The sequence below is a fragment of the Ruegeria sp. BHSC037 genome, assembly GCF_059613045.1.
This window is the reverse complement of sequence record NZ_JBXWRT010000004.1, coordinates 54,492-110,406: the sequence shown is the minus strand read 5'-3', so window position 1 is coordinate 110,406 and position 55,915 is coordinate 54,492. Positions and strand designations below refer to the sequence as shown.

Here is a 55,915-nt window from a genome sequence, read left to right as displayed (position 1 = left end):
GGCGTCGTGGGAATACCAAGCCCACTCGGGGCACCGGCTGAGGCCCACGGCATCGACGCCCAGGAAATAGCTGGCCGCCTTCAGGTTGGCGGCGTTGCGATCTGCGTCATTGGGTTTGGGGCCATCGGCGCTGTCGCCGTCCTGCAGCAGGACGAACGCCCCCAGTGCACGCCTTTGCGCGAAGCTGGGCGCGGATTTTCGGACGTAATGCCCGCCTTTGGCCGCATCCTGCAGCGGTTTGCCCATATCGCCGAACTGCGCCCGCGCGAACATATCGGCGCGTTTGGGCACGCGGGCCACGTTTGCCTCGTCGATATAGGTGGTCGGGCTGTCCACGCGTTTGAGCGTCTCGAACGGGTGCGCGCCATCGGCATAGCGGCGGTGGGCGAAAGGGTCGCGGTTCAGCGCGTTTTTGGCGAAGCCCGCGCCCAGCCACCACGCGGGGCCTTGGGTTCTGAACCACGGCTGCCGGTCGCGCGGGGCCAGCGGGCGATCATGGGCGATTTCCATCTCGGTGGTCACAGCGGCCAAGCCAAACCGATGCCCCAGCCAAGGGGCCACGGCGGTGCCATCCTCGGCCCAGACCAACCCGGCTGCGGCGGCAAGGCGCGGCAGGTCCACGTCCGAGGACATCACCGAATGCGCCCGCGCGTCATACCCCAACAGACGGATGTAATTGGCGATCACCACCGCGTTTTCGGTGGCCAGCAGGCAGGCGCGGTGGTCCTGCGCATCCAAAATCCATTCGGCACCGGGCTCGGCCGGGTCCGGGTCGCGGTGATGTTCGTACAGGAACACGATCGCATGGCGATGGGCGGTGATTGGCCCGGGCTGGGCTGCCACGCTGTCGCGCAGGTCGGCCATGATCACGTCGATCCCCGAGGCCAGGGTCTTCGTCTGCCGGGTCTGCAGCGCATGGGCCAGCCGGTCGATATCGGGATTGCGCCGGGGCCGATCCAGCAGCGCCTGCGGCGGCAGAGGCCCGCAGCCCATCATCGAGGCATCGTTGAAATAACCGAATGCCTTCAGGTGGTTGGCACGCTCGACCGGGTCATGGGGCATCTCGGCTCGGGCCGGATTGACGAAGCCATCTCGGATGGTGTCCAGCATCGCCTGAAACTCGCCCATCGCGTTGACGATGCTGTGGGGCTGCTCGGGGCGGTCAAAACTCAGCACCGACATCGGGGCCAGCGCCGACAGATCGGGCAGCGTATCCTGTCGCCGCAGCCGCTCGAGCGGATAAGGACCCATGTGAACGGGTCGGTTTTTGTCCGAGAAAAAGCGGATCCCCATCGCGTGCCTCCTGTTGCCAAGCTTCCCCTAGCGCGGCATGGACAGCAATACCACTCATGACAGATAATAAACGGTATGAAGAAAATCGATTTCATGGACCTAGACGGCAAGGTCCTGCGCACCTTCCTGACGATCCTCGAGGAAAACTCGGTCTCGAAGGCCGCTGACCGGCTGGGTGTCACGCAATCGGCCATCAGCCACACGTTGGCCAAGCTGCGGCAGGTGCTTGGCGATCCGCTGTTCGTGCGGTCCGGCCAAGGGCTGCGCGCAACCGAGCGGGCGCTGGCGCTGAAAGACCCGGTGCAGAGGGTGCTGGACGGGATGCGCGCCCTGACCGACGAGCGGCCCTTTGACCCGCTGTCCGAAGAGATCACCGTCCAGATCGCCACCAACGACATGCCGCGCGAGCTGATCTTTCCGCAGTTGCTGCGCGGGGCGCGGGTTGATGGGGTGCGGCTGCGGCTGGGGTTCATGCCCTCGGGTGTGCCTGACCCGGAACTGCTGCGCAGCGACCGGTGCCAGCTGATGCTGACCCCACTGCCGCCGGACGGTCCCGACATCTTTCAGAAACTGCTGGTGAGCAGCCGTTTGATGGTGTTCTACGACGCCGAACGGCGCGACCCGCCCGCCGACTGGGCCGATTATTGCGCCTCGGACCATGTCGAGGTGCGGTTTCCCGATGGGCGAAACGCGCGGGCTGTGATGCGCGGCGTGGACCAGAGCCAGATCCGCCCGCCCACCGTGACTCTACCGCATTTCAACGCGATCCCGGCCTTCGTGAAGGGCACCGATCTGATCTCGACCGACACAGCGCTGATGAAACAAGGGCCTTTGGCGGCACTGGACTGTGCGCCCCTGCCCTTCGATTGTCAGCCGGTGTCGATCTACATGGTCTGGCATCAGCGGTTCGCCAACGATCCCGCCCATCGCTGGCTGCGGGGGCGGATCGCGGCGATTGCCGCCACGCTTCAGGCCTGAGCCCGCAGCCAGTCGCGCATCAGCGCCACAAGATCCGGCTGCCGAGGCTTGCGCGGGGTGACGATATGGAACCCCAGACCGTCCAGCAACACCTGCGCCAGCGGTTGCACCAACCGCCCCGTCGTCAGCTCGGCGGCGACCAGTGGCGCATTGGCCAGCACAAAGCCCTGCCCGGCCACGGCGGCGTCAATGGCCAGACTGGTCTGACTGAAATTCATCATCCTCGGGCGCCCCTGCACACCGGCGCGATCCAGAAACAGCGGCCAAAGGCCATGAGAATCGCTCAGCAGTACATGCGCCAGCAGGTCTTGCGCCGATGTCACCTGCGCGGCCAGGTCGGGGCTGCCGACCACGACGAATTCGGTAGGGAACAGCGGCTCGGCCACCAGGCCATCGCCAAACGGTGCGCGGCCCTGCCGGACCGCGATATCCACCCCGTCCGTCTGAAAATCAGCCAGCCGCTCGCGCGCATCGACCTGCACTAAGACATCCGGATGCCGCGCGGTGAAATCACCCAGCCGCGGCACCAGCCATTTCGAGGCAAAGCTGGGCGTGACCGACAGGGTGATCTGGCGCTGGCCGGACAGATCATCGACCGCCTCTTCGATCAGACGGAAAGCGCGGCGCAGGGGCGCGTGGAACCGCCGTCCGGCCTCGGTCAGCCGCAGGCCGCGCGGCAGGCGGTCGAACAACGGAGTGCCCAGCCGCGCCTCGAGGCCCCGGACCTGCTGTGCCACTGCCCCTTGGGTGACACCCAGTTCCTGCGCCGCCAGCCTGAAGTTCAGGTGGCGGGCCGACGCCTCGAAGGCGCGCAGGGCGTTCAGCGGGGGAAGGGCAGCCATAGCGTCCACACAATAGATTTTCTACAGCCATAGGGCAGAAGAACTGATTGGTCAAACGGTCGGCCACGCTTCATCTTGGCGACAGATGGAAACGGAGTACGAAGATGACGGACAAAGTGGCTCTGATCACCGCCGGCGGCAGCGGAATGGGCGCGGATGCGGCGCGGCGGCTGGCGGCGGACGGGTTCAAGGTGGGCATCCTGTCCTCGTCCGGCAAGGGCGAGGCGCTGGCGGCTGAGCTGGGCGGCGTGGGCGTGACCGGCTCGAACCAGTCGAATGACGATCTGCAGCGGCTGGTGGATGCGGCGATGGCGCATTGGGGGCGGATCGACGTGCTGGTGAACTCGGCCGGGCACGGTCCCCGCGCGCCGGTGCTGGAGCTGACCGACGAGGACTGGCACCGCGGCATGGAGGTCTATTTCCTGAATGCCGTGCGCCCCACCCGGCTGGTGACCCCGATCATGCAGGCGCAGGGCGGTGGGTCGATCATCAACATCTCGACCTTCGCGGCCTTCGAGCCTGACCCGGTCTTTCCGACCTCGGGCGTGTTCCGGGCCGGGTTGGCGGCGTTCACCAAGCTTTTCGCCGACAGGTACGCCGCCGAGAACATCCGCATGAACAACGTCCTGCCCGGCTTCATCGACAGCCTGCCGGAAAAGGAGGAGTTCAAGGCCAAGATCCCCATGGGCCGCTATGGGCGCAGCTATGACGAGATCGCCTCGGTCATCGCGTTCCTGGCCTCCGAAGGCGGCGGCTATATCACCGGGCAGAACATCCGGGTGGATGGCGGGATCACCCGCTCGGTCTGATCGGTCAGAACCGCGCCTTAACCAGATGCGTCAGCGTCGCGCCGGTTTCAAAAAAGGCGCGTCGTAGGCCTGTCCAGCTTTCGCTGTGCGCAGGCACCGGCGGCAGCGGCAGGCGGGCGGGGTCGCCCGACAGCAGGCTGTCGGCCATCATGCGGCCGAACACCGTGCCCGGCCCGATGCCGCGCCCGGAATAGCCATGCGCCGACAGCGCGTTCGGCCCGATCTGCACCAGCTTCGGGATATGGTCCGAGGTCATGGCGATACGCCCGTGCCAGCCGTCTTTCAGCGGTTGGTCGGCCAGCGCGGGGTATATCTGCGCCATTTTCCGCGTGATCCAACCGCGATGAGCAAAGCTGCCCGCATGGCCCAGATCGCCCATCGCCCCGATCACCAGCCGCCCGGCCTGATCCATGCGGAACGAGGTCATGATTAGCCCGGTATCCCAACAGCCCTCGCCCCCCGGCAGCAGGGTGGCGCGGGTGTCCTCGGGCAGCGGGTCGGTGGCGTATTGGAAGTAGTAGACCGGCACATAGTCCTGCCGGGTGTGGGACAGCCCCGCGTGATAGGCGTTGGTGGCCTGGATCAGCGCCTTGGCCCGCACCGAACCCTGCGGGGTGTCCAGATGCCAAGTATCACCATCGTGGCGCAGGGCCTGCACCGGGCTGTTGGCGTGGATCGCCGCCCCGGCCTGCTGCGCTGCGCGGGCGAGGCCCTGCACATAGGCCAGAGGCTGGATCGTCCCGGCGCGCGGGTCGAAAATGGCGCCGTGAAACGCCTCGCTGCCAGTGCGGCGGGCGGTCTCCTGCGCGGACAGCAGCTCGACCGGCGCACCATCGGCCGACAGTTGTTGGTGGCGGGCCTGCAGGTCGCGCAGGCCTTTGGGCGAGTGGGCCAGGTGAAGGGTTCCGGCCTGCACCGGCTCGCAATCGATGGCGTGATCACGGATCAGGCGGAACACTTCGGCTGGGGCCTGCGCCAGCAGGGCGATCAGCCGGTCGCCCGCCGCGCGGCCCAGATGGCCCCGGATCTCGGCCGGGGGCAGCCACAGTCCGGCATTGGCAAGCCCGACATTGCGGCCCGACCCGCCATAGCCGATCCGGTGTGCCTCGAGCAGGCAGACCGACGCCCCCGCCTGCGCCGCGTGCAGCGCCGCCGAACAGCCCGCATAGCCGCCGCCGATCACGGCGAGGTCCACCGTGGCGGACCCGGTCAGGGGCGGGGCGTCCACCCGCTCGCGGCTGGTTTTGGTCCACAGGCTGATTTCCGGGTCGGTGGTCATGGGCGGGATGTCCTTGAATGCGCGCGCAGATTTCCCGAGGGCTCAGCCGATGGCAAGGGGTCTTTGATCCTCGCGCCCCAGCGCGATCAGGAACGGGTCCTGCGCCTGCAGGGCCTGGAAGCTCTCCTTGTCGGACATACCGCGCCAGTTGGCCAGCACCAGCGACTGCGCCACCGCGCCGCCCAGCGTGGCGCCGGGGCCGGTGACGATGAACAGGTCGGGCGCGAATTCGCGGGCGGCGGTCTGCACCGCGCGGGTGAAGTCGTAGGGCTCGGTCACCTGATGGCCCAGCGTGTAATCCCACAGTTCGCCCGTATCGGTGGCGCCGGGCCACCAGATCTTGCCGCGCCCGTCGATCATCGGCAGGTCCGGTTGAGTGAACAGCGTGGCGGGCAATTGGCGGCGACCCTCCTGCGCCACCGGGGCCTGCAGGCGCGTGTGAAAGGCCGCGTGATTGGCCAGCCGCATCGGGAACCGCTCCTGCACCACGGGCTGCGCGGCCTCGAAGGCTTTGAGGCCGGCCTCGTTGCCGGCCAGCACTAGCATCCCGCCCAAGTCGATCGACAGGGCAAGGTCATGCTCCGGCAAGGCATTGATGCGCGCCACCCCGGCGAAAAGCTCGGCCTTCCGGGCGGGGTCGTCACGCCAGTCGTCGCCGGTGAAGGGATAGACCAGCTGCCCGCCGATCAGGTGGGTCTGCATCAGCGTTCCCATGGTGTTGACCACCCGGAACCCGTTTTCGGGCGACAGCGCGCCAGCGGCGGCCAGCGCGATATACCAGCCCATCGAGTTGCCGGTGACGGCCACCACCTCGATATCCTCAGCCAGCGCCTGTGCATCGGCCAGCGATGCGGCGTAGATCAGGGGCGAGGCCACGTCGCCGCGCGAATATTTGCTGACCGAGAAGCGCGACGCGCCGTCCAGTGCGGTCACCGCCTCTTGTCCGGCCTCGGCGCGGATCGCGTCGAATTCGCGGAACAGCTCCATCCGGCGCGCGTGGTGGCGGTGCAGATAGCCCAGCTCGGGCTTGTTGTAGGTGCCCCGGCCGGGGCAGATCACGACGGCGGTACGGGTCATTTCTGGGCTCCGGTCAGGGTCAGGGCGGCGGCCACGATCCCCTCGCGCGAGGGCAGCGGCGCGGCATAGGCGGGGCCGGTGGCGATGAAGCAATCCTCGGCCGCCACGCGGGCGGTGGGCAGGTCGGTCTGTTCGACAAACAGCGCCATCAGCGCCTCGGACTGGCTGCCGGTGCGGCGGCATTCATCGACGATCAGGACGTGCCTGCAGCCCCTGGTGGCCTCCAGCAGCGCCTGTTCGGGCAGCGGCGCCAGCCAGCGCATGTCGATGATGCGGGTCTTGAGGCCCGCCGCTGCCAGCTCGGGCAGCGCTTGTTTCGACAGGTAATGGCCGTTGCCGTAGGTCACGATCGCCAGATCGGTGCCGTCGCCATGCACGCCGACCTCGCCCAGCGCGATCCGTTCGCCGGGCGCGGGATAGCGGGTCATCCACGCGCCGTCCTGCCCCTCGTGCAGGTCGCGCATCGGGTAGAGCGCGATGGGTTCCAGGAACACCACCACGCGCTGCTCCTCACGCGCAAGCCGCACGCATTCGCGCAGCATCCGCGCCGCATCGGCCCCGGTCGAGGGGCAGGCGATGATGACGCCCGGAATGTCGCGCAGCACCGCCAGCGAGTTGTCGTTGTGGAAATGCCCGCCAAAGCCCTTCTGGTATCCCAGCCCGGCGATCCGCACGACCATCGGGTTGGTGAACTGCCCCTTCGAGAAGAAGGGCAGCGTGGCGGCCTCGCCCCGGATCTGGTCCTCGGCATTGTGCAGATAGGCGAGGAACTGGATCTCGGGGATCGGGACAAAGCCGTTGTGGGCCATGCCGATGGCGAGGCCGAGGATGGACTGTTCATCCAGCAGCGTGTCGATCACCCGGTCGGGGCCAAAGCGCTGCTGCAGCTTCTGCGTCACGCCATAGACGCCGCCCTTGCGGCCCACGTCCTCGCCCATGCAGACGATCTCGCCATGTTCCAGCATCAGGTCGGTCAGCGCCCAGTTGATCAGGCGCGCCATCGGCTGCGGGTCGTCCATCGCGCGCAGGTCGCTGCCGAAGGCGGCGGCGCGGGCCTCGGCGCTGGGGCCGTTGGTGGGCTTGCAGAGGCGCTTGGGTGGGATCAGGCTGGCCGCGACCTCGGCGGCGGTAGCCAGATGCGGGCGGGTGGCGGCCTCGGCCGCGATGCGATCGGTGCGGGCGCAGGTCTGCTCATAGATCTTCAGCGCCTGTTCGGGCGACAGCGCCCCGGCCTGATCCAACAGGCGCACCGAATGCAGCAGCGGATCGTTGGCCTCGTCGGCCTCGACCTCGGCACGGCTGAGATAGGTGGTGGGCACATCCGCCCCCGCATGGCCGTAAAGCCGCACGGTTTTCAGGTGCAGGAAGGCCGGTTTGCGCCGGGTGCGGACATAGTCGGCCGCCTGCTGCGCCACCGCGAAGGTTTCATAGATGTCCAGCCCGTTGGCCTGAAAATACTTGATGCCCGGTCGATGCTCCATCGAGGCCTGAATCCAGCCCTTGGGCGTCTTGACCGAGATGCCGATGCCGTTGTCCTCGCAGACAAAGAGCAGCGGCAGCGGGATCGACTGGACACTGGTCCAACCGGCGGTGTTGATCGCCCCCTGTGCAGTGGAATGGTTCGAGGACGCATCCCCGAAGGAACACATGGCGATGCCGTCCTCGGGCAGTTGCCGGTGTTCGGGGTCGTGACGCCGCGCCGCGCCCAAGCTATAGGCCGCGCCCACCGCCTTGGGCAGGTGGCTGGCGATGGTCGAGGTCTGCGGCGGGATCATCAGCGCCTTGGAGCCCAGCACTTTGTGCCGCCCGCCCGAGGTCGGGTCCTCTCTGGAACACGCGAAACTCAACAGCATGTCCCAGGCGATCTGCTGGCCGGGCACCTGCTCGGCCCGGGCGATCTGAAAGGCGGCGTCGCGATAGTGCAGAAAGGCGATGTCGGTCGGGCGCAGGGCATGGGCCACGGCGGCCATGCCCTCGTGCCCGGAGGATCCGATGGTGTAGAACCCCTGCCCCGCCTTCTGCATCGCCCGGCTGGTGCGGTCCAGCGCGCGGCTGAGCACTTGCGCGCGGAACAGCGACACAGCCTCGGGCGCGCTGAGACCCGGGCGCGGCGGCGCACCCGCGGGCAGGTCGCGATTGGCAACGCGGGTCATGAAGTTTTCGTGAACGATCTGGGCGCGATCCATCTAATTTCCCCGGTCAGGTCAGAGTTTGGCCGTGGCGTCCGAGATCCGGCGCAGGCCTTGGGTCAGGCTATCGGTGTCATAGGCAAAGGAAAGCCGAAAATGCCCCGGCATGCCAAAGGCCCGCCCCGGCACCACCGCGACGCCCGCGTGATCCAGCAGGTGACGGCAGAACTCGGGGTCCGAGGGCATCGCAGCGGGCGTCTGCGGAAAGACGTAGAAGGCGCCGTCGGGCACCGGGCAGTCCAATCCGGCGGCGTTCAGGCCCGCCACGACCAGATCGCGGCGCGTGCGCATGGCCTCGCGGCGTTCGGCCAGCAGGTCCTGCGAGCCGGTCAGCGCGGCCAGCGCCGCCGCCTGCGCGATGGAACAGGCGCCTGAGGTGATCTGCCCCTGCACCGCCGCCATCGCCTTGATAAGCGGCGCGGGGCCGATGCCCCAACCGATGCGCCAGCCGGTCATCGAATAGGCCTTGGACACGCCGTTTACCGTCAGTGTGCGGTCTGCCAGCGCCGGAACCGCCTGAACGAAGGGCATGAAGGGAACGTAGGCAAGGTGCTGATAGATCTCGTCCGAGATCACCCAGACCTGCGGGTGCAGCTCCAACACTGCGCCCAGCGCCTGCAATTCGGCCTCGGTGTAAACCGCCCCGGTCGGGTTCGAGGGCGTGTTCAGCAGCAGCCAGCGGGTGCGCGGGCTGATCGCAGCCTCGAGCTGTTCGGGGGTCAGCTTGAAACCCTGTTCACGCGGGCAGTCCAGCACCACCGGAGTGCCGCCCGCCAGTTTCACCATGTCGGCATAGCTGGTCCAGAAAGGCGCGGTGGTGATGACCTCATCGCCCGGATCGAGCGTCGCGAGGAACGCGCCCGCAATCACCTGCTTGGCCCCGGTCGAGACGATGACCTGCGCCGGCTCGACCCCGGCCTGTTCCGCGACGGCGGTACGCAGGGCCGGGGTTCCGGCGGTGGCGGGATATCGAGTCTGACCGTCCAGCGCCGCCCTGTGCGCGGCCTCGACCACATGCGGGGGCGTGGGAAAGTCGGGCTCACCGGTGCTGAGCGCGATCACGTCCACGCCCTGCGCCCGCAACTGCGCGGCCCGTTCCGAGATCTGGACGATCTCGGACAATTCGATCCCGTCGAGCCGCCCTGCCCGGCGAAATCCGCTCAAACTGTTCTGAATAGTCATGGTGTTCCCGCCGCGTTCTGTCCGCTTTCTCGCCCTTTTCGCGCTGGAACAGGGAAAACACCAGTGATATTCCCTCCACATGGCATGAGGAAAAATCATATGATCGCACCCCGCCGCTTTCTGCCCTCGATCTCGTCTCTGCTGGCGCTCGAAGCCGTGGACCGGCTGGGCAGCGCATCAGCGGCGGCCGAGGAACTGTCGCTGACCCAAAGCGCCATCAGCCGCCAGCTGAAGGTGATGGAAGAGCAACTGGGCGTTTCGCTGATCCAGCGGACGCAGATGCGCCTGCAACTGACGCCGGCCGCCAAGGAATACGTGGAAACCGCCCGTGCAACGCTGCATCAGCTGGCGCAGGCCTCGCTGAAGCTCAAGGCGAACCCGACCGGTGGGTCGCTGAACCTGTCGATCCTGCCCGCTTTCGGGATGCACTGGCTGGCGCCGCGCCTGCAGGACTTTGCGCGCCGTCATCCGGAAGTGACGGTGAACCTGAGCACGCGGCTGGAGCCGTTCGACTTTGCGACCGAACCGTTCGATGCGGCCATCCATTTCGGTGAACGCAACTGGGCCGGGGTGAACTACCTGCCGATCATGCGCGAAGCGGTGCTGCCGGTCTGCGCGCCGGGGCTGGCACAAGAGGCGACGGACAGCCCCGACTGGCTGTTGAGCGCACCGCTTCTGCATCTCGACACCCGGCCCGACGCCTGGGAGCGGTGGTTCGCGGCGCAGGGTATCGCCGCTTCGGGCCTGCGCGGGATGCTGTTCGACCAGTTCTCGACCATGATCCAGGCCACCATTCATGGGCTGGGCGTCGCCTTGCTGCCCAGCTACCTGATCTCGACCGAACTGGAAGCCGGCCGGTTGGTTCCGGCCTGCCCCGCCCCGCCGGTCAGCCTGGGCGACTACTACCTTGTCTGGCCGCAGAACCGGGCGGACCCGGCCCCGCTTGTCTCGTTCCGCGCGTGGTTACAGGGGCAGTTTACGACGCAACCCGAATGAGCCCGTCAGGGCTCAGAATTTGCCATTGTCGTTCTTCCATTCACTCTTCGGCGCGATCTTTTCGGTCGTGTCCCAATGCTCGACGATCTTGCCGCCCGCGACGCGGAACAGATCGTAAAAGGCGCTGGGAACGCCGTCGAATTCGCCCTCGCACTGGGTCAGAACGAAATCCCCCTGCGCCAACACGCGATGCAGCTGGTGATAGTCGATCCGCCGCCGCCCCGCACGGCGTTCGGACAGCGCCGCATGCAACAGAGTGACGTCGTCGCTCAGTCGCGGATTGTGCTCGGTAAAGCTCTCGGTCTTCAGATACGCCTGCAATCCGCCAAGATCGCCGCCCACCAGAACGCATTCGACAAAGGCACGGACAAAAGCACGGTTGTCTTCGGTCCGATCAAGGTCACTCGCCTCGGTGGGCCCATCCACCATGGAATGGCCCGACAGGTTCGGACCTTGCCGCGGCTGGATGTTGTCCCAATGCTCGACCGCGCGACCATCTTCAAAGCGGAACAGCTCGAACCCGATATTGCGGCGCGAGAAATCGTATTCGGTATGGGCGAACACGAAGTCCCCGTCCTCGAAGGCCCGCACGACATTGACCCGCGGAAAGGTCCGGGACAGGCGCTGAAACAACACGGCCAGTCCCTCGCTGCCCTCGTGGGTCTGTGGGTTGTGCTGGATGTATTTGGCCTCGTTGACCACCGCGACTGGTTCCGGATCGCCGGTTTCTATGCTTTTCAGCAGCGCGCGGATCCGGTCCTTGTTCGATGCGGTCATGGGCCCTCCTGCCGGGTGGCGGTCATGCCACACCGATCAGTCTGGCAGACCACCGGACATCCGGCAATGGGGCGGACCGACAGTGCCTCAGCCGCGGCCGAGCATCGCTCGGGCGCGGCCGGGCCCAACCGGAGGAGGCGGCCCGCCAGGGCCGTAGACGACCGGCGGGGGCGCCCTATCAGACGTCGATCGAGCGGGCGATGAGTTCCTTCATCACCTCGTTGGTGCCACCATAGATCATCTGCACCCGCGCATCCGCATAAAGCCGCGCGATCGGGTATTCCATCATGAAGCCATAGCCGCCGAACAGCTGCAGGCATTCATGCATGATCTCGTTTTGCACCTCTGACCCCCAGTATTTCACCATCGAGGCGGTGGCCGCATCCAGTTGGCCGGCCTCCAGCTTGGCGATGCAGTCATTGACGAAGCTGCGCAGCACCTCGGCCTTGGTCTTGCATTCCGCCAGCTTGAAGCGGGTGTTCTGGAAGTCCATCACGCGCTGGCCGAACGCCTTGCGCTCCTGCACGTATTTCACCGTCTCGGCGATGGCAAAGTCGATCGCGCCCAGCGCCATGATGCCGATGGTCAAACGTTCCCACGGCAGTTGCTTCATCAGCTGATAGAAACCCTGCCCCTCCTCGGAGCCCAGAAGGTTGGTGATCGGCACCTTCACGTCCTCGAAGAACAGCTCGGCGGTGTCATTGGCCTTCATGCCCAGTTTCTTGAGGTTGCGCCCCCGGCGGAAGCCCTCGGCCCCCTCGGTCTCGACCGCGATCAGCGACACGCCCTTGGCGCCCAACGACTTGTCAGTCTTGGCAGCCACGATGATCAGGTCCGCGGTCTGGCCGTTGGTGATGAAGATCTTGGACCCGTTCATCCGGTAGGAATTGCCATCCTTCTCGGCTGTGGTGCGGATCGCCTGCACGTCCGAGCCGGTGCCCGGTTCGGTCATGGCCAGCGCACCGACCATCTCGCCCGAGGCCAGCTTGGGCAGCCATTTGCGCTTTTGATCCTCGCTGCCATAGGCGGTGATGTAATGGGTCACGATCGACTGGATGCCATAGCCCCAGCCCGCATCCCCCCGCGAGGTCTGTTCATAGATCGTGACCGCATCAAAACCCATACCGCCACCGACACCGCCGAATTCCTCGGGGATGGCCCCGGCCATCAGCCCAGTTTCCCCGGCCTTCCGCCAGAAGTCGCGATCGACGACGCCCTGCTCGGCCCAGGCCTCGATGTTGGGCACCAGTTCATCATCCATGAACCGCCCGGCCATTTCGGCAAACATGCGGTGTTCGTCAGTGACCCAGGAAGCGGTCGAGGTAAAAAGCGACATGATTGGTTCTCCGGAATTCTGTTGGCGAAAAGGGTAGCTTTCGCGGCCGATTCCGCCAATCCGGGTGACGCCGCGTCGGTTTGCGCTGCTACGCAACGTCCTTTGGCGTCAATGCCCTACGCGGTGCCGGGCGCCGGGCGGCGGCGGCGTTTCCGGGGCGCCGGCGAAACACTGGGCGATGTCCATCCACTCCCGCGCGACCGCCCCCCGCACCGACAGGCCGGTGTCCGCCACGTTTCGGGTCTGGGTCACCACGCGGGCGAAATCGACGGCCAGCCCTTCGATCAGGTCGGCACCGGGCGCGCCGAACTCCCACAGCTCCCCCGAGGGCGCGGTCAGGCGCAGATGGGGAGGCACCGGTGGCACCGGGCGGCCATGCACCGTGAAGGTCCAGCCAAAGGTGTTCACCCCCAGCACGACGATGTTGCGGATCCGGTCGGTCTCGGGTCGGGTCAGGCCAAGGATGTCGAACACCTCCTGCCCATGCGCCCAGGTCTCCATCTGACGCGCGGTCATCGAGGACCTCACCGACATGTCCGGCCCCACCCATTTGACCCGCGCCTTGGGGTCCAGAAGGGCCCAGTCATAGGCCATGCGGGTGTACAGATCGCGCCAGGCCAGCCGCAGTTCATGGCCCCGCTGGGAGATCGCGGCGTTTTCCGTGGCGCGAAAGCCCTCGGCCTGGATGCGCGGCATCACCTGCTGCACCCTTGCATCGAACGCATCCGCATCGCGCTGTGACAGGTCGGCCATCTGGTTCCAGAAATGCAGGTGCACCAACACATCGTCGATCGTCCAACCCTTGAATTGGGTCACGGTGCGCCAGGCGCTGGCACCAAGACGCTCAAGGGCATGGTCGAGAACCTGGCATTCCTCAAAGAAATCCGCAGCTTGATCCATGGCACTCCCGCTCTCTGCCCATTGGGCCACTAAAGCGGGTTTCGGCCGGTCAGGCCAGCGCGTTCTGCAAAAGGACCTTCGCGGCCGATTTCGCATCGCGCGCCGGATCGCAACTGTGCAGCAGAACGGCGGTGACGATCGCGCCCTCTTTCAGCAGCAGCAGCTGGCAGGCCAGCTTGTCTGGGTCCTGCGCGCCGGCCTTGCGACACAGGTCAGTGAAATATTCCAGCAGCAGGCGCTTGTGCTCGCCCGCCTGCACATGGATCGGGTGGTCGGGGGCCTGATATTCGGCCCCGGCCTTGATGAACATGCAGCCGCGGAAATTGTCTTCGCGGAACCATTCGCCCAGCGCATCGAACGCGGCCAGGAGTTGATCGGCGGGGGTGTCGGCCAGTTCCTCGATCCGGCGTACGAACCAGTTGCGGAAATTCTCGTCCCGTAGGCGCAGCACTGCCAGGATCAGCTCTTCCTTGGTGCGGAAGTGCTTGTACATTGAGGTCTTGGACACGCCGGTTTCGACCACCAGCCGGTCCATTCCGGTGGCGTGAAACCCGTCGCGATAAAACACCTGCAGTGCCTTGCGGACCAGCTCATCCCGTTTGTTCGGACGCATGATTCGGCTCCTTCGCGTACAGATCAGTACATAATCCTTCTGCCGAACGGCTGCAAATCACCAATCTGAATTCTCTGTTTTTAATCAATAAATTTTTCTTCCGGCCACCGCAGGAAAATAAATTCCGCAAAAATGGTTGAAAGAGTTAACCGAACTGTACACCTTATCAGCACAGTTTACTGATCTGTACACCCAAAGGATTTGACCGATGCGACGCCGCGCCAGCCTATTTCCCGCAAGCTATGTTCCCTTCCTTCTGACCGTAGCCCTTCTAGCCGCCACCCTCGCCTGAAAGCCCCCACCATGCCACGCCCTCCTCTGCCCCCGTTCACGACGCAGACCGCCATCGAAAAGGTCCGCAAGGCCGAAGACGCCTGGAACAGCCGCAACCCTGACATCGTGACTCCGGCCTATACCGAGGACAGCCAGTGGCGGAACCGGGCCGAGTTCCTGACCGGCCACGCCGAGATCCACGCCTTTCTTACCCGCAAATGGCGCACAGAGCTGGACTATCGCCTGATCAAAGAGCTGTGGGCCCGCGACGGCACCCGCATCGCGGTGCGCTATGCCTATGAATGGCACGACGACAGCGGCCAGTGGTTCCGGTCCTACGGCAACGAGAACTGGGAGTTCGCCGCCGATGGCCGGATGGCCCAGCGACATACATCGTTGAACGATCTGCCGATCACAGACGCCCAGCGCCTATTTCACTGGCCCTTGGGGCCGCGGCCCGCCGACCATCCCGGCCTGTCCGACCTGAACCTGTGAAAGGAGGCACCCCATGCCCCGCGCCTTTTCCGAACTGACCTTCACCCCCGCCGTCCGCGCGCACCAAGAGCGGATGGGGTCCGCCGCCTCATACGCCAGGTTCATCGACGGCGGCCCGCAGCAGGGCCACCTGATCGGCCCGGCCGAGCAGGCCTTCATCGAGGCGCGCGACGGGTTCTATCAATCCACCGTGTCCGAGACCGGATGGCCCTATGTGCAGTATCGCGGCGGCCCGGCGGGGTTTCTGAAGGTGCTGGACGATCGGACCATCGGCTATGCCGATTTCTCGGGCAACAAGCAGTATATCTCGCGCGGGAACCTGGACGGCAATGACCGGATCGCGCTGATCCTGATGGATTATGCCAACCAGCGCAGGCTCAAGATCCTGGGCCGTGTGGACTTCTGCGAAGGTGCCGAGGCCGCGCGCGATCTGTTTCCCGATGGGGCCGAGGCCGAACGCGCGGCGATCATCCATGTCGCGGCGCTGGACTGGAACTGCCCGCGCCACATCACTCCCCGCTTCACCGAGGCCGAGCTGCGCCCGCATCTGAACGAGCTTGGCCGCCAGATGGCCCAGCTGCAGGCCGAAAACGACCAACTGAAGCAGGCCCTGGCCCGAAAGGCCTGAGCCAAACCCCAAGACCCCGAATACGCCAGCAACAGGAGTATCAATGCCATGCTACGCGCGATTACTAACACACTTGCCACCCTGATCGCCGGATCAATCTTTGCCGTCTCGGTCGTGACCGTCGGGTTCTACCTCTCGCCCGAAGCCGTGCGTGCCGCCGAGCCCGACCCGCTCCAGACCCAGTTCCGCGCGCAGACCATCGACGGCATGAAGATCACCTATCGCAAGGCCGGCGACCCGGCCAACCCGACGGTTCTGCTGTTGCACGGCTTTCCGCCCTCGTCGCACATGTTCCGTTACCTGATCCCTGTGATCGCGCAGGATGACCATGTGATCGCGCCCGACTATCCCGGTTTTAGCGCGTCCGATATGCCCCCGGCGGATACATATGACTAAAGCTTTGCCGGAACCGCGCATATGATGGCCGAGCTGCTGGATGCGAAGGGCGTCGATCGCTGTGCCGTCTCCCTGATGGACTACGGCGCGCCGGTGGGATTCCGGATGTTCCCCGAGGCTCCCGACCGCGTGACCGGCTTCATCATCCAAAACGGCAATGCCTATGACGAGGGCCTGCGCGAGTTCTGGGACCCGATCAAGGCCTATTGGGCCGATCCGTCCAAGGAAAACGGCGATGCCCTGCGCGACTTCTTGACCATGGATGCCACCCAGTGGCAGTTCACCCACGGCACCCAGAACCCCGACGCGATCAGCCCGGACAATTTCTGGCACGTCCAGTACCTGCTGGACCGTCCCGGCAATCAGGAAGTGCAGTTGGAGATGTTTCTGGATTAGGGCACCAATGTGGGCGAATACCCCAAATGGCAGGCGCTGTTCCGCGAATACCAGCCACCCGCGCTGCTGATGCGGGGCAAGAATGACGTGATCTTCCCCGAAGCGGGCGCGCATCCCTACAAAAACGACCTGACCGATCTGGAGTTCCACATCCGCGACACCGGGCATTTCGCGCTCGAGGAATTCGGCCCCGAGATCGCCGCCGAGATGCAGGACTTCCTGGCCCGCATCAACTGACCCCCCTGCCCCCCGGGACTGTCCGGGGGCCCCCTATACCGGAGGACTGACCCATGACCTCGCATGTTGACCGTATCGCCGCGTTTTCCAATGGCCCCGCCGGGGGCAACCCGGCCGGGGTTCTGATCGCGGATACCCTGCCCTCGGATGCCGAAATGCAGAAGATCGCCGCCGTTGTCGGCTATTCCGAAACCGCCTTTGCCGCGCCGCAGGGCGCGGGCTGGCGGGTGCGCTATTTCGCACCGGTGGGCGAGGTCGCCTTTTGCGGCCATGCCACCATCGCGCTGGGGGCGCAGCTGGCGCAGCGGTTCGGCGATGGAGAATACGCGCTGCAGCTGAACGACGCGCAGATCACGGTCGAATGTCGGCGTGACGGCGACAGGGTCGCGGCCACGCTGGTGTCGCCGCCGACCCACAGCCGCGCGGTGACTGACGATGTTCTGGCGCAGGCACTGACCCTATTCGGGCTTGCGCCCAGTGACCTGAGCACCGATCTGGCGCCCGCCATCGCCAATGCAGGCAACGACCACCTTATCCTGGCGCTGACGTCCCGCGATCGTCTGGCTCAGATGACTTATGACCTGCAAACCGGGGCCGAGTTCATGCAGGCCCAAGGGTTCACCACGATCAACCTGATCTGGGCCGAAACGCCCCGGCTGTTTCACAGCCGCAACGCCTTTGCCAGTGGCGGGGTGCTGGAAGACCCCGCCACCGGCGCCGCAGCCGCCGCGCTTGCCGGGTATCTGCGCGACCTGGATTGGCCGCATGGCGGCGAAATCAACATCGTGCAAGGCGAGGATATGGGCGCGCGATCCCTTCTGCGCGTTCAGATCGGCGCCGCGAAGGGCGACGGCGTGCGCGTCTCGGGAACCACCCGCGCCATCGACTGAGCCGGGTCAGGGCCGTGCGCGGCCCGAGTGTACCATTGCCTCGATCCCCGCAGCGCAGAACTCGACCAGTTGGTCGATCCCGGACAGATCGCCCCCCTGTGACAGCGCCTGCACCCGCCAGGCGCTGTTGAGATGCGCCAGCATCGCTGAAACCGTATAGACTTGGCCCGTAGCCAACAGCGCCCGGTCGGCCTGCGGATACAGCGCGGCGATTTCGCGGATGAATAGCTCAGCGGTGGGGTCGAAACACGCGGCCGCGATATGGCGCCAGCGCGGATCGACCGACACATGCGCCACTAGCCGCCCATAGGCCATCCAGCCCGGGCCGCCCGTTTCTGCAAGGCTGACATAGGGGCGGATGAAACAGTCCAGAATACCCCGCAGGGTCAGCGGGCCTTGCGCGCGCCGATCCTCCAGCGCCTGCATCCGGATCTGCGCAAGCTCGTCAGCGCGGCGCGCGACGGTCTGGAAGAACAGCTCTTCCTTGCCGCCGCCATGGTGGTGGACCAGACCCACCTGTACTCCGGCGCGCGTGGCGATGTCGCGGATCGAGGCGCCCTCGAATCCCCGCTCGGCAAACAGCGCCTCAGCCGCGTCCAAAATCCGCGCCTTGGTTTCCAGCGACCGGGCCGACGGCGCCCTTTGCCTTTGTTTTTCAATGTATTTCGCGCTCATGTTTTTCATCTTGCCTTATTTTGGACGTTCGTTCAAGTTAAGCGCCACGAGCAGGGGAGGGTTCATGATACAGGCGCGCAAGGCTTATGCCTTGATCGGCGCAGGTCCGATGGGGCTGGCGGCCGCCAAGGTGCTGAAGGAACAGGGCATCCCGTTCCAGGGATTCGAATTGCATTCCGATGTGGGCGGGCTGTGGGATATCGATGCGCCACGGTCGACCATGTACGAATCCGCGCATCTGATCTCGTCCAAGTCGATGACCGAATTTGCCGATTTTCCGATGGGCGACGACGTGGCCGAATACCCGTCGCACCGGCAGATGCGCGATTATTTCCGGGCCTTTGCCGATTATTTCGGCCTGCATGATCACTACAGGTTCAATGCCGAGGTGATCGAAGCATCGCCCCTGGGTGCGCCGGGCGATGGCTGGCGGCTAACCTGGCGGGACAGCCAAGGGACTCATAGAGCCGAATTTGCCGGGGTGCTGATCGCCAATGGCACCCTGTCCGAGCCCAACATGCCCGATTTTCCCGGCAGGTTTGACGGCGAGTTGATCCACGCCGCGCAGTACCGCTATCCCAGCCAGTTTCACGGCAAGCGGGTGCTGGTCGTGGGCGCGGGCAATTCCGGGTGCGACATTGCGGTGGACGCCATCCATCACGCCACGCGGTGCGATTTGTCGATGCGGCGGGGATATTATTTCGTGCCGAAATACGTCTTTGGCAAACCCGCCGACACGCTGGGCGGGATGATCCGCCTGCCCATGTGGCTGAAGCGCCGGATCGACGGGATGATCCTGCGCTGGTTCGTGGGCGACCCGCAGAAATACGGCTTTCCCAAACCTGACTACAAACTCTACGAAAGCCACCCGGTGGTGAATTCGCTGGTCCTTTACCACGCAGGCCACGGCGACCTGCGCATTCGCCCTGATATCGACCGGATCGAGGGGCGCACGGTCCACTTCAAGGACGGCAGCGCCAGCGACTATGACATGATTCTGGCCGCAACCGGGTACAAGCTGCACTATCCGTTCATCGACCCGAACCTGCTGAACTGGCAGGGCGACGCGCCACATTTGTATCTGAACGCCATGCATCCCGAACGCGACGATCTGTTCGTTCTGGGCATGATCGAAGCCACCGGGCTGGGCTGGCAAGGACGCCATGAGCAGGCCGAAATGGTGGCGCGCTATATCAAGGGTCTTCAATCCGGCTGCCCCGTGGCCGCGGCGCTGAAGGCGGAAAAACAAAAAGACTATAAGCGCGCCACCGGAGGCATGCAGTACCTGAACCTGCCCCGAATGGCCTATTACGTGGACAAGGCGACCTATCGCAAGGCGGTGACAGACTGGATCGCGCGGTTCCGGAAAGCCCGCGCATGACCGGCATCGACGAGATTACGCTTAATTTCAGCCCCGGCTCGCTGACCCTGCTGAACGCGATTTTGGCGATCGTGATGTTCTCGATCGCCATCGACCTGTCACCACGCGACTTCGACCGGCTACGGCGCGCGCCCAAGCCGGTGGTGGTGGGGCTGGCCTCGCAATTCCTGGTTCTGCCGGCGCTGACCTTCCTGTTGGTCTGGCTGACCGAGCCGCGCCCCTCGATCGCATTGGGGCTGATCCTGGTGGCGGCCTGTCCGGGGGGCAATATCTCGAATTTCATCACCCATCGGGCGGGCGGGAACGCTGCGCTGTCGGTGTCGATGACCGCCTTCGCCACCATCGGGGCCATCGTGATGACCCCGTTCAACATCGCGCTGTGGGGCGGGCTGTACCCGCCGACCCGCGCCATTCTGCAGCAGACCCAGATCGACCCGGTGCAGATCGCCATCATTGTCGGGCTGATGCTGATCTTGCCGCTGGTTCTGGGCGTGACCCTGAACCAGAAGCGCCCCGCCCTGACGGCGCGGCTGCGCGGGCCGCTGCAGATCCTGTCCATGGCCATTTTCGTGGCCTTCATCGTACTCGCCCTGGCGGCCAACTGGAGTTTCTTCCTGGGCTACGCGGGGGCGGTCGCCGGGCTTGTGATCGCTCACAACGCACTGGCACTGGGGGGCGGTTGGGTCGTGGCCACTCTGACCCGGCTGTCCCCCTATGACCGGCGTGCAATCACGATCGAGACCGGCATCCAGAATTCGGGCCTTGGACTGGTGCTGATCTTCGCCTTTTTCAACGGCTTGGGCGGCATGGCCGTGGTGGCCGCCTTCTGGGGAATCTGGCATGCCATCTCGGGGCTGGCGCTGGCGCAACTGATGGCCCGGACCGAGGCCGCCCGATGACCCGCATCCTGATCACCGGCGCCGCGGGGCTGGTTGGCCGCGCCCTGCTGAACGAGCTGAGCGACCATGAGGTGTTTGCCACCGACCTGCGCCGCCCCGACACGCTGCCGGACGAGGTTCCGTTTCTGCGCATGGACGTCACCACGGGCGACCCCGCGCGGGTGATCGCCAAGGTGAAGCCCGAGGTGATCATGCATCTGGCCTCGGTCGTCACACCTCCGCCGGGGATGTCGCGGGCCGAGGCCCATGCGGTGGATGTGGGCGGCACGCGCAAGGTGATCGATGCCGCGCTGGCCCATGGCGTGCGGCGGCTGGTCGTCACCTCCTCGGGTGCGGCCTATGGCTATCACGCGGACAACCCGGTGCCGCTGCGCGAAACCGATCCGGTGCGCGGCAACCCCGAGTTTCCCTATTCCGACCACAAGCGGCAGGTCGAAGAATTGCTGGCCGAGGCCCGAACCGCCGCGCCGCAGCTGGAGCAGGTAGTGCTACGGGTGGGCACGGTGCTGGGCGACGACACCGACAACCAGATCACTGCCCTGTTCCGCAAATCCCGCCTGCTGGCGGTGGCGGGTAGCGACAGCCCCTTCGTGTTCATCTGGACCCACGATCTGGCCCGCATCCTGAAACGCGCGGCCACCGACGGGCCGCCGGGAGTGTACAACGTCGCCGGGGACGGCGCGCTGAGTGTCGACGATCTGGCCCGCGCGCTGGACAAATCTGTGCTGCGCCTGCCGGCCTGGGCGCTGAAGGCGGCGCTGGCCGTGGCCCGCCCCCTGCGCCTGTCGCGATACGGGCCCGAACAGGTGCGGTTCCTGCAATACCGACCGGTTCTGGACAATACGGCGCTGAAAACCGTGTTCGGCTATGTCCCGCAGAAGACCAGCGCCGAGGTGTTCGACCTTTGGAAAAGGAGTGTGGGCCTATGAAAACCGCAGTGATCTCGGGCGGGGCCGGCGGCCTGGGTCAGGCGCTCTCGGCCGCGCTGCAAGAGCGTGGATGGCGTGTAGTCTTGTTGGACCTGAAGGTGGATGGGGTGCAGGACACCGCCACGCAGATGGCGATTACCTGTGATCTTACCGATCCGGCCCAGTTGGCGCGCGCCGTGAACGATACGCTTGCGCACTGCGACAGCATCGATCTGGTCGTCTATAACGCCGGGATCACCCAGATCTGCGGGTTCGATCAGTCCGACGATACCAGCCACCGCAAGGTGTTCGAGATCAACTATTTCGCAGCCGTCTCGATGGCCCGCTCCTTTCTACCGGCGCTGCGCCAGTCGCGCGGGGCGCATCTTGCAATCTCGTCGGTGGCGGGGTTTGCGCCGCTGTATCACCGCACGGCCTATGCTGCCTCGAAACACGCGCTGGAAGGTTTCTTCAAATCGCTGCGATCCGAAGAACGGCCCCATGGCGTGCGGGTGCATATCGCGGCGCCCTCATTCGTGGCGACCAACCCGGGCCGGGCCGAGCGGCAGCCGGACGGCACCGCACGCCCCGGATCGGCCAGCGACGGCATGGACGAGATGACCCCCGAGGCGGCCGCTCGCGTGATCCTGCAAGGGCTGGATCGCGGGCGGCCCGTCATCCCGGTGGGACGGGTGGCGCGGCTGGCCTGGTGGCTGAACCGGCTGGCGCCACGCCTGTACCAGCGCCTGATGGAGCGCAATATCAGCGGCGCGTGACGCGCGGCCATTATTTGCGGCCTGTTTCCCGGTGCGGGGTTGCCCTTTGGGCGCGGCTTTGCTTTGTCTTTGACGAACAATCCGGCCAGCGGGCGTTCTCTGCCCCGGACCGGTCACAGGGAGGATCTCGAAAATGGCAAAAGTTGCATTCCTTGGCCTTGGCGTCATGGGCTATCCGATGGCCGGGCATCTGCAGGCGGCCGGGCATGAAGTGACCGTCTACAACCGCACCGCGGCCAAGGCGGAGCAATGGGTGTCGCAGCATGGTGGCCAGATGGCGACCACGCCGCGCGATGCCGCCGAAGGGGCCGAGTTCGTGATGGCCTGCGTCGGCAACGACGACGATCTGCGCATGGTCTGCACCGGCGAGGACGGCGCGTTCGAAGGCATGGCGGAAGGCTCGGTTTTCATTGACCACACCACCGTTTCGGCCAAGGTCACACGCGAGCTGTACGCCGCGGCCAAGGCCCGCGGTATCTCCTTTGTCGATGCGCCGATCTCGGGCGGCCAGGCCGGGGCCGAAAATGGGGTTCTGTCGATCATGTGCGGCGGCGATCAGGCAGCCTATGACCGGGCCGAGCCGGTGATGCAGGTCTATGCGAAGATCTGCCGCCGTATCGGGGACAGCGGCGCGGGCCAGATGACCAAGATGTGCAACCAGATCGCCATCGCAGGGCTGGTGCAGGGCCTGAGCGAAGCGCTGCATTTCGCCGAGAAGGCCGGGCTGGACGGGCGCGCGGTGGTTGAGGTGATCAGCCAGGGTGCCGCCGGAAGCTGGCAGATGTCGAACCGATACGAGACCATGCTGGACGACCATTTCGACCACGGCTTTGCGGTGGACTGGATGCGCAAGGACCTTGGCATCTGCCTGGACACGGCGGACGAGACCGGGGCATCGCTGCCGGTGACTGCGCTGGTCGATCAGTTCTACAAGGATGTGCAGAAGATGGGCGGTAGCCGCTGGGACACCTCGTCGTTGATCAAGCGCCTGCGGGCCATGGGGTAACACGGGGGGGCTGTCTGCCCCCCATCGCGCCAAGGCGCGATTCCCCCCGAGGATATTATTGGCCAGATGAAAAGGGCTCCGGCGGGCGCGGGGCGGAATTTCGAATGAATGATGTCAGTGCTTTTTGGGCGGTCGCGCTGCGGCGGGTCTGGGGGCTGGACGCCCGGCTCTCGCGGCTGGATGGCGAGTATGACCTGAATTTCCTAGTTCAGGCCACCAATGGGCAGGACTATGTTCTGAAGGTCATGCGGGCCGAATGCGACCCGCAGCTGGTGGATCTACAGATCACGGCGTTGGAGCATATCGCGGCCGAGGCCCCCGGGCTACCGTTTCCCAAGGTGATCCCCGGTCTGGACGGTAGCTTGTTGCCGCAGATCGACGACGACGCGGGACGGCCTCGGCTGGCGTGGCTGTTGGAGCGGCTGCCGGGCCGGTGCTATGCCAAGGCGGCGCCGAAAACCGAGGACCTGATCCTGAAACTGGGCCGGGTATTGGGGGCGACCGATCGGGCGCTGGAGCGGTTTTCGCATCCCGGCCTGGAGCGGCCGGATTTCAAATGGGACCTGACCCAGGCTGGCTGGATCGCTGACAAATTAGATGCGGTTGCCGACCCGGATCGTGCAGCCCTTCTGCGCGAGATTTGTACACAGTTCGATGCCGTCTCAAACATGCTGGCGACGCTGCCCCGGCAAGCCCTCCACAATGACGTGAATGACTACAACATCTTGGTCGAAGGAGAGCTGTCGGAGCGCCGGCAGGTTTCGGGCCTGATCGATCTGGGCGACATGTGCGCCGCGCCGCGGGTGTGCGAACTGGCGATCGCCGGGGCGTATGTGGTGCTGGATCACCCGCACCCCGAACGGGCACTGGCCGCGCTGGTGCGGGGCTATCACGCCGCAAACCGACTGCGCCCGCAGGAAGTGGACCTGATCTGGCCTCTGCTGCGGATGCGGCTGGCCGTGTCGGTCGTCAATTCCACGCTGATGGCCGCTGAAAACCCGGACGACCCGTATGTGACCATCAGCCAGGCACCGGCCTGGCGGTTCCTGGAGGATGGTTCGGTCAATGGCGAGCTGATGCCGGCGCGGCTGCGCGCGGCCTGCGGGCTGCCCGTCACCGACGGGGCCGAGCGCATTCACGCGTACCTGTCCGAACATCGTGGTCAGTTTGCGCAGCTGTTGGGACAGGGTCTGTCGGACGTTCCCATGGGTTCGCTGTCGGTCGAAAACTCGACCTGGCCGCAGAACCCGTTTCACATGCCGCTGGACGAGGCCGCGCGGGTGGGCGCGGAATTCGGCGATGGGTTGTGGCTGGGCTATTACAACGAACCGCGCCTGATCTATGCCGAGCCGACGTTCCGCAAGGGTCCGTGGAAGGCGTCGGACCGGCGCACGGTACATCTGGCGGTGGATGTGTTTGCTCCCGCGGGGACGCCTTTGCTGGCGCCGCTGAGCGGTCGGGTCGAGGCGGTCGAGAACCGGGCGAACCATCTGGACTATGGCGGCGTGGTGATCCTGCATCACGAAACCCCCGAGGGTGACGCGTTCTATACGCTATATGGACATCTGGATCCCGAGGTCTGTGACCGCTTGAAACCCGGCGATCCGGTGGCGCAGGGGGCGGCGTTCGCGCGGCTGGGCGATGCTGGCCAGAACGGCGGCTGGGCGCCGCATGTGCATTTCCAGCTGGCCCTGACCACGGCCGGCATGCAGGCCGACTGGCCCGGTGTCGCTGACCCGGACGAGCTGGACCTGTGGCATGCGGTCTGCCCGAACCCGGCGGCCCTGCTGAACCTGCCGGACGAGAAGGTATATTATCACCCGACCGACAAGGCCGAGATCCTGAACAAACGGCGGGCGAATTTTGGGGGCAACCTGAGTCTGACTTATGACGACCCAGTGATGCTGGTGCGCGGCTGGAAACATCATCTATTCGACGAATGGGGGCGGCCCTATCTGGATGCCTACAACAACGTGCCGCATGTGGGGCACGCGCATCCGCGCATTCAGACCGTAGCGGCGGATCAACTGAAGCGAATGAATTCAAACACCCGCTATCTGCATCCGGCGCAGGTGGAATTTGCCGACAAGCTGCTGTCGAAGCTGCCCGATCACCTGCAGGCGTGCTTCTTCGTCAACTCGGGCACCGAGGCCAACGAGCTGGCCCTGCGCCTTGCCCGGGCGCATAGCGGGGCCAAAGGTATGGTGACGCCCGATCACGGCTATCACGGCAACACCAATGCGGCGGTGGCCATTTCGGCCTACAAGTTCAACAAGCCCGGCGGCGTGGGTCAGGCCGATTGGGTCGAACTGGTCGAGGTGGCCGACGATTATCGCGGCCGGTTCAAACGCGACGACCCCGACCGCGCGCGCAAATATGCCGACCTTGTGGACGACGCGATTGCCGCCCTTCAGCGCAAGGGGCACGGGGTGGCCGGGTTCATCGCCGAGACCTTCCCCTCGGTCGGGGGGCAGATCATCCCGCCCAACGGCTATCTTCCGGCGGTTTACGAAAAAATCCGCGCCGCCGGCGGCGTCTGCATCGCCGACGAGGTGCAGACAGGCCTGGGCCGGTTGGGCGAGTACTACTTCGGCTTCGAGCATCAGGGCGCGTCACCAGATATCGTGGTTCTGGGCAAGCCCATCGGCAACGGCCACCCTCTGGGCGTGCTGGCCACCACGCGCGAGATCGCCGACAGTTTCGACAACGGGATCGAGTTCTTCTCAACCTTCGGCGGCTCGACCCTGTCCTGCCGGATCGGCAAAGAGGTGCTGGACATCGTCGATGACGAGGGCCTGCAGGAGAATGCCCGCGTGATGGGCGCACGGCTGATGGATGGTCTGCGCGCGATCGAGGCCGAGTTCGCTTGCGTAGGCGACGTGCGGGGCATGGGCCTGTTTCTTGGGGTCGAACTGATCAACCCCGACGGCTCGGAAGGCACCGAGATCTGCCGATACGTCAAGAACCGCATGCGGGACCACCGCATCCTGATCGGCAGCGAGGGGCCGAAGGACAACATTCTGAAGATCCGCCCGCCTCTGACCATCGAGGCCGAGGATGTGGACATGATCCTGTGGGCGCTGCGGTCTGTGTTGGCCGAGGTGGGCGACTATGCCCCTGCCCCGGTTTGTAACCACACCCATCACCATGAAGGGTGCGGCTGCTGCTAAGATACGCCCCGGCCGGATTCGGCCAGGCAGTTGACCGCGCTGTCAATGCAGCACGGCCGAGGGGATCTGATGGCCGGTGGACGGTAGCGGGAAGTCCGCAGTCATACGCCGCAGAGCCAGCCCGAACTGTTCGGACAGCGACGCCAGCGCGGGTGCGTAATCGGGGCGTACGATCAAGGCCGCCAGCATCATCGCATCCTCGCGCGCCCCTTCCGAGGCCGCGGCGATCATCTGCGCGAAACAGCTTTCGTCCGCGCCTAGACAGGCGCAACCCAGCTCGTGCCGGATCAGGGGACGGCGGCCGTGATGGGCGCACAGGCTGCACAGACGATCCAGCGCCAGCATAGCCAGCTGCCCATGATCGGCGCCCAGCGCGATGTCGAAATCATGCGCCGCGTCGGCACGGCCGGCGGCACCGTCACTCCACATCCGCAGATACATGACGGCGCCAGCCTCGATCGGTGTCAGATCCGCCAGCCGCCCGACCGGGGCGCCGCCCCGGGTGGATGCGCCGCTCATTTCGTCAAGATCAATTTGCCCGCGCGGGTGATGCGCAGGGTGTAAAGTTGGTCGCCCAGCTCGATATGGGCCAGGTTGCCGCCCTGGGTCAGATCCTCGGCCTTGTGGGCCGGCAGCATCGAAACGGCATAGGCTTGGGTCGGATTCGGGTTCTGCGCGTTCATCGGGTCATCTCCGGTTGTGTTCAGGCAAAGCGCCTTTTCCGTTCGGTTTTCATGGATTTGGCTGGCCCGGCGCCGGGTTGGCTATGCGTTTACGCTCTTAATCTGATAAAAATACTAAGGTATGTCAAGAGCCGGTTTTTCAACCGAACCGTTGCGCCCCATCGGCAGGCCCGCTAGGCCGGGGCGGATGACCGACGGAAGGGACAAGGATGACGGCGGCAATCGTGTTTGATCTGGACGGCACGCTGGTGGACAGCCTGGCCGACATCGCGGCGGCGGCAAACCGGATGCTGGCCGATCAGGGCCTTGCGCCCCTGCCCGAAGAAACGATCCGAGGATTCGTCGGCAATGGCCTGCCCAAGCTGGTAGAGCGGGTGATGGTTCATTGCGACATGGACATGAACAGGCACGGTAAACTGACCGAGGCGACCCTGCGCCACTATACAAACGCGTCCAGCTCACGGACGCGTCCCTATCCAGGGGTGCAAGAGGCGTTGGAAGCCCTACGGCAGGCGGGCATGTCCTTGGGTCTGTGCACCAACAAGCCCGAGGCACCGGCACGACACATTCTGCAGGCGCTGAATCTGGAGTCCTACTTCGACGCGGTGATCGGCGGTGACAGCTTGCCCGTGCGCAAGCCCGACCCCGATCATCTGAACGCCGCATTCGACTCTTTGGGCCAGCATCCGGTCAGAATATTCGTCGGCGACAGCGAGGTTGATGCGGAAACCGCGCAGAGGGCAAACGTGCCGTTTCTGCTGTTTTCCCGCGGCTACCGGAAATCGCCAGTCGCTCTGATCCCGCATCATTCCACGTTTGACGAATTTCTCGACCTGCCCCAACTGATCCAGTCGCAATTCACGGCGTAGTCCGAACAAGCCCAACCCTGGGGCACAATCAGATCGCGATCGTCAAGAATTTCGAGGGGCCGGCCGAGGGGGTAGGTAGCCAGCCCCTCGCGGGGAAAGTGGTAGGCCAAGTTCAACCTTGGTTAATCAGACACTAGCCCGGGCGCAGCCCCGCCGAAATTGGGGGTTTCCCGTAGTCCCGACATTTTTTTGACGATCCAAGGCGTTTTGATTGCGTTTGACGCGTCGATTCAGACTGTCCCGGCCGCTGCTTTATCTAAAAGTGCCTCGTACATGTGAGGATAGACGAACCGCGCGGCTGCACGGGCGATCACCAATTCTTCGTTGGTGGGAATCACCATGACTTGAACCCGCGACAAGGGCGTCGAAATTATCCGCGCATGCTCGGTATTGGCGTCATGGTCCAGTTCGATTCCCAGCCAGCCCATGTTGACGCAGATGCGTTCACGGACCAGCGCCGAATTTTCGCCGATCCCGCCGGTGAACACCACCGCATCCAGCCCGCCCAGAACTGCGGCCAGGGCGCCCATCTCGCGCCGGGCGCGAAAGTTGAAATAGCTGATAGCGCGGCGCGCGGCCCCGGTATCCGCCTGCTCGAGCGTGCGCATGTCGTTGGACAGGCCGGACAGGCCAAGCAGACCCGACTTGCAATACAGCAACTCGGTGATTTCGTCCGCAGTCATGCCTTTCTGCTGCATCAGATACAGCACAACGCCCGGGTCAAGCTGACCGCAGCGGGTCCCCATGGGCAGGCCGTCCAGAGCCGTAAAGCCCATGCTGGACCCCACCGAACGCCCATGGATCAAGCCGCACATCGACGCGCCGTTGCCAAGATGGGCCACGATAACCCGCCCCCCATGCAAAAGAGGCGCGGTCTTGGCCAGATGGTCCGCGATGTATTCATAGCTGAGCCCGTGGAACCCATAGCGCCGCACGCCCATGTCGTAATATTCGGTCGGCAGTGCAAAGGTATCGTTCACCCACGGATGGTGGCGGTGAAAGGCCGTGTCGAAACAGGCGACCTGAACTGCCTCGGGAAAACGCTCAATCGCGGCGCGCACCCCTTGCAGGTTGTAGGGTTGATGCAGCGGCGCGAAGGGCGCCAGATCTTCCAGCGCGCGCAGGCTGTCTGGTGTCAGCTGAATTGGGCGATCATGCTTTGGTCCGCCATGGACGATACGATGCCCGACGGCCACGATTTCGGCCTTTGGAAACCATTGGGTCAACAGATCCAGAACCCGGTTCATCGCCGCCATGTGATCCGCGATGGGCCCGACCTCGTCGCCTCCGAGGACCCGGCCATCCGATGTCTTGGCTGCGATGGTCGGCTCGGGGCTACCGATGCGCTCGACCGCGCCGGTGCAGATCGCCACCGGGTCATCCTTGTGCAGCGTGAACAGGCTGAATTTCAGCGAAGACGAGCCGGCGTTCAGGGTGACCACATGACTCATGTGACAACGCCTCTGGTCCGGGCCGCATGCAGGGCGGCGATGGCGCATGATGCCAAACGGGCCTTGTCGTCGTCGGACCTGCTGTTGAGAATGATCGGCACCCGGGCACCCAAAACGACCCCGGCAGCCTTTCCGTTAGCGACATAGGCCAGTTGCTTGGCCAGCATGTTCCCCGCATCCAGATTGGGCACGACCAGGATCTCGGCCTGCCCGGCCACCGGCGACATGATGCCCTTGGTGCGGGCCGCGTCCAGGCTGACGGCGTTGTCCATGGCCAACGGCCCCTCGACCAGACCACCCGTGATCTGCCCGCGGTCCGCCATCTTCGACAGCAGCGCCGCGTCGACTGAGGACGGAATCGCGGGATTCACCGTCTCGACCGCCGAAAGCACGGCCACCTTGGGCGTCGCGAAGCCCAGCGACCTGGCAAGGTCGATTGCGTTCTGGGTGATGTCCACTTTGGTCTCCAGATCCGGCGCGATGTTGATCGCCGCATCGGTGATCAGGATCGGGTGCGGCTGGCCGGGCACATCCATGACGAAAACATGCGTGAAGCGCCGTCCAGCCCGCAGGCCGCGCTCGCGCCGAAGGGCCGCCCGCAACAGATCGTCGGTATGAAGATGACCTTTCATCAGCGCCCGGACGCGGCCATCCGCCACCAGGTCAACAGCTAGGCTGGCCGCATGGGCATGCGAGGTGGCCTCGACGATCTCGACGCCGTCCAGCGTGACGCCAAGCTCTTGCGCGGCCGCACGGATCTTGGCCGGGTCGCCGACCAGAATGGGATGGATGATCGTTTCGCGCGCCGCCAGCATGGCCCCGCCCAACGAATTGGCGTCCTCGGGGGCGGCAACCGCCGTCGGAATGGGGTCGAGCGGCCGGGATTTCTGCACCAACGCATCGAAGTGACGGTGACGCAGAACGACAACTCCTGGCGTTTCGATCCCGTCGACCGGCACGGGGCGGTCCGGCGCGACCGCCACGACCTGGCCTGACAGGATCAAGGCGCCATCGCTCGGACGGGTCACGGCGACCTCCAGCAGCACCTCGCGGTTCGGGCGCTTTTCGGCCACGGTCGCTCGGGCCAGCAACGCGTCTCCTGCGGCGGCGGGCGTCGCCAGGTCGAAGGTGCAGGATTTCTGAACCGCACCCAAGCCGGGCAAAAGATTGCCCACGACCGCCGAAACCAGCCCGCCGACAAAGGCCGGAGACGCAACCAGCTTGCCGCTTTCGGGCAAGGCGGAATGCAACGCGCCGTGATCGCCGCAGGCCGCGGCAAAAGCCAACAGATCGTCATCGCTGCACACGCGTTCGAGTTCGGCGGTCTCTCCGACCTGGATCTCGTCATAGGGCTTGGTGTCGTATCGCATCTGATGCTCTCTGCTGCGCCGGTCCGGTTTGAAATGCGGTGTAAGCCGCCGTCAACGGCGCCCGCGGTGTTTCCGACCGGACCCTGAGGGAATGCGGTGGAAAAGTCCAACCTTTCCCGATCTACACCGCCCGACGCGCGTCGTCTTCCGGCAAACCGTCAGAATATCGGCAGAACCCGGCGGGCCATGGTCCGCCGCGGGCGGTTGGTTTCAGACCCGCGACTTTTCGAACGCGGCCCACGCCTGCTGAAAGGCTTCGAAATCGAAGCCCGGTTGGCAGGCTGCATCCAGAACGATGCGTTCGGTTTGAATCAAGCGCCCGATGGCGTCCTCCAGCCGGTCGATGACTTCGGCGGGCACGACCACCGCGCCGTGACGATCCGCATGCACCAAGTCGCCGGGCCGGACCGTCAGGCCGAAAATGGAAACCGGCGTGTCGATCTCGCGGACGTGGACAAAGCCATGGCTGGGGCCAATCGATCCCGCAATCACTGGAAAGCCCGCCGGCAAGTCACCCAGATCGCGCATAACGCCGTTGGTCAACGCTCCTGACAGGCCGAACCCTTTGTGGACCGTGGTGTTGATCTCGCCCCAATAGGCGCCGATGCAATCGGGAAAGTCGAGGTCTTCGATCACCGCGACCGCAGGCGACGGGGCCGCTGCCATGTACTCATAATAGGCCATCCGGCGCTGGCGGATGACCTCGGGCGCCTCGGTCGGCGGATGCACCGCGGCGATTTTTGCGGTGCGGGCAAAGCCCACGACCGGCGGCTCGGTCGGGGCCGAACACACCATGGTGCCGCGCGTGAACCCGTCAAAGCCGCGCTTGCCCTGTGCGAACTCGATCGCGTTGCAGACGGTGGGGGTGTCGACCTGGCGCAGCAGGGTCAAAAGGGACGGTGTCATCATTCCTCCAGCCAGCGGCGCAGGGCCGCCGTTGTTTCGTCGGGTTGCTCGAGCGTCGGCAGATGCCCCGCGCCCTCGACCACCGACAGAGTGCCGTTGGGCAGCAGACCGTGCATCAGCTCGTGCCGCTCGACCGGGCACAACCCGTCCTGCCGCCCACACAGAACCAGCGACGGTCCTGCGAAAGACCGCAGCGTCTCGGTCTGATCCGGGCGATCCATCAGGGCGCGGGACTGGCGCAGAAAGACGCCCGGGCCAAGATCCATGGCCATTGCCATGCACAGATCGAGAATCGCGCCCTGACGCGGGCCATCGGCCAAATAGTTCGGCTTCATCTCGTCGCGCATCACGCGCCACAGCTCGCCCCGTTCGACCGCCGCCATCTGGGGGATTCGACGGGCCTTGACTTCGGGCCGTTCGGCCAGCGGGTTGGTGTCGAGCAGCGCCAACCGCGCGACCCGGTCCGGCGCCTGACGCAGGACCTCCATCGCGACGATGCCGCCCATGGACAGGCCGGCCAGCGCAAACCGGCCGGGGGCGCAGGCCAGCACATCGGCGGCCAGCGCCTCAACACTGTCATGGTCCGTCAGCGGCACGCTTATCAGCGGGGTTGTGCCCGACAGCGCCGCGATCTGCGGGGCGAACAGGCGCGCGTCGCACATCATGCCGGGCAGCAAAACCAGCGGGGTCATTTGACCAGCGCCGCCCCCTCGGCCAGGGCGGCCAGTTTGGCATAGGCGATCTGCGGATCGACGGCCCCGAACCCGGCGAAGGTGCCGAACCCGCAATCGCTGCCGGCGATCACGCGGTCGGCGCCCACGACCTCGGTGAAGCGGCGGATCCGCTGCGCGACCAGTTCGGGATGTTCGACAAAATTGGTGGTGGTGTCCACGACCCCCGGCACTAGGATCTTGTCGTCGGGGATCTCGGCCCTGCGGTCACGGAACACTGTCCATTCATGGGCGTGGCGCGGGTTCGAGGTTTCGAACAGGACATAGCGTGACCTGGTCGCCATCAGCGTCGAGAACACCTTGTCCATGGCGATGTCGCAGCAATGCGGGCCTTCGTAGTTGCCCCAGCAGATATGCACGCGCACGCGGTCCTGTGGTACGTTCTGCAGGGCGTGGTTTAGCGCTTCGACATGCAGGTTGGCGACCTTGACGAACTCATCATCCGACAGGTCGGTGAACAGCATGTGGCGCGACAGGGCCAGGTCGGGGCAATCGAGCTGCAGATCTAGCCCGGCAGCCACGATGGTTTCGTATTCGTCCTTCATCGCATCGGCCAGCGCGGCCAGATATGCCTCGCGCGTGGGGTAATGCGCGTTCTGCAGGAACAGCGAGATCACGCCCGGCGAGGCTGCGTTCATGAACCCACGCTCGACCCCGTGCTGCGCCATGGCCGATTTCAGGTTGGCGATGTCCTTGTTCAGCTCATCCTGCCCCTTGGACCGCACCTCGCCCGTGCATTGCGGACGGGCGTATTGCGGGGTGCCGCCCTCATCCGCCAGCCGTTGCAGAAAGCTGGGGAACATCTTCAGGTCGGCGGGCGCGTTGCGCGGGCTGTCCCCGGAAAAGCCGGTGTAGCGATCCTTGACATAGGTCGCGTACGAGATCTTGGAGGTCTCGCCGTCGCTGACGATATCTACCCCCGCCTCGACCTGCTTGCGCACCGTTTCGGAAACGGCCCGGGTCATGCAGGCATCGAATGCGGCGGCATCATAGGGTTCGCCCCGTTCGCGGGCGAAGATGAAATCCACCACCTCCTGCGTGCGGGGCAACGAGCCCACATGGGTTGTCAGTATCCGTGTCATGCGGGCTCTCCTTTCGTTACTGGCCGGTCCAGGTTGCGCCGGCCGGATCATCGGTGGCCACGACGCGATACAGGCTGGCCTCGCCGGTCATCGACGGCTCAAGCGTATAGGCCTCGCCCGGGTTCAGCAGGCAGGTGTCGCCGGGATTCAGGATCGCCTCGGCCTCGTCGGTGCACAGCAGCCAGTGGCCGCGCACGGGCATCAGCACGGTGTGCTTCTCGGGCGTGACCTTCCCTGCCCCCAACGAACCACGGGTCAGGAATTCGACCTCGAAACCGGGGCGGTCCTTCAGTAAGGCATCGGGGCCGATCACCCTGGCCGGTGCCTTGGCGGCCAGCGCCATCAGGTCCCAATAGCGGGCCACATAGTCGCGCACCACGTTCTGCACCGGAACCTCGGGGAAGGCCTTGAGTTGCTCCTCGGTCAACAAAGGCATGGGTTCGACACCGTCGGGCAGGTTTTCGCCCTTCTTGGTGTCGTACAGCACCCCGTTTTCGCCCAGCACCAGACCATGGGCCGAGGCATCCTGAATGACCTGCGGCGCCCAGGTCACCCCGCCGCCGGCATCATCGCCCCCCAGGATGGCCATAATCATCCCGTAATCTGTGCCGATATTTTCAAAGCCGCGGAAGATACCGGTGGGAATGTTGAAGATGTCGCCTTCCTCCAGCACGACCTCACCGGCGTCGCCCCAGCGGCCCCAGAAGAAGCGCCACCGCCCCTTGAGGACAAAGAACACCTCGGCGGTGGTATGGCTGTGCAGCGAGTTGCGGCATTTGGGCGGCTGGCCCGCGGCGCCGATGTTGAAGCCAGGCGTGTCGCGGATGTGGACATGCTGATCGGGGCTTTCCGAGACGCCGCCGCCGATGATGGTGAAATTCTCCTTCTGATCCGAGCCGGGCGTGTGGGCGTCGATGAAGGCGGTTTTGCAGGGCTTTAGTTCGCCATAGCGGACGATACGGGTTTCAAGCTGAGTCATTTTTGGGCTCCTGTGATTGGGTTGAACGATGGGAAGAGACTCCGTTCAACCCGGTGGCCGCAGGTTCAGACGCCGCGCCCGCAGCGAGGCGCGATGGGCATGGAACCGTCGCGCAGCCTGGCTGTGGTTCAGCCGGTATGGCCACGGTCTGAGCATCAGGCCTCGCCCGTCTGCAGCAGGATCTGCTTCCACACGGCGGTTTCATCGAACAGCGTGTATTCGCGGCGCAGCCTGGGTTGGCCGGTGATCAACGCGCCGAACTCGGCATGGCTGATGCCCAGCACATAGACCTGCGCCCCGGTCGGAACGCCGAACACGCCCCAGCCCTCATGCTTGCCCCACAGGCTCCAGCGGATCGCGGCACGGGGCGGCATGTTGGGATCGTCGCGGCCGATCTGGTGCTCGATGCGGAACTCCGCATTGGGGAAACTGGCGCGCAGCCCCATCCAGAACCGGTCCACCGCATCCCAGCCGTGCCCCGTCAGGCCGCCGACATATTCGGACTGCACCGCGCGGTCGTATTCGGCCCCGATAACGCCCATGTCGGCGCCCATGATCCGGGTCAGGATGTCGGCATAGCGCTGGCCCCACTCGTTGTCGTTGCCACTGCCCGTGTAAGGGCCTGGCTGGTCGGTGTCGGGCGACAGGGGTTTGACGCAGTTCTGCGGCCCGCCTTCGCGCGCGATGAGGTCGGCAGCGTATTCCTTGGGGTCCCAACCCATCTGGCGCACGATCGCGCCCTGATCGCGGATCAGCCATTCATCGTTGATCTGGTTGTCGATCGCGTGGCAGTCGGCCAGAATCCGATAGCGCAGCTTGGTCCCCGTGGCCTTGCCATAGACCCCGTCGCCCAGATGCGTGGCGGTCGAGATGATCCGGTGCGAGCTCAGCATGCCGTCCTCGGGCGTGCCCGACCAGATAACGTCCTCGCCCAGCAGCTGCCGGTCTGGAAACTCGGCCAGGGTCGCCATCGTGGCGCCGATGACGTTCTGGTTGCCCAGCACCACTGAGGCGGGCGACCGCACCACGATGTCGGGGCTGTAATAGTCGTGCAGCGTGGCGATGCCGCGGTCTTCCCAGATCTCCTTGGTGATGCCGATGATATAGTCAGGGAAATCCTTGAACTTGGGATCGAAGCCTTTCATGAGTCAGTCCTTTTGGGGGTCCACCCCTTGGGCAGCCGCGCCGAGGTCCGCACGACGAGAGGTCCGTCGATGGCAACCTTGCGGGGGGCGGCGTCCTTTGGGTTTTCAATGTGATCAAGCAAAGCGGTCACCGTTTCGGCCACCATCAGGTTGGCGCGCTGACGGATCGTGGTCAGGTTGTAGGCCGGCCAGCCAGCGGGCGGCACATCGTCGTAGCCGATGACCGAGACATCCTCGGGGATGCGCAGGCCCAGTTCGAACCGGATTACGTCCATCACCGCCAGCGCCATGTGGTCATTGGCCACGAACACGGCATCCGGGCGCGCCTCGGGCGCCACGTCGAACATGCGGCGGGCGGCTTGCCGGGCGTTTTCAGTGTGGAAATCGCCAGTGTCATGGGCAAACAGGCTTTGGCCGGCGGCGGCCAGCGCGGCGCGGAATCCCGCCTCGCGGTCGCGCTGGGTCGAAGCACCCTGCCAGCCCGCGATGTAGGCGATGCGCTGGTGCCCGCCCGCCAGTAGAAACTCGGCCACCTTGCGGCCGCCGGCATAGTTGTCCGAGGTCACGGTGGTGATGCCCTCGATATCCTGGCTGCGGTTGAACAGCACCACCGGAACGCCCGCCTGCTGGCAGCGGGTGGCGATATCCGACGACATCGGCACCGAGGCCAGAATGACCCCGTCCACCTGATAATCGAGGATCTCTTCCATCACGTCGTCGATGTTTCCGGCCGAGCGCGAGGCCATGAAGATCAGCACGTGATAGCCATGCTCCTGCAGGCGGTTCGACAGTTTCTCCAACGCCTCGGGATAGAAGTAGTTGTCCAGGTAGCCGACCACCAGGCCGATGATCCGGCTTTTGCCCGACACCATCGCCCGGGCCAGCACGTTGGGACGATAGCCCAGTTCGGCCGCCGCCTTGCGCACCTTTTCCTCGGTCTTCTTGCTGACCGAAGCGCCGGGCGTGAACACCCGGCTGACCGCCGACTGGCTGACGCCGGCCAGTTGCGCGACCTGAAGCGATGTGACCTTGTCAGCCATCAGTCTGCCGTCCATCCGCCGTCGATCAGCATCGACGTGCCGGTGACCAGCCCCGAGGCGTCGGACGCAAGATAGAGAACCGCGCCCATGATGTCCTCGACCTCGCCTACGCGGTTCAGCTTGATCTTGTCCATGATCCAGGCCGCGCGTTCGGGGTTGTCGAAGGTCGATTGCGTCAGCGGGGTTCGGATGAAGGTCGGGCAGACCGTGTTGATGCGGACGCCCTGCTTGCCCCATTCGATCGCCATCGCCTTGACCATGCCTTCCAGCCCGTGCTTGGTCGCGCAATACAGCGCCCGGTCGATGCCGCCGACATGGCCCATCTGACTGGAGATATGGATGATCGAACCAGGCCGCCCGGCCGCCATCAGCGCCTTGGCGGCATAGGCCGAAAGGAAATAGGCCGAGCGCAGATTGACACTCGTGACCGCGTCGAAATCCTCGGGCGTGGTTTCGACGGCTGGCCCGTGCCGCGCGGTCCCGGCCGAGTTCACCACCACGTCAAAGGCTTGCGCGGCGAACAGCGCCTGCAACGCGGTCAGGTCGCTCTGATCCAGCACCCGCCCCTCGGCCGACCAGCCCTGCGCCTGCAGGGCGGACACCGCTTCGTTCAGCCGCTCGGCCCCGCGCGCGGCGCAGACCACATGCGCGCCGGCCTCGGCCAGGGCGACAGCGCACCCCAATCCGATGCCCGAAGATGCGCCGGTGACCAACGCGGTCTTGCCGCTCAGCGAGAACGAAGGGGTGCGGGGCAGTTGGGTCATCAGCTCATTCCATCCGGGGTTTCAATGCGGCCCAGGTTCCGGGCCTTGTTGAATTCCCGCAGGCGGGCAAAGACGTCAACGCCAAGCTGCGCATAGGCGTCCAGAAGATCGACCAGAACCCAGTTTTCGCGGATCCGTCCGTTCTCCAGCCGCCAGAAATCGAGGCTGCGCATGGTGATCCGCTTGCCCGAAGGCGCGATGCCCATCCACCCGTCATGGGTGACGGTCTGGATCATGTTGGGCCAGCCCGTCACTGCCGCATAGTCGCCATCGCCGAAGAAATGATAGGTGATGTCGTCGACATATTGCCCGCGATCCGGCATTCCGTTCAGGAACGGGATCTGGTGCCAATTACGGAACCCGGCATAGCCGCGCCCGGTGCCGATGCCCGAAGGCCCGTACCAGTTCATGCGCGGATGCCAGAACCGCTCCATCTCCATCACCTCGGGCCCGCCCTGTGAGGGGTGCTTTTTCAGATGTTCCAGCATGTCGATGATGTGCTGGCAGGTGGCGCGGCCCTTGTCGGTGTCGTAGGGCCCCGGCACCAGACCGTCCTGCGTGGCCGGGCCGGGCACATGCCATTCGCGTCCCAGGCTGGGCGCCATCGGCCATGCGCGGGCCTGCATCATTACCTCGGGGATGTCCCACAGGGCCTGCATTTCGACGATCCGGCCGTTCTCGAACCGGTAGAACTCGTGAAACCGCATGGTCACCTGATGGCCGGTGGGCGGGATGTCCAGCCATGGACCGGTGAAGGTTCCGGTATAGTAGCCGCCGCAGCCGACCCAGTCGGCGCCAAACTCGTCCGGTCCGGCCATCACGATATAGTCGCGCCGCTCGAGGTCCGGCCAAGCATCCAGCAGGCCCTTGTAGGCCAGATCGTAGAACGCCTCGCTGCCGGTGCTGTCACCGAAAGGATGGCACAGGCGGAACAGGGCGTCGGGCGCGCTCACCTGCGCCAGCGCGTCCCGCACACCGGCTTCGTCGAAATCATACATCGCCGCCCGAAGCGGCGCGATCAGCGCCTTGTGCTGCGTATGCTTGTCACTCATTCTGCGGCATCCCGGTATGGGGCCGGTGCGCCATACGGCACGTTGATGCCGCCATAGCGGCGCACCCGTACGTTACATTGTTCGGCATGGCCCACGAACCCTTCCAGCAGACACAGGCGCGAGCCGTACTCGCCGATCAGGGTTGCCGCCTCGTCGGTCAGGATTTTCTGATAGCTGTGGGTCTTCAGGAATTTGCCAACCCACAAGCCGCCGGTATAACGCCCGGCCTTCTTGGTCGGCAGAGTGTGGTTGGTGCCGATCACCTTGTCACCGTTCGACACGTTGGTACGCGGCCCCAGGAACAGCGCGCCATAGCAGGTCATGTTGTCCAGGAACCAGTCATCGCGATCGGTCATCACCTGAACATGCTCCGAGGCGATCTCGTCGGCGACCTGCAGCATCTCGTCATAGCTGTCGCACAGGATCACCTCGCCATAATCCTGCCAGCTGACCCGCGCGGTGTCAGCCGTCGGCAGGATGCCCAGCAGGCGGTCGATCTCGGACTGCGTCTCCTCGGCCAGCTTGCGCGAGTTGGTGACCAAAACCGCGGGCGAGTTGTAGCCGTGTTCGGCCTGCCCCAGCAGGTCAGTGGCGCAGATCTCGGCATCGACGGTTTCGTCGGCGATCACCATGGTCTCGGTCGGGCCGGCGAACAGGTCGATGCCGACGCGGCCGAACAGCTGGCGCTTGGCCTCGGCCACGAAGGCGTTGCCGGGGCCGACCAGCATGTGCACCGGGTCGATCGTTTCGGTACCCAGCGCCATCGCGCCGATCGCCTGAATACCGCCCATGACATAGATTTCGTGCGCGCCGCCCAGATGCATGGCGGCGATCACCGCCGGATTCGGCTTGCCCTGGAACGGAGGGGTGCAGGCGATGATGCGCGGCACACCCGCAACGCTGGCCGTGGCCACTGACATATGAGCCGAAGCCACCATCGGGAACTTGCCGCCGGGCACATAGCACCCGACCGACTGCACGGGGATGTTCTTGTGGCCCAGGATCACGCCCGGCAGGGTCTCGACCTCGATATCGGTCATCGAGGCGCGTTGCGCGCGGGCAAAGTTCATCACCTGCTCCTGCGCGAACTTGATGTCGGCCAGCTCACGGTCTGACAGCTGAGCGATCAGGTCGTCGATCTCCTGTTGCGACAGGCGGAACGAGGCGGGCGAATAGTTGTCGAACTTCTCGCTCAGCTCGCGTACGGCGGCGTCGCCACGGGTTTCGATATCCTTCAGGGTTGCCTCGACCACGGCGCGGGTCTTGGCGTCATCCTCGGCCCGGTCTGCGTCGGACTTGCCGCGTTTGAGATACTCGATTGCCATTGTCTTGATCCTCAGTTGTCGGGACGGGGCGGAATTTTCTCGCCCCGGTCATATGCTTCCCAGCCGTGGCCCTGGAAGAGGTCGACGCCCAGCTGCGCGGCGACATGGGCGAAGTCGACGTTCACCCAATTGTCGACGATCTTGCCGTCGACCACTTTCCAGAAATCCATGTAGCGGATCTCGACCCGCTTGCCGGTGGGCGGAATGCCCAGAAATTCACCCGAATGGGTCGCCTCCTGCCGGCCAAAGGCCGCGGCCCATTCGCCCATGTAGAGCCGCGCCTCGTCGATGCAGACCTTGTCGGAAAACGCGGCCTGGAAGGGGCGCTGCCAGTTGTCCTGAAACTCTTGCAGACCGTTCTTCGTGCCGCAGCCTTGGTTGCCCATCCAGCGGAACCCTTCGGCGAAGAACTCGCCAATGTCGTTGATGCGGTGGTCATTCAGGCCGTCGACCATGGCTTCGATCACGCGGCGCGTGTCTTCGGTCTTGGTCAGGTCGGTGTCGCGGGTCAGAACCGCTTGTTCAGGTCGGGAACCTTTCATCGTCTTGTCCTTGTCAGATTGTCAGGGATTGGGGATCGGGGGAGCATGCCCCCAAACCCGGGAAAATCCCTTGGCAACCTGTTTAGCGCCGGGTGGCGCGTCAGGGCGTTATGGCGGAACCGGCGGCTCATCAGCCCTTGACCGCGCCGGCGGTCAGTCCGCTGACGATCTGGCGCTGGAAGATCATGACCAAGAAGAAGAGCGGCGCGGTGATCGACACGGCGGCGGCCACGGCGACGACCTGGTCGGTGGTGGTGGTTTCGCGGTTGAACATGCCGGCGATGGCGGGAACCATGGTCTGGTTCTGCGCGTCCAGCAGCAGCGAGGTCACCAGAAAGTCGTTGTAGGCCAGCAGGAAGCTGAACAGCCCGGTAGTGATGACGCCCGGCCACATCACAGGCATGATCACCCGACGGAAGGCCTGGAAATGGTTGCAGCCATCCACGCGCGCGGCTTCGTCCAGCTCGGCCGGGATGTTCTGGAAGAACGACCGCAGCATCCAGATGGTAAAGGGCTGGTTGATCGCCACCAGAACCGCGATCACGGCAAAGGGCTTGCCATATAGCGTGGGCGCGTTTTCCCCCAGGATCGGGCGCAGCCATTCGGCCGAGTTGATGAAGACCGGCAAATAGCCCGCCACCAGAACCGAGTGCGGCAGCGCGCGGAACACCAACGCGACGATCAGGATCCAGAACGCAAGCGTCGAGCCGGACCGCGCCAGCCCATAGCCCGCCAGCGTGCCCACTGTCAGCGACACGGTCACGACGCCCGCGGTAACGATCAGCGAGTTCTTGAAGTTGTTGGAAAAGCCGCGGTCGATCCAGACGGTCTTGTAGTGCTCGGTCGTCAGGCCCAACACGTCGCGCCCCAGCGGGCCGAACAGTGGGTTCAGCACGTTCAGAACGGCCGGCAGAACAATGAAGAACACCAGCAGAAAACCCAGCACCAGAACCAGCCCGCCGATGATCCAGCCGAACCAGGCCTGCCCTGGCCGCGTGTAGGACTTCACCATTTCGGGCAGGGTCTTGGTGGCCAGGCGCGCGGTGGCCCACAGCACTGCGATGCCCATCAGGATATCGAGGATCGAGATCCCCTTTCCGGTCTCGAGCGTAGCCGGACCGAAGATCACGTTCAGCGCATTGCCGTCGAATGCGTCCACCGGCGACTTGAAGCTCATCACCGTGATCCAGAAGATCGGGAAAGCCGCCACCAGGCACCAGAAGGCCAGGAAGAAATTCGATGTCAGCCGCAGACCGAGCGGTTGGCGAAGCGCGCTTGAGGACATGTCAGTGGCCTCCCTTATGGTCGCGCCATGTCCGGCGCAGCGGTGCGATGAGAAGGATGACGATTCCGACCATGGTCAGCATGGCGCTGGCCGAGGCCCGGCTGATCGAACGGTTGCCCGCCTGATCCGGCACGAGGAAGTCATAGGTCAGCCATTGCAGCGAGATGACGTAGCCTTGGCTCGAGAAGCCGACGATTTCTTCGAACACCCGGTACGCGTCCATCAGATGAATCATCGACACGAAGATGATCAGCGGCATCAGGTGCGGGATGACGATGTATTTCAGGCGCTGCCAGCGGCTTGCGCCGTCGATAACTGCGCTTTCAAGGCTGTCCTGGTTCACGGTCTGAAGACCGGCATAGAACACGATCGCGGCAAAGGGCGCGACATGCCAGACGCGATACAGCATCATCAGCAACTCGATCGTCCAGGCCTGCGCAAACAGGGCGATGTCGCGGTTCAGCCACCATTCCAGCATGGCCGTCAGGATGCCGTCACCGCGAAACAGCCAGTTGATCGACAAGGCACCGATGACCGGCGTGATGATAAAGGGCAGGAGCGACACGAAGATCACCGGCCCCCGGATCGCCTGCGCGGCGTTGTTGATGACGATGGCGATGGCCAAACCGAACCCGATCACAAGCGGCAGGGTGATCAACGTAAAGGTCAGCGTAAAGCGCAGCGCCTTCCAGAAATTGATGGTGGACAGCACGCTCCAGCTGCCTTCGCTGATCGCGCGCCAGGCCCGTTCGGGCTCCAGCACGTTGCGATAGCTTTCCAGCCCGACAAACTGGGTCTGCGTGATGATCTCGCCGTGTTCATCAAGTTTCGGAATGGACTTTTCTTCAGTCACGCAGGTCTGCGTCAGGAAGCCGGGCGTGCAGGTCTCGACCTCGACCGTCTCGTAGATGGGCTGGGTGACATAGAAACTCTGCTTGAACACGCTGACCAGCGGGAACGCGATGAAGAGAAGCATCATAAAGACAGAGGGGCCGACAAAGGCGGCAAATGTCCGGAAATTCATGGCTCTGCCTTTCTCATGGTTCTCGGTGGTGGAAGATGCGGGAGGAGGTCGGCCCCCTCCCGCGTGCGGATCAGTTGCCGACCAGGCCGGCTTCTTTTGCGGCGGTCAGATAGTCGGCTTCGATGTCGGCCAGGGTGGTCTGGGCGTCCTTGGCACCGGTCAGATAGTCGGCCAGTCCATTGCCCAGCGCGGTGTGCATGATGCCCATCGGCCCCGACGCCGGGTAGGGCTTGGCGCCTGCTTCGGCCGAGGCGGCAGCACCCGCGGCCAGTTCACCGGGTGTGTAGGCCGGGTTCAGCCAGACTGCGACGTCATTGTTGGCCTGCACCATTTCCGCGTCGATGCCTTCCATCATCACGCGGAAGGCGGCGTCGGCTTCCTCGTCGCTCATGTTCTTGGCCAGAACCATGCCGTCCCACCAGATCGTGGTCGCCGGAGCCGCCGACCCCAACGGAGCCGCCGCCATCGTCACCTTGCCGACCACTTGGCTTTCGGCCTCGTCGTTCATTGCGGCCGCGCGGCTGGCCCACAGGTTGGCCATGGCGATCTTGCCCTGCTGGAACTGCTGCTGAACGTATGTCGAATCCGAGACCAGGTATTCCGGGTCCATATATGCCGTCATCGCCTTGAGCGTTTCCAGCGCGCGAACCCCCTGTTCGTTGTTGATCGCGGGCATGTTGCCTTCGGCAAAGAACTCGCCGCCCTCGCCCAGATACATGTTCACGAATTCCTGACCCAGGTTCCAGCCGGTCTTGAACGTGCCGCCCAGCGGATACTCGACCACGCCGGCTTCCTTGATCTTTTCCGCCGCGGCCAGCACGTCGGCATAGGTCTTGGGCTCGGCAATGCCCAGATCGGCCAGAATGTCGCTGCGGTACATCAGGTGCTGGGCGTTCACCATCATGGCGATGGCCATGGTCTGGCCGTCCACCTTGATCAGCTGGTTCGGCAGCAGGTCCTGGCCGTATTTGGCGACTAGATCATCCAGCGGACGAATGGTGCCCGCGTTCAGCAGCGGCACCAGCGTGGCGTTCGACACGCCGCCGATCTGGTACAGCGCCGGGTTGGCCGCAAAGGCTTCGGGTTGCTTCTCGCGGAATTCCTGATCCAGCGAGGCGCTGAAATTGCCGCATTCGGCCATGGCGTCGGTGGCGGCCTTCCAGGCCTCGAACCCGGCCGAAAGCGATTTAAGCGGAACGGTGTTTTCGAACGAACAGGCGGCCCAAGCGGCGCCCGAGGCCACCGACATCGCGCCGGCCAGTATGAGTGTCTTGAGTTTCATGCGTTTCTCCCTGTCAGGATCGGTCCGTCGTCGACGTCCGGACCGGTGGTTTGCCCTTGCGGGCTGTTGCGGGGTCAATCCCCGATCCGCGCACCGCTTCCAGCTTCGAAGAGATGACAGATTTCGCTTGGCACCGAGAACGAGACGGAATCGCCGATCTCGGCGCGGAAAGACTTGTCGGCCTTGACCGAGACCAGCGCGCCGCCGACCCGGACCGAGATCATCGTGGCGTCGCCCAAAAGCTCGAGCGTATAGATCGGGGCCGTGATCTGACCCTGCTCTGAAGCAAGAGCGGCGTCCTCGGCCCGGAACCCCAGCGTCAACGGCCCGTCGGGGGCATCTATTCCGGGGATGTCCACGTGCTGCGCGCGGAACACGCCACCTTCGACGCGGCCCTCGATCAGGTTCATGGCGGGTGAGCCGATGAAGCTGGCCACGAAGGTGTTGGCGGGGCGGTCATAGATGTCGGTCGGGCTGCCGACCTGTTGCACGATCCCCTTCTTCATCACCACGACACGGTCGGCCAGGGTCATCGCCTCGATCTGATCGTGGGTGACGTAGATCGTGGTAACGGCCAGTTCGTGGCTGAGGTTCTTGATCTGCGCCCGCGTCGATACCCGCAGCTTGGCATCCAGGTTCGACAGCGGCTCATCCATCAGGAACACGTTCGGTTCGCGCACGATCGCGCGGGCCAGAGCGACCCGCTGGCGCTGACCGCCCGACAGCTCGGCCGGTTTGCGATGCAGAAAGTCGTCCAATTCGACCATCGCGCTGGCGCGGCGCACTTTCTCGTCATGGGTCGCGGGGTCGATGCCGCGAACCTTCAGCGGAAAGCGGATGTTTTCATAGACGTTCATGTTGGGGTACAGGGCATAGCTCTGGAACACCATCGCCACGTCGCGGTCCTTGGGTTCCAGATCGTTGACCACCTTGCCGTCGATCAGGATCTCGCCCTCGGTCACGTCCTCGAGCCCCGCGATCATGCGCATCGTGGTGGTCTTGCCGCATCCGGACGGCCCCAACAGCACAAGGAATTCGCGATCGGCGATGGTCAGGTCGAAATTGTGGACCCCCACGAACGACCCCCAGCGCTTGCCGACATTGCGCAGTTGAATTTCCGCCATGGTGCCTCCCGGGAAGGAATCGTTTTGCATACGTTTGCAAAAGAGTAATCCAGCCACATCAATTCTGGCAAGACAATTTTGCAAACGTATGCAAAACTGTCCGAAGCAGGTGATTCACACACTCCTGACCTAAATCGCAACCCTCTGCCAGGAAACGGAAAAACCGTGAGTTTTCAGGACCAGAAAAAACTGATTTTGGCATTCCACGACGCGCTGGATGACACGGATGCCGCCGGCGTCGGCCAGGTCATCGAACAATTCTGCGCACCCGATCTGCTGTGGCGCGGCTTTCACCCCTTCCATGAAATCGTCGGCGCAAAGGCCGTGGCCGAGACGTTCTGGCAACCGATCAAGCACGGCCTGAAGCGCATGCAGAACCGGATGGACATCTTCTTTGCCGGCCGAAACTCGCTGACCCAATCCGATGATGTCTGGGGCGTGTCGATGGGGCATCTGATGGGCCTGTTCGACGCGCCGTGGCTGGGCATTCCGCCCACCGGCAAGCTGGCCTTTCTGCGGTACTGCGCCTTTTACAGGGTCGCAGATGGAAAAATCACCGAAACGGCCATGTATTTCGACATTCCCCACCTCATGGTGCAGGCCGGGCTGAACCCCTTTCCTCCACAAACCGCGGCACACCTCGTGCAGCCCGGCCCCAGAACCCATGACGGGCTTTTGATCGACGACCAGCCCGCAGCCGAAGGCCAAAAGACACTGGCGCTGATCAACGCGATGATTTCGGACCTGGGCCAGTGGAACAGCGGCCTGACGCTGGAGGAGGAACTGGCACGCACCTGGCATGACGACATGCTGTGGTGGGGTCCCGAGGGGATCGGAGCCACCTACACCATCCCGCGCTATGCCAAGCAGCACTCGGGCCCGTTCCGCGCCGGTTTCGCCGAGCGGTCCAAAACGCGACACATCTGCCGCATGGCCGAGGGGCATTATGGCGGGTTCTTCGGATGGCCCAACTTCACTGCCGTTCCGACAGGCGACTTCATGGGCATGCCCGCAACCGGCAAGCCGGGTGAGTTTCGGGTCATCGACATCTATCGGCGCGCGGGCGACAAGCTGGCCGAAAACTGGATTTTCATCGACCTGCTGCATTTCTGGAACCAGCAAGGGGTCGACATCCTGTCGCGCACACTGAGGATTGCCACGCCATGATGATCGACGCACATCACCATTTGTGGAACCTGAAGGCGGTGCACTATCCTTGGCTGATGGAGACCGGCGCTGTGCGGTTTTTCGGTGACCCGTCAGCGATCCAACGCGACTATCTTCTTGACGAATTCCGCGCAGACGCCGCGGCGCAGGGGTTTTCTGCGTCCGTCCACATTCAGGTGGGCGCGGCGGACCCTTGGGCCGAGGCCGCTTGGGTGCAATCGGTTGCCGATCAGACACCCGACTGGCCGTTGGTCCAAGTGGCTTTCTGCGATCTGACTGCCCCGGACCTGGGGCACCGGCTGGACAGGCTGCAAACCCTGCCCTCGTTGCGGGGCGTGCGCCAGATCGTCGGCCGCGCACCCGAAGAGGACATGGCATCCGGCACCAATGCCCTGCTGGACGACCCACGTTTTCTGGCCGGCCTGCAGGAACTGGGCGCGCGCGGTCTTTCATTTGATCTGCAACTGCTGCCCAAGCTGATGGAGCAAGCCGCCCGCGTTCTGGAGCGCGCGCCCGAAACGTCGGTTGCCCTGTGTCATGCCGGCTCGCCACATGATAGAACAGAGGGTGGGGTCAAATCCTGGTCCAGATCCATTCGGTCGCTGTCCGCGCTGCCGCATGTGTCGTGCAAACTGTCCGGTCTGGGCATGTTCGACCACGGTTGGACGGCAGACTCCGTCCGCCCGATCGTTCAGGAGTGCCTGAACCAGTTCGGCCCCGCCCGCTGCATGTTCGGGTCCAACTTCCCTGTAGACAGCCTGTCCTCGGACTATGCGGAACTGGTGTCTCGCCACCGTTCGCTGATTCCGGCTGAGATGCAGGCGGATGTGTTCGGGCGCACGGCCCGACGTTTCTATCGGTTTTGACGGGTCGGGGTCAGAAACCACTGACCCGCTCGATCAGCCAATACATCGAAACGGTTCCAATTCCATATCCGGTTACCGTCGTCGCCCAGTCGAGTGCGCCACGGGATTGGAAAGCACCCAGAACACGCAGCACTGCCAAGCCAAGCGCGACGACGGCGACAAATGCCAATTGGCCGGCTTCGACCCCGATATTGAAGGCTAGCAATGCGGCTGGAATGTCACCTGCAGGCAAACCGATCTCGGACAGGGCCCCGGCAAACCCCAAACCGTGCAACAAACCGAAACTGAAGCAGACAATCCACGGATATTGCTCGGACAGCCGCAACTGCCCGTCCTTGTGCCGCAATATCTCAAGGGCAAGAAACACGATGGACAGGGCGATCACCGCTTCGACCGGAGGACCCGGCACTTGCAGCAAGCCAAGTGTGGCCAAGGCCAAGGTGATTGAATGTGCGACCGTAAACGCCGTAATCGCCCCGACAAGCCGCCAAGGATCGCGCACCAGAACGATCAGGGCAAACACGAACAACAGGTGATCCCAACCTTCGAGAATGTGTTCGAACCCCAATTGAAAATAGCTGGCGAAAACCGCCCAGGTTGACGGATCGGCCGGGATCGTCAGCTTGGTATTGTCTGGGGTGAAACGCAGCGTTACCGCTTCTGCAGCCAATGGCTGCATCCGCAGCAATACGTCGTTGCGTTGCAACTCAAGCCCATCAATCGCGATCGGTTGATCCGCGATCGGCCCTTGGCATTGCGCCACCCAGACCGAAACCCACGCAGCCCCATCGTTCTGCGGCGCGGGTCCTGATTGCGGCGTACAAATCTTTGGCAAGACCGCCTCGATTGCCATCGGCCGCCCGTTCACATCCGGCAGCCTCCACAGAACCTGCCACGTGTTTTCCGTCAACTGCCGCAGATCGAGGAAACCGGGATCCAAGGCATGGGCTTGGCTTTGCCCGGCCGCCAGCATCAACCAAAAGGCGGAAAGCGCTGCGAGGATCCGCGTCATTCTTGCGGCTCCCACGCGGGCAGCGAGATTTCATACCTGTCAGCCAGGCTCTGGTATTGTGCTTCGGCCAGTTCCTCGGAGGTTTGTCTGCGCCAATCTTGAATCACCATGTCACGAACGTCATCCAGCGGCGGCAGTATGCCCGGCTCCACTGCGTTGACCCTCACCAAGTGCTGGCCATAGCCCGACATCACCGGTCCGGCCCATGCTCCGCTGGGCAACGACGCCAGGATCTCGGAAAAGCCGCGCCCAAACGTGCTGTCGATTGCGCGCGCTGACGACAGCGGCACCGTCTTTGGCAACAGCGTGGGCAACCCTACCTGCATAGGGTCATTGCCCACCGCAAGAGCCGATTGAGCCGCCTCAACATCGGCGCTGCCGGGGGTCTCGCCCAAGAAGACTTGTTCAAAGGCGAATTTCGGGGGCGTTCGGAATCTATCTGGATTGTCTTGCAGATACGCCGCAAGTTCCGCATCTTCGGGCACGACAGACGACGCAATCGAGCGAGTCAGGAATTCCATCTTCTGAGCAAGCCGCGCCCGAATGACTGGATCGCCCCGGTCCAGACCAAGATCGCGAGCCTCGCGCACCAATATTTCTTCGCGTACCAAGCCATCCACCAGCCGCCGCAATTCTTCTGGGGTGGGCGCACGATTCCAACTGGCGCTGAACCGGCTTGCCAACATCGATACATCATTGTCGTCAACAACGATTGCTTGCTGCTGAGCCTGCTCCTCGGACGGTGGGGATATCCAGTTGAACCACGCGAAGATTGCCACTCCAATCAGCAGGAAATGTGCCAGTGGTTCTTTCAGAAAACGCATAAAATTACCTGTACTCTCGAAAAGCTTTCGCAGAAAAGTGGCCACGACACCGGGGCAAAGCCCACTCGCCCATCATGACAAAAAAAACCGGGCGTTGTCATCCGCCCGGCTGAAACACTTTCGACAACCGGTCATCCCTCCGGTGTGTACCAGATCGGCGACGAATAGGCGCGCTCCTGATGCACTAGCTGCGCCTCCTCGGGAAGCTCAAGGTCAAAGCGCAGCTTGTCGTACAGAACCCAGCGTGGGGTCGGGATTTCCAATACCCGGACATAGTAGAAAGCCCGGGCTGCCGGATCGAATTCGGGATCGGTCCAGACGGTCACCAGCTCGGACGCGCCGATCGTGTTGGTCCAGCTTGCGGTGTCCAGATCGACCGTATTTCCGACCGGGGGCAGTTTGCCATTTGCGTCCGGCTCTCGATCCCCTGACCAAACAACGTCGAACACCTTTTCCTGCATCTCACCCTCGGCGTCCAACCAGCCCTTGACCACCTGGACACGGTCCAAGTTGGCGCCGATCGGATCGCGCAATGCCCCGATCAGGAAGGTCGGTGCACCCTCACCCTCGCGCGGGCGGAGATCACTGCCCATGGGTACGCCCTTGGTATAGCCTACATCGGCCACCAGACGCGTCAGCAAATCGTCCTCGACAAAATCCCATCCGCCAAAGAACCGCAGCCCGATCCGAGGCCCGGTCGTGGCATAGGTTTCGCGCCGCTTGAACGCGTCGAAAATGGCCGAGCGCGTGTTGTCCGACGCCCAGACCGCCGTGTAGCCCGAGGCCACCAGCGTATGCCCTTCGAACGCGCCCAACTCGCTTTCGACGAAGGGGTGCAGCACACGGGTCGGCGATGGTTCGGCACTGACGGATTTTCCGAAATAGTTTTCCTCCTCCGCTGTGGTCAGCGAAGTATGGCTGTCGGTGGCGCCGCCCATTCCGAACTTGTAGGGGTTTACGCCGAATTTCTCTTCGAGCATCAATCCGCGTTTCAGCGCCTCTCGCGCGTATTCGCCGGCCAACATGTCGTCGGTTTTCAGTTGCGTAATATCCAGATTGCCCACATCCCAATTCTCGTAGTCGGCGAATTCATCATCCGGGCTGAGAAAGGGATGCGCCTCTCCGTCGCCCTTAATCTGCGTCACCTCGTAGTGCGGCTCCCACTTGGCACGGTTCTTGACGTATTCTTCGTCAACCTTGCCACCGTGATAGGTGTCTTCGGTCGGAAACATCCAGCCGTTGGAAAGATTGCCATTATGCGCAAAGGCCAAAGCCCGTCCGCCGGTCCGGGCCTGATAGTCTTCCAACCAAGCATAGAGCGCCTTGGGATCCGTATCCCCGTAGGGCGGTTGTGTGACCGGTGGCACCACCTGCAGCGCTCGGATCGGCCCGTCCCGCAGCATGACGTTGCGGTGCAGGTTGAACCCCTTGGGTACCGAAGTCCATTCGAACCCAATGAAAGCGGTGAAATTGCCGGGGTCGTTGTGCCGTTCGGCGGCCAGAACGATCTGCTCCCATGTAAAGGCAAATGCATCGGCGCCGGGGCTGTAGGATTCCAGCAGCACCTCGGGCAGGGTCATTTGCGAAAAATTGGTAATGATATCAAAGGCGGCCTTGGCGGCCTCTTCCCCGCCAGCCTTGTAGCCCTGGTACCATTGCAACCCCTTCGGATCAGCCAGCACACCCGGCTTGCCCGCCTGCAGGTCAGGCGCAAACCCCATCAAGTCGGTGTGATCGGTCAGAACCATCCAGTCGAGAGGCCGCGCAAGGCGCACCGGCTGACCTGTCGAAGAGATTACCTGCTCGCCCTTCGCAAATCGCCACGCCTCATCCGGACCGAGCGTATTGCCGAAAGCGCCGGCGTCCAATGACAAGGACGTGTGCAGATGTGTATCGCCCCACAACGGACGTTCGGGAAAAGTACGATTTGCATAAGGCGAAAACGGTGCTTCGGCGAAAGTGCCTTCGGCAGCCTCCTTGCTGGGAACGGCATCCGCAAAACCCGAGGTTGGCAAGGCTATCAATCCGGCGAGTATCGCGGTCACTCTAAACATCTGGTCCCCCCATTTCCGTTTTGTGCGACCGGTCTTTGCCGCAGGCTCGACTCACAGAGTATCACAGTGAGGCAGCGCAAGTCTGAGAAACTTGCCTTGGGGCCAGATGACCACCTAAAGACCCTGAAAAGTCGTCAGAAACGGTAAGTCGCCCCGATCACTGGCCCAGATTGGCTGAACGTGAAGTCGTTGCCGTTCAGGACGTGATCAAAGGAAATGTAGCGATAGCCACCCCGGATCAGCCACCTTTCGTTCAAAGCATAATCCGCCGTCAGCAGCACCTGCCAGGTTTCGCTGTCACTCTGAAAGCCGCCATAATCGAAAAAGGCGGTGCCGGTCCACCGTTCGGACAGGACGAAACGCGCCCGCGCTGCAATCACCGCATCGGTCCAACTATTGTCGACCGAACTTGTACCACCCGGCGCGGAACCGGGCCGAAGCGTGAAGGTAGTTTCAGTACTGAACCAGCGCAGACCACCCGCCAGATCCAGTTGAACGGTCGGATCCTCGTAGACCCGATAGCCCAGATAGGCGCTGAGGAATTGTGTTGTTGCCGAGGTGTCGAGACCCGAGAAAATCGGTCCGGGCGTATCGGTTCCGAACGACAGGTCCGTGTAGTTGTAGTCCGCCAACAGGGTCCAGCGCCCGTTGGTCGCGGAAAATGTACCCATGAAGGCCAGATCCAAGTTGCTCAGCGCGTCCGAGAAGCTCAACGTGCCCTCTACGCCTCCTGCGGGCGTGTCGAGGCCGGTCTTGGTTTCCGGCATGAACAGGTAGATCGTCGCCTGATAGGACCAATCGCCTTGCTGGGCCCTGGCCGAATCTGCCCCGACGACAAACGCAACCGCACACGTGGCGGTCGCTGCGATCAAATTTCGTGTTGTTCCAAACATCATTTTCCTCCCGCAAACACAGAGAACTTTTTCTCTTTCGCCCAGAAAGATGGGCAAGCAGCACTGGTCGCCCAGTTCAACATAAAAACATCTTGATGTCGCCGCCCAAATTGCCGCTCGCTCTGATTGGATCTCTTGAACGCCGCTAAACGATACGCGCTGTCATGCAGGCCACCGGAAGGAAATCTTCGGCCGGTTTACAGGCACGATACCCGTCGAATTCGCGGCGTTTCGGCGCTAGTTCCATGTACTGCGAACCGGAGTCTGCGCCGCTCAGCCCGAACGACTTGCAGCAGTAGTGCCCCCCACGAGGATGTGAGCTCTTGCAAAGTGACGGGTCAAATCAAACGGCTATTCACCTGCCCCAGTCCAGATGCAACGCCGCGCGGCAGGCCGGTTCTTCCAGAACCCGGAAGGGCCGCCTCCCGTCTGCCAGAAGGCCGCACCAACCGGCGTTTTGGATACCGCGAAGAAATCCGATGCCAGTCCATCACTCTTTGTATTGCTTCCGCCGAACGACAGGGTCACACCGCGCATTTAAAGTGCATTGCGGCCGGGAGTGTCGGCACTTTCCAGATTGTCTTGGGGGAGCAAGACAGTCGCCGACTTGAAAAGTTTCTCTTGGAAGTCACAGGCTGGGTTTTACTGTGGAACGTCGCAAACCTTTGACTCTTTGGGCCGCCTAAACCCCAAGAAACAGGAAAATCGCGTCATTCAATTCTGGCCCAAACGTCAAGCATTTCCGACCTAGATCGTGAAGCAGCCGTTCGTTGTGCGTGCGGCTAATTCGGGCAGAGAGCCCTTTTTCGACATTGCTTTAGTTCGCGGCATTTGAAACCTCGGGTGCGAAGCGGACTTTCGGTCGATGCATGAATACATGTCAGTCCTGCGACCGAAAAGACTGGTGATCCGTCGTGTCTCACTTAAAATGCATTTGACACAGTGAGCTGGGAGGCTTGAACAAAATGACCAACTTGAACCGGAGAACTTTTGTCTGGGCCAGTCTTTTGGGAGCGACGTCACTGACGCCGGCGGGGCGGGCCATCGCGCTAACTGGATCGTTGCAAGACGTGGGAAGCCTCGCAATGGCCGCGCCAAAGGCTACCATCTACACCGCTCGCGAGATCGTCACGCTGGAGCCGACGCAGCCGTCCGCCGAGGCGGTGGCGGTCGTAGGCGGGCGAATCCTCTGGGTCGGGAGCCTCGAGGAGACGACCGCGATCCTCGGCGACCAGCCCCACGACGTCGACACGACCTTCGCCGACCACGTGATCGTTCCGGGCTTCGTGGCCCAGCATGACCACCCGGTGCTCGCCGCGCTGACCATGTCGTCAGAGATCCTGTCGATCGAGGACTGGGTCCTGCCCTCGGGGACTGTGCCGGCCGTGAAGGACAAGCAGGACTTCATTGACCGGCTGACGGCCGCCGTCGCGGCGGCGCCCGGTTCCGACGAGCCGGTCCTGACATGGGGCTATCATCCGGCGTTCTACGGCTCCCTGACCCGAGCCGAGCTCGACGCCATCAGCACAACCCGGCCGATCCTCGTCTGGGGTCGCTCTTGTCATGAGTTCTTCCTGAACACCGCCACACTCGAGCGCGGCGGGCTTACCCGCGAAGCCTACGCGGCCTTCTCCGCGTCAGCGAGGGAGCAGAGCAACTACGAGGATGGCCACTATTGGGAACAGGGTATGTTCGCGATCCTGCCCCACATCGCTACGATGGTGGCAAGCCCCGAGAGGCTTCAGGCCGGTCTTGAACTCAGCAGGGACTACATGCACGCCAAGGGGATTACCTTCGGCAACGAGCCGGGCGGCATTCTTGCCAAACCCGTTCAGGACGGAGTTAACGCCGTCTTCTCGAGCCCCGACATGCCGTTTCGCTGGTCCTTCATGCCGGACGGCAAGAGCATGGTCGGCATGTATGCCGACGACGCGCAGGTCATTGCCGAGACCGAGAAGCTCGCCTCTTGGTATGGCGGCATGACGGGTATGACGTCGAAGCAGGTCAAGCTCTTCGCAGACGGGGCTATCTATTCGCAGCTTATGCAGGTGCGCGATCCCTACCTCGATAGCCACACGGGCGAGTGGATGATGGACCGGGACGTCTTCGAGCGCGCCTTCCGGATTTACTGGGACGCAGGCTACCAGATCCACATCCACGTCAACGGCGATGAGGGTTTGAACCGCGTTCTCGACACCCTCGAGACCAACCTGCGGCGCAACCCGCGCTACGATCACCGGACCGTGCTCGTGCATTTCGCGGTGAGCGGCGCCGATCAGGTCAGCCGCATCAAGGCGCTTGGTGCCATCGTCAGCGGCAATCCCTACTACGTCGCGGCGCTGGCCGATCAATACGGGAAGGTGGGCCTCGGCCCAGAGCGCGCGGACGAGATGGTGCGCCTCGGCGACGTCTCGCGGGCGGGTATCCCGTGGTCGCTCCACTCCGACATGCCTATGGCACCGGCCGATCCTTTGTTCCTTATTTGGTGCGCGGTGAACCGCCTGACGACCTCGGGCCGGATCGCGGGGCCGGACCAACGCGTGACCGTCGAGGAAGCGCTGCGTGGGGTCACCATCGAGGCGGCTTACTCGCTGAAGCTCGAGGACGAGATCGGGACGATCTCTCCCGGCAAGCGGGCAAACTTCACTATCCTCGATGCGAACCCCCTCTCAGTCGACGCGATGGAGATCCGAAACGTCGGCGTCTGGGGCACGGTTATGGAAGGACGGATACTTCCCGCAGGTGGGGCGGAGCGGAAAGCCTCGCTTGATCTGCCGGGGGAAAGCAAGGCGGAACGGGCGTTCATGGAAGCTGCTCTGCACCACGCGTTGACGGTCGCCCATGGCCCGCATTGATCCGAAGTTGAAAGGGAGCAAATATGAATGTTGAAAGCAAAGTACTGGGAATCTTGTTTCTCACAGTCGGTGTGGCCATGACCGGCTGTTCTCCGGAGACGGCCGAGGATGAACAGCCGTCGGCAACAGCTCTTGCTAACCCCGCTGCGAACTACTGGGGGTCGACTCCGGCTGGGTGCAGAATAGGGCGTTAAGCCCGGATCGGGGTACTGGCGTCGCGCTCAGGTCTCTTTTTCGCTGAGGTATCGGTAGATGGTAGCCTTAGAGAGGCTGTAGTGGGCCATCAGAGCTTTGATCAGCGTTCCGGCTGCGCGCTTTTCGCGAAGCTCAGCGATTTGTTCTGCTGTAAGGGCGGGCCGTTTGCCAAACTGAACGCCGCGATCTTTAGCCTTTTTGATCCCGTCCATCTGGCGTTCGGCACGGATTTCGGTTTCGAACTGGCCGATGGCCCCAAGCATGTTGAACAGCAGCCTCCCTGTTGCGTCGGATGTGTCGATGTTCTGATCGAGGACGACCAGATCGATGCCTTTTTCGCGCAGGGTCTCGGCGATCTGACACAGGTGTAGCGTTGAGCGCGCCAATCGGTCGATGCGCGTGACGACAAGCTGATCCCCGTCACGGACATAATTCAGGCATTCTTTCAACTGAGGTCGGGCATCGGTCGTTCCGCTTCGTTTTTCTTCGAAGAGCTTGTCACAATCGGCAAGCTTCTCGCGCTGAACATCCAGGGATTGTCCGACGGAGCTGACGCGGGCGTATCCAACTTTGGCCATGAGATTTTGAACCTGGGGGTCTCGAATAAATTAAGAGGTCTTGCGACAATCATATTGAGACATTGAAAAAGACATGGCAAGCGAATGGTCTCGATTTCTACACTTTCAAAGACCCCATCCCATAAAGAAAGAACAATCCGATGGCACACCGAGTAGTCCTGACAGCGCGACAACGCGCGGCGCTTTTTGATCTTCCCACCGATGAAGCTTCGCTGTTGAGGCACTACACCTTGGATGATGAAGACATCGAGCATATCGGCACCCGGCGGCGGCCTGAAAATCAGCTCGGCTTTGCGCTTCAGCTTTGTGCCTTTCGGTATCCAGGTCGCCTGCTGAAAGCAGGAGAAGTCATTCCTGAACCCGTTTGCCGCTTTGTGGCCGCGCAGCTCGGATTAAAACCAGATAATCTCCTGCCA

At 63.7% G+C, this 55,915-nt stretch carries 54 protein-coding genes (2 of these 54 only partly in view); 20 read left to right on the top strand and 34 right to left on the bottom strand.

Annotated elements, in window-relative coordinates; genetic code table 11:
• Positions 1-1,293 carry the start of a reductive dehalogenase gene (locus tag AC2FMN_RS05275; protein WP_496686771.1) on the bottom strand. It extends 1,920 nt beyond the left edge of the window, so 1,293 of the gene's 3,213 nt are visible here — the first part of the coding sequence; its start codon is at positions 1,291-1,293; its stop codon lies off the left edge, out of view.
• Between the two features lie 75 nt (positions 1,294-1,368).
• On the opposite strand from AC2FMN_RS05275, the gene AC2FMN_RS05270 reads away from it, so the two are divergent.
• Positions 1,369-2,271, top strand: a complete 903-nt coding sequence (locus AC2FMN_RS05270) for a LysR family transcriptional regulator (protein ID WP_496686770.1) — start codon at positions 1,369-1,371, stop codon at positions 2,269-2,271.
• Here AC2FMN_RS05270 and AC2FMN_RS05265 read toward each other — a convergent pair.
• The gene (locus AC2FMN_RS05265; RefSeq protein WP_496686769.1) at positions 2,262-3,113 is read right to left on the bottom strand and encodes a LysR substrate-binding domain-containing protein; all 852 of its coding nucleotides are present in this window, start codon (positions 3,111-3,113) and stop codon (positions 2,262-2,264) included. The two genes, AC2FMN_RS05270 and AC2FMN_RS05265, sit on opposite strands and share 10 nt — an antisense overlap.
• Before the next feature lie 104 nt (positions 3,114-3,217).
• On the opposite strand from AC2FMN_RS05265, the gene AC2FMN_RS05260 reads away from it, so the two are divergent.
• Entirely contained in the window at positions 3,218-3,922 is a 705-nt protein-coding gene (locus AC2FMN_RS05260) for an SDR family oxidoreductase (RefSeq protein ID WP_496686768.1), read from the top strand.
• Positions 3,923-3,926: 4 nt separating this feature from the next.
• Here the strand turns inward: AC2FMN_RS05260 and AC2FMN_RS05255 are convergent, their stop codons facing one another.
• From AC2FMN_RS05255 to AC2FMN_RS05240, 4 genes are read right to left on the bottom strand one after another with little or no spacing between them, the layout of a single operon-like run.
• Positions 3,927-5,201 (bottom strand): NAD(P)/FAD-dependent oxidoreductase, encoded by a 1,275-nt coding sequence (locus AC2FMN_RS05255; RefSeq protein ID WP_496686766.1) that lies wholly within the window; start codon positions 5,199-5,201, stop codon positions 3,927-3,929.
• 42 nt (positions 5,202-5,243) lie between these two features.
• The gene (locus AC2FMN_RS05250; RefSeq protein WP_496686765.1) at positions 5,244-6,278 is read right to left on the bottom strand and encodes an ACP S-malonyltransferase; all 1,035 of its coding nucleotides are present in this window, start codon (positions 6,276-6,278) and stop codon (positions 5,244-5,246) included.
• Positions 6,275-8,464, bottom strand: a complete 2,190-nt coding sequence (locus AC2FMN_RS05245; protein ID WP_496686764.1) for a dehydrogenase E1 component subunit alpha/beta — start codon at positions 8,462-8,464, stop codon at positions 6,275-6,277. The genes AC2FMN_RS05250 and AC2FMN_RS05245 overlap by 4 nt, the downstream gene beginning before the upstream one ends.
• 18 nt (positions 8,465-8,482) lie before the next feature.
• Positions 8,483-9,649: a pyridoxal phosphate-dependent aminotransferase gene (locus AC2FMN_RS05240; RefSeq protein ID WP_496686763.1), complete on the bottom strand. Its 1,167-nt coding sequence runs from the start codon at positions 9,647-9,649 to the stop codon at positions 8,483-8,485.
• 99 nt (positions 9,650-9,748) lie between these two features.
• On the opposite strand from AC2FMN_RS05240, the gene AC2FMN_RS05235 reads away from it, so the two are divergent.
• Positions 9,749-10,645: a LysR substrate-binding domain-containing protein gene (locus AC2FMN_RS05235; RefSeq protein ID WP_496686762.1), complete on the top strand. Its 897-nt coding sequence runs from the start codon at positions 9,749-9,751 to the stop codon at positions 10,643-10,645.
• A 12-nt stretch (positions 10,646-10,657) separates the two neighbouring features.
• Here AC2FMN_RS05235 and AC2FMN_RS05230 read toward each other — a convergent pair whose 3' ends face one another.
• From AC2FMN_RS05230 to AC2FMN_RS05215, 4 genes are all read right to left on the bottom strand, one after another.
• The gene (locus AC2FMN_RS05230) at positions 10,658-11,422 is read right to left on the bottom strand and encodes a nuclear transport factor 2 family protein (RefSeq protein ID WP_496686761.1); all 765 of its coding nucleotides are present in this window, start codon (positions 11,420-11,422) and stop codon (positions 10,658-10,660) included.
• Between the two features lie 178 nt (positions 11,423-11,600).
• Positions 11,601-12,758, bottom strand: a complete 1,158-nt coding sequence (locus tag AC2FMN_RS05225; RefSeq protein WP_496686759.1) for an acyl-CoA dehydrogenase family protein — start codon at positions 12,756-12,758, stop codon at positions 11,601-11,603.
• A gap of 108 nt (positions 12,759-12,866) precedes the next feature.
• Entirely contained in the window at positions 12,867-13,658 is a 792-nt protein-coding gene (locus tag AC2FMN_RS05220) for a TIGR03084 family metal-binding protein (protein ID WP_496686757.1), read from the bottom strand.
• 49 nt (positions 13,659-13,707) lie between these two features.
• Positions 13,708-14,271 carry a TetR/AcrR family transcriptional regulator gene (locus AC2FMN_RS05215; RefSeq protein WP_496686755.1) on the bottom strand — a complete coding sequence of 188 codons (564 nt, stop codon included), beginning with the start codon at positions 14,269-14,271 and terminating at the stop codon, positions 13,708-13,710.
• Between the two features lie 303 nt (positions 14,272-14,574).
• Between AC2FMN_RS05215 and AC2FMN_RS05210 the strand changes: the two genes are divergently transcribed.
• From AC2FMN_RS05210 to AC2FMN_RS05185, 6 genes are read left to right on the top strand one after another with little or no spacing between them, the layout of a single operon-like run.
• Positions 14,575-15,039, top strand: a complete 465-nt coding sequence (locus AC2FMN_RS05210) for a nuclear transport factor 2 family protein (protein ID WP_496686754.1) — start codon at positions 14,575-14,577, stop codon at positions 15,037-15,039.
• Positions 15,040-15,052: 13 nt separating this feature from the next.
• Positions 15,053-15,667, top strand: coding sequence for a pyridoxamine 5'-phosphate oxidase family protein (locus AC2FMN_RS05205; RefSeq protein WP_496686753.1), 615 nt, complete (start codon positions 15,053-15,055; stop codon positions 15,665-15,667).
• 48 nt (positions 15,668-15,715) lie between these two features.
• A complete protein-coding gene (locus AC2FMN_RS05200; RefSeq protein WP_496686752.1) occupies positions 15,716-16,063 on the top strand; it encodes an alpha/beta fold hydrolase in 348 nt (115 codons plus the stop codon).
• Between the two features lie 24 nt (positions 16,064-16,087).
• Positions 16,088-16,459 (top strand): alpha/beta hydrolase family protein, encoded by a 372-nt coding sequence (locus AC2FMN_RS05195; protein WP_496686751.1) that lies wholly within the window; start codon positions 16,088-16,090, stop codon positions 16,457-16,459.
• 9 nt (positions 16,460-16,468) lie between these two features.
• Positions 16,469-16,696, top strand: a complete 228-nt coding sequence (locus AC2FMN_RS05190; RefSeq protein ID WP_496686749.1) for an alpha/beta fold hydrolase — start codon at positions 16,469-16,471, stop codon at positions 16,694-16,696.
• Positions 16,697-16,749: 53 nt separating this feature from the next.
• On the top strand, positions 16,750-17,586 hold the full coding sequence (locus tag AC2FMN_RS05185; RefSeq protein ID WP_496686747.1) for a PhzF family phenazine biosynthesis protein: 837 nt from the start codon (positions 16,750-16,752) through the stop codon (positions 17,584-17,586).
• Between the two features lie 6 nt (positions 17,587-17,592).
• Here AC2FMN_RS05185 and AC2FMN_RS05180 read toward each other — a convergent pair whose 3' ends face one another.
• On the bottom strand, positions 17,593-18,261 hold the full coding sequence (locus AC2FMN_RS05180) for a TetR/AcrR family transcriptional regulator (RefSeq protein WP_496686745.1): 669 nt from the start codon (positions 18,259-18,261) through the stop codon (positions 17,593-17,595).
• A gap of 64 nt (positions 18,262-18,325) precedes the next feature.
• Here AC2FMN_RS05180 and AC2FMN_RS05175 point away from each other — a divergent pair, with 64 nt between their 5' ends.
• From AC2FMN_RS05175 to AC2FMN_RS05150, 6 genes are all read left to right on the top strand, one after another.
• A complete protein-coding gene (locus tag AC2FMN_RS05175) occupies positions 18,326-19,642 on the top strand; it encodes a flavin-containing monooxygenase (RefSeq protein WP_496686743.1) in 1,317 nt (438 codons plus the stop codon).
• Positions 19,639-20,541 carry a bile acid:sodium symporter family protein gene (locus AC2FMN_RS05170; RefSeq protein ID WP_496679096.1) on the top strand — a complete coding sequence of 301 codons (903 nt, stop codon included), beginning with the start codon at positions 19,639-19,641 and terminating at the stop codon, positions 20,539-20,541. Before AC2FMN_RS05175 ends, AC2FMN_RS05170 begins: the two co-directional genes overlap by 4 nt.
• Positions 20,538-21,470 (top strand): SDR family oxidoreductase, encoded by a 933-nt coding sequence (locus AC2FMN_RS05165; RefSeq protein ID WP_496686741.1) that lies wholly within the window; start codon positions 20,538-20,540, stop codon positions 21,468-21,470. Before AC2FMN_RS05170 ends, AC2FMN_RS05165 begins: the two co-directional genes overlap by 4 nt.
• The gene (locus AC2FMN_RS05160) at positions 21,467-22,225 is read left to right on the top strand and encodes an SDR family NAD(P)-dependent oxidoreductase (RefSeq protein ID WP_496686739.1); all 759 of its coding nucleotides are present in this window, start codon (positions 21,467-21,469) and stop codon (positions 22,223-22,225) included. Before AC2FMN_RS05165 ends, AC2FMN_RS05160 begins: the two co-directional genes overlap by 4 nt.
• Before the next feature lie 133 nt (positions 22,226-22,358).
• Positions 22,359-23,231 carry an NAD(P)-dependent oxidoreductase gene (locus tag AC2FMN_RS05155; RefSeq protein ID WP_496686737.1) on the top strand — a complete coding sequence of 291 codons (873 nt, stop codon included), beginning with the start codon at positions 22,359-22,361 and terminating at the stop codon, positions 23,229-23,231.
• Between the two features lie 104 nt (positions 23,232-23,335).
• The gene (locus AC2FMN_RS05150; protein WP_496686736.1) at positions 23,336-26,401 is read left to right on the top strand and encodes an aminotransferase class III-fold pyridoxal phosphate-dependent enzyme; all 3,066 of its coding nucleotides are present in this window, start codon (positions 23,336-23,338) and stop codon (positions 26,399-26,401) included.
• A gap of 42 nt (positions 26,402-26,443) precedes the next feature.
• Here AC2FMN_RS05150 and AC2FMN_RS05145 read toward each other — a convergent pair whose 3' ends face one another.
• Together AC2FMN_RS05145 and hemP are read right to left on the bottom strand one after the other, a co-directional pair.
• Positions 26,444-26,920: a hypothetical protein gene (locus tag AC2FMN_RS05145; RefSeq protein WP_496686734.1), complete on the bottom strand. Its 477-nt coding sequence runs from the start codon at positions 26,918-26,920 to the stop codon at positions 26,444-26,446.
• On the bottom strand, positions 26,917-27,084 hold the full coding sequence (hemP, locus tag AC2FMN_RS05140) for a hemin uptake protein HemP (RefSeq protein ID WP_005978533.1): 168 nt from the start codon (positions 27,082-27,084) through the stop codon (positions 26,917-26,919). Before hemP ends, AC2FMN_RS05145 begins: the two co-directional genes overlap by 4 nt.
• Before the next feature lie 209 nt (positions 27,085-27,293).
• Here hemP and gph point away from each other — a divergent pair, with 209 nt between their 5' ends.
• Positions 27,294-27,953, top strand: a complete 660-nt coding sequence (gene gph, locus AC2FMN_RS05135) for a phosphoglycolate phosphatase (RefSeq protein WP_496686733.1) — start codon at positions 27,294-27,296, stop codon at positions 27,951-27,953.
• A gap of 230 nt (positions 27,954-28,183) precedes the next feature.
• Here the strand turns inward: gph and AC2FMN_RS05130 are convergent, their stop codons facing one another.
• The 16 genes from AC2FMN_RS05130 to AC2FMN_RS05055 form a co-directional block, all read right to left on the bottom strand.
• Entirely contained in the window at positions 28,184-29,404 is a 1,221-nt protein-coding gene (locus AC2FMN_RS05130; RefSeq protein ID WP_496686732.1) for an acetate/propionate family kinase, read from the bottom strand.
• Positions 29,401-30,774: a bifunctional enoyl-CoA hydratase/phosphate acetyltransferase gene (locus AC2FMN_RS05125; protein WP_496686730.1), complete on the bottom strand. Its 1,374-nt coding sequence runs from the start codon at positions 30,772-30,774 to the stop codon at positions 29,401-29,403. Before AC2FMN_RS05125 ends, AC2FMN_RS05130 begins: the two co-directional genes overlap by 4 nt.
• Before the next feature lie 210 nt (positions 30,775-30,984).
• Positions 30,985-31,680: an RraA family protein gene (locus tag AC2FMN_RS05120; RefSeq protein WP_496686729.1), complete on the bottom strand. Its 696-nt coding sequence runs from the start codon at positions 31,678-31,680 to the stop codon at positions 30,985-30,987.
• Complete coding sequence (locus AC2FMN_RS05115; protein ID WP_496686727.1) at positions 31,680-32,372, bottom strand: alpha/beta fold hydrolase; 693 nt, start codon at positions 32,370-32,372, stop codon at positions 31,680-31,682. Before AC2FMN_RS05115 ends, AC2FMN_RS05120 begins: the two co-directional genes overlap by 1 nt.
• Positions 32,369-33,493 carry a cobalamin-independent methionine synthase II family protein gene (locus AC2FMN_RS05110; protein WP_496686725.1) on the bottom strand — a complete coding sequence of 375 codons (1,125 nt, stop codon included), beginning with the start codon at positions 33,491-33,493 and terminating at the stop codon, positions 32,369-32,371. Before AC2FMN_RS05110 ends, AC2FMN_RS05115 begins: the two co-directional genes overlap by 4 nt.
• A gap of 16 nt (positions 33,494-33,509) precedes the next feature.
• Positions 33,510-34,472, bottom strand: a complete 963-nt coding sequence (locus AC2FMN_RS05105; RefSeq protein WP_496686724.1) for a cupin domain-containing protein — start codon at positions 34,470-34,472, stop codon at positions 33,510-33,512.
• 155 nt (positions 34,473-34,627) lie between these two features.
• Positions 34,628-35,617, bottom strand: coding sequence for a nuclear transport factor 2 family protein (locus AC2FMN_RS05100; RefSeq protein WP_496686723.1), 990 nt, complete (start codon positions 35,615-35,617; stop codon positions 34,628-34,630).
• Complete coding sequence (locus AC2FMN_RS05095) at positions 35,614-36,657, bottom strand: LacI family DNA-binding transcriptional regulator (RefSeq protein ID WP_496679113.1); 1,044 nt, start codon at positions 36,655-36,657, stop codon at positions 35,614-35,616. Before AC2FMN_RS05095 ends, AC2FMN_RS05100 begins: the two co-directional genes overlap by 4 nt.
• The gene (locus tag AC2FMN_RS05090; RefSeq protein WP_496686721.1) at positions 36,657-37,421 is read right to left on the bottom strand and encodes an SDR family NAD(P)-dependent oxidoreductase; all 765 of its coding nucleotides are present in this window, start codon (positions 37,419-37,421) and stop codon (positions 36,657-36,659) included. The genes AC2FMN_RS05095 and AC2FMN_RS05090 overlap by 1 nt, the downstream gene beginning before the upstream one ends.
• A complete protein-coding gene (locus tag AC2FMN_RS05085) occupies positions 37,421-38,473 on the bottom strand; it encodes an ester cyclase (RefSeq protein WP_496686719.1) in 1,053 nt (350 codons plus the stop codon). The genes AC2FMN_RS05090 and AC2FMN_RS05085 overlap by 1 nt, the downstream gene beginning before the upstream one ends.
• On the bottom strand, positions 38,470-39,798 hold the full coding sequence (gene hisD / locus AC2FMN_RS05080) for a histidinol dehydrogenase (protein WP_496686718.1): 1,329 nt from the start codon (positions 39,796-39,798) through the stop codon (positions 38,470-38,472). The genes AC2FMN_RS05085 and hisD overlap by 4 nt, the downstream gene beginning before the upstream one ends.
• 11 nt (positions 39,799-39,809) lie before the next feature.
• Positions 39,810-40,340, bottom strand: a complete 531-nt coding sequence (locus AC2FMN_RS05075; protein ID WP_496679119.1) for an ester cyclase — start codon at positions 40,338-40,340, stop codon at positions 39,810-39,812.
• Between the two features lie 130 nt (positions 40,341-40,470).
• The gene (locus AC2FMN_RS05070; protein ID WP_496686717.1) at positions 40,471-41,625 is read right to left on the bottom strand and encodes a carbohydrate ABC transporter permease; all 1,155 of its coding nucleotides are present in this window, start codon (positions 41,623-41,625) and stop codon (positions 40,471-40,473) included.
• A 1-nt stretch (position 41,626) separates the two neighbouring features.
• Positions 41,627-42,649, bottom strand: a complete 1,023-nt coding sequence (locus tag AC2FMN_RS05065; RefSeq protein ID WP_149774998.1) for a carbohydrate ABC transporter permease — start codon at positions 42,647-42,649, stop codon at positions 41,627-41,629.
• A 70-nt stretch (positions 42,650-42,719) separates the two neighbouring features.
• Entirely contained in the window at positions 42,720-43,931 is a 1,212-nt protein-coding gene (locus AC2FMN_RS05060; protein ID WP_496679128.1) for an ABC transporter substrate-binding protein, read from the bottom strand.
• A 74-nt stretch (positions 43,932-44,005) separates the two neighbouring features.
• Positions 44,006-45,055, bottom strand: coding sequence for an ABC transporter ATP-binding protein (locus tag AC2FMN_RS05055; protein WP_496686715.1), 1,050 nt, complete (start codon positions 45,053-45,055; stop codon positions 44,006-44,008).
• 165 nt (positions 45,056-45,220) lie between these two features.
• Between AC2FMN_RS05055 and AC2FMN_RS05050 the strand changes: the two genes are divergently transcribed.
• Complete coding sequence (locus AC2FMN_RS05050) at positions 45,221-46,222, top strand: ester cyclase (protein ID WP_496686714.1); 1,002 nt, start codon at positions 45,221-45,223, stop codon at positions 46,220-46,222.
• On the top strand, positions 46,219-47,088 hold the full coding sequence (locus AC2FMN_RS05045) for an amidohydrolase family protein (protein ID WP_496686713.1): 870 nt from the start codon (positions 46,219-46,221) through the stop codon (positions 47,086-47,088). The genes AC2FMN_RS05050 and AC2FMN_RS05045 overlap by 4 nt, the downstream gene beginning before the upstream one ends.
• 10 nt (positions 47,089-47,098) lie before the next feature.
• On the opposite strand, the gene AC2FMN_RS05040 is transcribed toward AC2FMN_RS05045, so the two are convergent.
• From AC2FMN_RS05040 to AC2FMN_RS05025, 4 genes are all read right to left on the bottom strand, one after another.
• On the bottom strand, positions 47,099-48,100 hold the full coding sequence (locus AC2FMN_RS05040; protein ID WP_496686712.1) for a HupE/UreJ family protein: 1,002 nt from the start codon (positions 48,098-48,100) through the stop codon (positions 47,099-47,101).
• Entirely contained in the window at positions 48,097-48,969 is an 873-nt protein-coding gene (locus tag AC2FMN_RS05035) for a peptidyl-prolyl cis-trans isomerase (protein WP_496686710.1), read from the bottom strand. Before AC2FMN_RS05035 ends, AC2FMN_RS05040 begins: the two co-directional genes overlap by 4 nt.
• A gap of 86 nt (positions 48,970-49,055) precedes the next feature.
• A complete protein-coding gene (locus AC2FMN_RS05030; protein WP_496679138.1) occupies positions 49,056-50,978 on the bottom strand; it encodes a DUF3604 domain-containing protein in 1,923 nt (640 codons plus the stop codon).
• A gap of 134 nt (positions 50,979-51,112) precedes the next feature.
• Positions 51,113-51,871, bottom strand: coding sequence for a porin family protein (locus tag AC2FMN_RS05025; RefSeq protein ID WP_496686708.1), 759 nt, complete (start codon positions 51,869-51,871; stop codon positions 51,113-51,115).
• Between the two features lie 965 nt (positions 51,872-52,836).
• Between AC2FMN_RS05025 and AC2FMN_RS05020 the strand changes: the two genes are divergently transcribed.
• Entirely contained in the window at positions 52,837-54,726 is a 1,890-nt protein-coding gene (locus AC2FMN_RS05020) for an amidohydrolase (protein WP_496686707.1), read from the top strand.
• A 221-nt stretch (positions 54,727-54,947) separates the two neighbouring features.
• On the opposite strand, the gene AC2FMN_RS05015 is transcribed toward AC2FMN_RS05020, so the two are convergent.
• The gene (locus AC2FMN_RS05015; RefSeq protein WP_257601508.1) at positions 54,948-55,499 is read right to left on the bottom strand and encodes a recombinase family protein; all 552 of its coding nucleotides are present in this window, start codon (positions 55,497-55,499) and stop codon (positions 54,948-54,950) included.
• A 140-nt stretch (positions 55,500-55,639) separates the two neighbouring features.
• Here AC2FMN_RS05015 and AC2FMN_RS05010 point away from each other — a divergent pair, with 140 nt between their 5' ends.
• Positions 55,640-55,915 carry the start of a Tn3 family transposase gene (locus AC2FMN_RS05010; protein WP_257601509.1) on the top strand. Its footprint extends 2,625 nt past the window's final position, so the window shows 276 of its 2,901 coding nt (coding positions 1-276); it begins with the start codon at positions 55,640-55,642; its stop codon lies beyond the right edge, outside the window.

Excerpts from the sequence above, each read along its gene's own strand:
- AC2FMN_RS05175 (WP_496686743.1), top strand. The coding sequence starts at position 18,326 with ATGATACAGGCGCGCAAGGCTTATGCCTTGATCGGCGCAGGTCCGATG.
- AC2FMN_RS05015 (WP_257601508.1), bottom strand. The coding sequence starts at position 55,499 with ATGGCCAAAGTTGGATACGCCCGCGTCAGCTCCGTCGGACAATCCCTG.
- AC2FMN_RS05205 (WP_496686753.1), top strand. The coding sequence starts at position 15,053 with ATGCCCCGCGCCTTTTCCGAACTGACCTTCACCCCCGCCGTCCGCGCG.
- AC2FMN_RS05265 (WP_496686769.1), bottom strand. The coding sequence starts at position 3,113 with ATGGCTGCCCTTCCCCCGCTGAACGCCCTGCGCGCCTTCGAGGCGTCG.
- AC2FMN_RS05045 (WP_496686713.1), top strand. The coding sequence starts at position 46,219 with ATGATGATCGACGCACATCACCATTTGTGGAACCTGAAGGCGGTGCAC.
- AC2FMN_RS05130 (WP_496686732.1), bottom strand. The coding sequence starts at position 29,404 with ATGAGTCATGTGGTCACCCTGAACGCCGGCTCGTCTTCGCTGAAATTC.
- AC2FMN_RS05165 (WP_496686741.1), top strand. The coding sequence starts at position 20,538 with ATGACCCGCATCCTGATCACCGGCGCCGCGGGGCTGGTTGGCCGCGCC.
- AC2FMN_RS05115 (WP_496686727.1), bottom strand. The coding sequence starts at position 32,372 with ATGACCCCGCTGGTTTTGCTGCCCGGCATGATGTGCGACGCGCGCCTG.
- AC2FMN_RS05125 (WP_496686730.1), bottom strand. The coding sequence starts at position 30,774 with ATGCGATACGACACCAAGCCCTATGACGAGATCCAGGTCGGAGAGACC.
- AC2FMN_RS05255 (WP_496686766.1), bottom strand. The coding sequence starts at position 5,201 with ATGACCACCGACCCGGAAATCAGCCTGTGGACCAAAACCAGCCGCGAG.
- AC2FMN_RS05215 (WP_496686755.1), bottom strand. The coding sequence starts at position 14,271 with ATGCGTCCGAACAAACGGGATGAGCTGGTCCGCAAGGCACTGCAGGTG.
- AC2FMN_RS05180 (WP_496686745.1), bottom strand. The coding sequence starts at position 18,261 with ATGAGCGCGAAATACATTGAAAAACAAAGGCAAAGGGCGCCGTCGGCC.
- AC2FMN_RS05120 (WP_496686729.1), bottom strand. The coding sequence starts at position 31,680 with ATGACACCGTCCCTTTTGACCCTGCTGCGCCAGGTCGACACCCCCACC.
- AC2FMN_RS05250 (WP_496686765.1), bottom strand. The coding sequence starts at position 6,278 with ATGACCCGTACCGCCGTCGTGATCTGCCCCGGCCGGGGCACCTACAAC.
- hemP (WP_005978533.1), bottom strand. The coding sequence starts at position 27,084 with ATGAACGCGCAGAACCCGAATCCGACCCAAGCCTATGCCGTTTCGATG.
- AC2FMN_RS05070 (WP_496686717.1), bottom strand. The coding sequence starts at position 41,625 with ATGTCCTCAAGCGCGCTTCGCCAACCGCTCGGTCTGCGGCTGACATCG.
- AC2FMN_RS05055 (WP_496686715.1), bottom strand. The coding sequence starts at position 45,055 with ATGGCGGAAATTCAACTGCGCAATGTCGGCAAGCGCTGGGGGTCGTTC.
- AC2FMN_RS05085 (WP_496686719.1), bottom strand. The coding sequence starts at position 38,473 with ATGAGTGACAAGCATACGCAGCACAAGGCGCTGATCGCGCCGCTTCGG.
- AC2FMN_RS05210 (WP_496686754.1), top strand. The coding sequence starts at position 14,575 with ATGCCACGCCCTCCTCTGCCCCCGTTCACGACGCAGACCGCCATCGAA.
- gph (WP_496686733.1), top strand. The coding sequence starts at position 27,294 with ATGACGGCGGCAATCGTGTTTGATCTGGACGGCACGCTGGTGGACAGC.
- AC2FMN_RS05030 (WP_496679138.1), bottom strand. The coding sequence starts at position 50,978 with ATGTTTAGAGTGACCGCGATACTCGCCGGATTGATAGCCTTGCCAACC.
- AC2FMN_RS05225 (WP_496686759.1), bottom strand. The coding sequence starts at position 12,758 with ATGTCGCTTTTTACCTCGACCGCTTCCTGGGTCACTGACGAACACCGC.
- AC2FMN_RS05065 (WP_149774998.1), bottom strand. The coding sequence starts at position 42,649 with ATGAATTTCCGGACATTTGCCGCCTTTGTCGGCCCCTCTGTCTTTATG.
- AC2FMN_RS05160 (WP_496686739.1), top strand. The coding sequence starts at position 21,467 with ATGAAAACCGCAGTGATCTCGGGCGGGGCCGGCGGCCTGGGTCAGGCG.
- AC2FMN_RS05170 (WP_496679096.1), top strand. The coding sequence starts at position 19,639 with ATGACCGGCATCGACGAGATTACGCTTAATTTCAGCCCCGGCTCGCTG.
- hisD (WP_496686718.1), bottom strand. The coding sequence starts at position 39,798 with ATGGCAATCGAGTATCTCAAACGCGGCAAGTCCGACGCAGACCGGGCC.
- AC2FMN_RS05095 (WP_496679113.1), bottom strand. The coding sequence starts at position 36,657 with ATGGCTGACAAGGTCACATCGCTTCAGGTCGCGCAACTGGCCGGCGTC.
- AC2FMN_RS05230 (WP_496686761.1), bottom strand. The coding sequence starts at position 11,422 with ATGACCGCATCGAACAAGGACCGGATCCGCGCGCTGCTGAAAAGCATA.
- AC2FMN_RS05220 (WP_496686757.1), bottom strand. The coding sequence starts at position 13,658 with ATGGATCAAGCTGCGGATTTCTTTGAGGAATGCCAGGTTCTCGACCAT.
- AC2FMN_RS05185 (WP_496686747.1), top strand. The coding sequence starts at position 16,750 with ATGACCTCGCATGTTGACCGTATCGCCGCGTTTTCCAATGGCCCCGCC.
- AC2FMN_RS05240 (WP_496686763.1), bottom strand. The coding sequence starts at position 9,649 with ATGACTATTCAGAACAGTTTGAGCGGATTTCGCCGGGCAGGGCGGCTC.
- AC2FMN_RS05060 (WP_496679128.1), bottom strand. The coding sequence starts at position 43,931 with ATGAAACTCAAGACACTCATACTGGCCGGCGCGATGTCGGTGGCCTCG.
- AC2FMN_RS05150 (WP_496686736.1), top strand. The coding sequence starts at position 23,336 with ATGAATGATGTCAGTGCTTTTTGGGCGGTCGCGCTGCGGCGGGTCTGG.
- AC2FMN_RS05270 (WP_496686770.1), top strand. The coding sequence starts at position 1,369 with ATGAAGAAAATCGATTTCATGGACCTAGACGGCAAGGTCCTGCGCACC.
- AC2FMN_RS05200 (WP_496686752.1), top strand. The coding sequence starts at position 15,716 with ATGCTACGCGCGATTACTAACACACTTGCCACCCTGATCGCCGGATCA.
- AC2FMN_RS05020 (WP_496686707.1), top strand. The coding sequence starts at position 52,837 with ATGACCAACTTGAACCGGAGAACTTTTGTCTGGGCCAGTCTTTTGGGA.
- AC2FMN_RS05075 (WP_496679119.1), bottom strand. The coding sequence starts at position 40,340 with ATGAAAGGTTCCCGACCTGAACAAGCGGTTCTGACCCGCGACACCGAC.
- AC2FMN_RS05105 (WP_496686724.1), bottom strand. The coding sequence starts at position 34,472 with ATGACTCAGCTTGAAACCCGTATCGTCCGCTATGGCGAACTAAAGCCC.
- AC2FMN_RS05155 (WP_496686737.1), top strand. The coding sequence starts at position 22,359 with ATGGCAAAAGTTGCATTCCTTGGCCTTGGCGTCATGGGCTATCCGATG.
- AC2FMN_RS05110 (WP_496686725.1), bottom strand. The coding sequence starts at position 33,493 with ATGACACGGATACTGACAACCCATGTGGGCTCGTTGCCCCGCACGCAG.
- AC2FMN_RS05260 (WP_496686768.1), top strand. The coding sequence starts at position 3,218 with ATGACGGACAAAGTGGCTCTGATCACCGCCGGCGGCAGCGGAATGGGC.
- AC2FMN_RS05145 (WP_496686734.1), bottom strand. The coding sequence starts at position 26,920 with ATGAGCGGCGCATCCACCCGGGGCGGCGCCCCGGTCGGGCGGCTGGCG.
- AC2FMN_RS05235 (WP_496686762.1), top strand. The coding sequence starts at position 9,749 with ATGATCGCACCCCGCCGCTTTCTGCCCTCGATCTCGTCTCTGCTGGCG.
- AC2FMN_RS05245 (WP_496686764.1), bottom strand. The coding sequence starts at position 8,464 with ATGGATCGCGCCCAGATCGTTCACGAAAACTTCATGACCCGCGTTGCC.
- AC2FMN_RS05090 (WP_496686721.1), bottom strand. The coding sequence starts at position 37,421 with ATGACCCAACTGCCCCGCACCCCTTCGTTCTCGCTGAGCGGCAAGACC.
- AC2FMN_RS05195 (WP_496686751.1), top strand. The coding sequence starts at position 16,088 with ATGGCCGAGCTGCTGGATGCGAAGGGCGTCGATCGCTGTGCCGTCTCC.
- AC2FMN_RS05100 (WP_496686723.1), bottom strand. The coding sequence starts at position 35,617 with ATGAAAGGCTTCGATCCCAAGTTCAAGGATTTCCCTGACTATATCATC.
- AC2FMN_RS05025 (WP_496686708.1), bottom strand. The coding sequence starts at position 51,871 with ATGTTTGGAACAACACGAAATTTGATCGCAGCGACCGCCACGTGTGCG.
- AC2FMN_RS05040 (WP_496686712.1), bottom strand. The coding sequence starts at position 48,100 with ATGACGCGGATCCTCGCAGCGCTTTCCGCCTTTTGGTTGATGCTGGCG.